The following is a 56,439-nucleotide window of genomic DNA, read 5'->3' as shown; positions in this document are numbered from 1 at the left end:
TTCTTCATCAGTCCATACGCGGAATGATGGGTCTTCTTTCGCCAGACGGCCCAGAGCCAGACCCATTTTTTCCTGGTCAGCTTTGGTTTTTGGTTCAACCGCGATGGAGATTACCGGCTCAGGGAATTCCATACGCTCCAGAATGATCGGGTGATCCGGGTCACACAGGGTGTCACCAGTAGTCACGTCTTTCAGACCGATAGCAGCAGCGATGTCGCCCGCACGAACTTCTTTGATCTCTTCACGTTTGTTAGCGTGCATCTGTACGATACGGCCAAAACGTTCACGCGCCGATTTCACGGAGTTCAGGATGGTGTCACCGGAGTTAACCACACCAGAGTAAACGCGGAAGAAGGTCAGGTTACCCACGAATGGGTCGGTAGCAATTTTGAACGCCAGCGCAGAGAACGGCTCGTCATCACTTGCGTGACGCTCAGCCGGAGTATCTTTACCGTCGTCCAGGATGCCGTTGATCGCAGGAACGTCAACCGGGGATGGCAGGTAGTCAACTACCGCATCCAGCATTGCCTGAACACCTTTGTTCTTGAACGCAGAACCACAGGTTACCAGAATGATTTCGTTGTTCAGAACACGCTGACGCAGAGCAGATTTGATCTCTTGCTCAGTCAGTTCTTCACCACCCAGGTATTTCTCCATCAGCTCTTCAGAAGCTTCTGCTGCGGATTCGATCAGGTTCTGGTGCCATTCGTCAGCCAGGTCCTGCATCTCTGCCGGGATATCTTCGTATTCGAAGGTAACGCCCGCATCTGCTTCGTTCCAGTTGATGGCTTTCATTTTCACCAGGTCGATAACACCGGTGAAGCCTTCTTCAGCACCAATTGCCAGCTGAAGCGGAACAGGGTTCGCGCCCAGACGGGTTTTGATCTGGCCAACAACTTTCAGGAAGTTAGCACCCATACGGTCCATTTTGTTAACGAACGCGATGCGTGGAACTTTATATTTGTTAGCCTGACGCCATACGGTTTCAGACTGTGGCTGAACACCACCAACTGCGCAATAAACCATTACCGCGCCGTCAAGAACACGCATGGAACGTTCTACTTCGATGGTGAAGTCAACGTGCCCTGGGGTGTCGATGATGTTTACGCGATGCGGTTCGTACTGCTTAGCCATACCTGACCAGAAAGCAGTAGTCGCTGCGGAGGTGATAGTAATACCACGCTCCTGCTCCTGTTCCATCCAGTCCATGGTGGCTGCGCCGTCATGAACTTCACCGATTTTATGGTTTACACCGGTGTAGAACAGAATACGTTCGGTAGTAGTGGTTTTACCGGCGTCGATGTGCGCACTGATACCGATGTTACGGTAGCGTGCGATGGGTGTTGTACGAGCCATTTGATTCCTCGTTTATATCTTTAGGCGTTCAGTTAAGTTACCCAGAGCGGGCGGCTTCTCTGAAGCGCCCGCCTGGTGACTACGACTCCGAAGGGATTACCAACGGTAGTGTGCGAACGCCTTGTTGGCTTCTGCCATACGGTGAACGTCTTCACGTTTCTTAACTGCAGTACCTTTGTTTTCTGCAGCATCAGAAAGTTCGTTCGCCAGACGCAGAGCCATGGATTTATCACCGCGTTTACGAGCAGCTTCAACGATCCAACGCATTGCCAGAGCATTACGACGAACCGGACGAACTTCAACTGGAACCTGATAAGTAGAACCACCAACGCGGCGAGACTTAACTTCTACAGTCGGGCGCACGTTGTCGAGAGCGACTTCGAAAGCTTCCAGTTCATTTTTACCAGAACGCTGAGCCAGGGTCTCCAGCGCGCTGTATACGATTGCTTCTGCAGTAGATTTTTTACCATCTACCATCAGGATATTTACAAATTTTGCCAGCAGTTCTGATCCGAATTTCGGATCTGGAAGAATTTTACGCTGACCAATGACGCGACGACGTGGCATGGGATTACTCCGTTGTTAATTCAGGATTGTCCAAAACTCTACGAGTTTAGTTTGACATTAAGATAAATCAGTTTGGCCTTACTTAACGGAGAACCATTAAGCCTTAGGACGCTTCACGCCGTACTTGGAGCGAGCCTGCTTACGGTCTTTAACACCTGAGCAGTCCAGCGCACCACGAACGGTGTGGTAACGAACACCCGGAAGGTCTTTAACACGACCGCCACGGATCAGGATCACGGAGTGCTCCTGAAGGTTGTGACCTTCACCACCGATGTAGGAAGTCACTTCGAAACCGTTAGTCAAACGCACACGGCATACTTTACGCAGTGCGGAGTTTGGTTTTTTAGGAGTGGTGGTATATACACGAGTACATACGCCACGTTTCTGCGGGCAGGCTTCCAGCGCAGGCACGTTGCTTTTTGCAACTTTGCGTGCACGTGGTTTGCGTACCAGCTGGTTAACTGTTGCCATTAAATAGCTCCTGGTTTTAGCTTTTGCTTCGTAAACACGTAATAAAACGACCTCATACAATATGAGGACGCGAAATTTTAGGGCTACGTCGAAAAGGTGTCAAGAAATATACAGCGATCTCAAATCACCAGTTCATTTGACTGGCGTGCGTCACAGTAAGATTGACGAAATCAGTATAGCCAACCACGTCAATTTTGGCTGAAATTTGACCAGAAAGACCCCGCGCATCCAGATCCTCTTTAAGCGCAGAGACTGTTATGGGGGCATTAGCGAGGATTTCAACAAAACGGCTGCCATCAAGCGCCGCGAGCACGCCATCCTGAATCAGCAGCAGATCATCGCCTTCGCGCAGCATGCTCAGTAACGTGTCGATATCGCATTGCCACGGTGAACGGCTCAGGGTATGGAGCATGACAGCCTCAGAAAGTCAGAACGGTATCGTAGTGAGAAAGTTGTTCGCGCAGCGCAGAAGATGTCAGGATCGTCACGTCCAGCACGAACGGTATTTTCTCATTTAACCCACGAGCGGCCAGCGAGTCGGCGCACACATAGAAGGTTTCAATGTCATAGAGCGGCAGAACTTTAAAGGTCGCAATGTAGTCGCGCGCAAGAATAGCCTGCGGTTGTTGGCCTGCCAGAAGCTGGAATACGCCATCGCCTAAAAAGAAGACGCCAATATCTTCGGTTAAAGCCGAGGTCGCGAGCAATGCATCCAGCCCTTCCCGGCCTGAAGCACTGCCATGCGGGGCAGAAGTAAAAACAAACGCTACGCGCTTCATCAAAATTGCACCACTCTGTCGCAGGTCAACGCCGCCTGTGCTAATGCGCCTAATCCGCTGAGCGAAAAGCCCGGTTGCAGGTTAGCCCCCGCCAGACCAAGGCGTTCGGCTTCAGTCGCATCCGTCACGCCGCGACGCAGTGCCGCCGCGACGCAGATATGCAGGTCGACGCCCTGCGTTTCGTTTAATTTTTGCCAGGCGCGCACAAGGTCAAACTCATCGCTCGCCGGGGACGTAAACTGGTTCGCGTTATAGACCCCTTCACGATAGAAGAAGACGCTAGCCAGTTCATGACCGGCATCAAGCAGCGCATGGGCAAACTGTAGCGCGCTGCTGGCCTGCTGGGTACCGTACGCCGGGCCCGTCACCATTAACGCAAAACGCATTACTTGTCTTGCCCCAGGAAGTCGCCGCTTTTGAACTGGCGAATATAGAGGTAAACCGTGTGTTTGGAGATATTCAGGCGATCGGCCACCTGGTTGATGGCATCTTTGATATCAAAAATCCCTTTCTCATAGAGGTTCAGGACGATCTGACGATTCTTGGCGTTGTTGGATACGTTGCGATCGGCATTCACCTCTTCAATGGTGAACTCCAGCGTCTGTGTCACGAGATCCTCAACAGAAGAGGCAAAGTTCACCGATGAGCCCACGTCCGGCGTTTCTGGCGGAATGAAAGTGCTCATGATTTGCGAGAATGGCACATCAAGGTTCATGTTGATGCACAGCAGACCGATCACCCGGTGTTCGCGGTTTCGAATCGCGATAGTTTCTGATTTCATCAGCACGCCGCTTTTGGCGCGGGTGAAATAGCATTTTGAGACGCTGCTGTCCGCGCCGGTCATGTCATGCAACATACGCAATGCAAGGTCGGTGATTGGCGAACCAATTTTACGGCCCGTGTGCTCACCATTCGCAATGCGGATAGCGGAACACTTAAGATCTTGCAGGGAATGCAATACGATTTCGCAGTGGGAACCAATGAGCATCGCTAACCCGTCCACTACCGCTTCGTAGGATTTCAGAATATCGAAGTCGGTCTGGTCAAATGGACGTTGATCCAGCAAATCAAGTTCACTGGTTTCGTTGGTTAAAAGCGACCTGGACATGAAAAAAACACTCCTTTTCAGGAGCCTGTCGTTAGGTTTTCAGGGCAGGCTCATTATCTACACGGACAACTAAATTAATACAGCGTGTATAACGCTTTCCAGTGTTAATTATATCTGCCCCACAATAAAAAAACCGCCGCCTGTAAAGGCGGCGGTTTTTTTCAGCATTACTTCTTAGCTGCTGCGGCTTTGTCGTCAGCCGGTGCGTCTGTTTTCGCATCCGCTTTTGGCGCCGGTTTGATGTCCAGCAGTTCTACATCAAATACCAGCGTAGAGTTAGCCGGGATACCCGGAACGCCGGTTTTGCCGTAAGCCAGATCCGGTGGGATGACCAGCTTGATTTTACCGCCTTTCTTGATGTTCTTCAGGCCTTCGGTCCAGCCCGGGATCACACCGTCCAGACGGAAGGAGAGAGGCTCACCGCGAGTATAAGAATTATCGAATTCTTTACCGTCGATCAGCGTACCTTTGTAGTTAACTACAACGGTGTCGCTGTCTTTAGGCGCGTCGCCGGTACCTTCTTTCTCAACTTTATAGATCAGGCCAGTAGAAGACGTTTTAACGCCTTTCTCTTTAGCGAACTTATCGCGGTAGGCTTTGCCTTTCGCTTCGTTATCTTTAGCGTCTGCTTCCATCTTGGTCTGAGCGGCGCCTTTCACGCGCGCTTCAAACGCTTGCAGAGTCTGCTCGATTTCCTGGTCAGACAGTTTGCTCTTGTCTGCGAACGCATCCTGAACCCCTGCGATCAGCTGGTTTTTGTCCAGTTTGATGCCCAGTTTCTCTTGTTCTTTCAGAGAGTTTTCCATGTAACGGCCCAGAGACGCGCCAAGTGCGTAGGCGGATTTCTGGTCGTCATTCTTGAATGCCGCTTTGCTGTCTGTAGTCGCAGCAGGCTTCGCAGCAGTATCAGCAGCGAAAGACAGCGGCGCATTGAGCGCTACAGCCATAGTGGTCGCCAGCAGCGTAACTTTAAACAGTGATTTCATCCATATCTCCAGGACCTGAGGTCTCTCACCCCAGTGTTAAACGTAAATGAGTGACGTACTATAAAACGTTGTGGAAGAAATCTACAGACAGACTCCCCCGAATGTCGCTTCTTTTCAGACTATTTTTGTTTAAATAAGTTTCTTGTCAGGGAGATGGATACTGTACTTAAGGAAAAAGTCAGATAAACTTCGCCGCCGCTGGTCCATTATGGCGCATGAGAGATAAACGAGGTGAATGATGAAGGATACAACGATCGAAGCGAGACTGGCTGAGCTGGAAAGCCGCCTGGCTTTTCAGGACATCACCATCGAAGAACTGAACCAGACCGTGACGGCTCATGAGCTTGAAATGGCAAAAATGCGCGATTTGATGCGACTTCTCACTGAAAAAGTGAAGGCAACGCAGTCGTCGCACATCGCCTCTCAGGCTGAAGAGACGCCACCACCTCATTATTGAGGCGTAAAAAAAGCGGGATTATCCCGCTTTTTTTATTTTCCGCAGTACGGAATCAGTGGCAGCCGCAGCCGCCGTTACCGCAACCACCTTTACCGTGGCCGTGGTCATGACCATGATCGTGGCCGTGACCACCGCAGCAGCCGTCGTGGCCGTGATCGTGGTCATGGTCGTGACCGTGCGCACCATGAACGTGGCCATGAGCCAGCTCTTCTTCGGTCGCTTCACGGATAGCAACAACTTCTACGTTGAACTTCAGGTTCTGACCAGCCAGCATGTGGTTGCCGTCAACCACAACGTGGTCGTCTTCAACTTCTGTGATTTCAACCGGAACCGGACCCTGGTCAGTTTCAGCCAGGAAGCGCATGCCAACCTGCAACTCGTCAACGCCCATGAACACGTCTTTAGGAACGCGCTGAACCAGGTTGTCATCATACTGACCGTAAGCGTCGTTCGCGCCGACAGCAACGTCGAATTTGTCGCCAACTTCATGACCTTCCAGCGCCGTTTCCAGGCCGGAAATCAGGGAACCGTGACCATGCAGGTAGTCCAGCGGCGCACTCACCGGAGACTCATCAACCAACACACCGTCTTCTGTACGTACCTGATAGGCCAGGCTGACCACCAGGTCTTTTGCTACTTTCATGATATCTCCTGAGCGTGGGAAAATTGCTGGCGCAGATTGTAGCGGAATTCTGCACCCGTGTACCCTTAAGCTTAAAAAAACTCAGAGCATATCGCTAGTCTGGATGAAAAATGCCGATCACTTGCTCTTCTTTGCGAACGTGATCGCGGGCTTCTTTGTCGGCCTCACGCATCTGGTGACCGCACTTAACACACTCAACAATATCGATATTATTCTCCCGCCACATGGCCAGCGTATCTTGCGCCTGGCAGGACGGGCATTTTGCGCCCGCGATAAAGCGTTTACGTAAAGCCATCTTTCGTTACCCTTTATTCAAATTCATCCCAGCCGTCGAGCTGGCGTCGTTCCTGTTGCATCTCACGCTGGAAGATCTCCTCCAGTTCGCGACGCGCTTCCCGCACGCGGGAGATCTGCGCCGTGTCGCTGTGCACAGGCATCAGTTCACGCAGCATTCGCATATCCAGCCGGCGGAAATGCATCTGGGCGCGTTGCGCCTGGTGAGGATGCATACCCAGCGAAACCAGCGCCTTGCGCCCCAGCTCCAGCGCGCTGGAGAAGGTTTCGCGGGAGAAGTGTTTCACACCCGCCTGCAAAAGTTCGTGAGCCTCAACACGTCCGCGCGCACGCGCCAGAATATGCAGATGCGGGAAATGCTGCTGGCACAGCTCCACCAGCTTCATTGTGTCTTCCGGATCGTTACAGGTGATGACGATGGACTCCGCAGCCTCTGCGCCCGCCGAGCGCAACAGCTCAAGCTGCGTCGCATCCCCGTAGTACACCTTATAACCATATTTGCGCATCAGGTTGACGGCGCTGATATCGCGCTCCAGCACCGTAATGCGCATTTTATTTGCCATCAACAGGCGACCAATCACCTGTCCGAAGCGGCCAAAGCCCACGACGATCACCTGCGGTTTATCATCTTCCACCCACGGCGCTTCGTCTTCATCGTCTGCGGGATTCAGGCGGCGCGACAGCAGTTTGTCCACCAGCTTCATCAGCAGCGGCGTGGTCATCATCGACAGCGTGACCGTCACCAGCAGCAGCGCCATCTGGTCATCTTTGAACAGCTTCTGAGACGACGCAGTGGAAAACAGCACAAACGCAAACTCTCCGCCCTGACTTAACACGCTGGAAAACTGCATCCTTTCCGAGCTGCGCAGCCCGTAAATCCGCGCGAGGAGATACAGCACCAGCGTTTTGACCGCCACCAGCACGGCGACACTCGCAATAACCCACAGCAGATGGGTATAGAGCACGCCAAGATTAAGCGCCATACCCACCGAGATAAAGAACAGCCCTAACAGCAGCCCCTTAAACGGATCGATGGCGGTTTCCAGCTCGTGGCGGTACTCGCTTTCCGCAAGCAGCACCCCGGCGATAAACGTCCCGAGCGCCATCGACAGCCCCAGCGCATCCATAAACAGCGCTGAACCAAGCACCAGCAGCAGCGTTGCGGCGGTGAAGACCTCGCGTACGCCGGATGCCGCAATAAACCGGAACACTGGACGCAGTAAAAACCGTCCGCCGATCAGCATCCCCGCGAAGGCCAGCACCTTCATGGAGATCTTCATCCAGTCGAAATGATCGTCTCCGGAGCCTGCCAGCAGCGGCACCAGCGCCAGCGCCGGGATCACCGCTAAATCCTGGAACAGCAGCACCGAAAAGCCCAGTTGCCCCGCCTCGTTGCGGTTCATCCCTTTGTCGCGCATCAGCTGAAGCGCCATCGCCGTCGACGACATCGCAAGACCGATCCCGCCAATCACCGCGGCCTGCCAGGAAAACTGCGTCAGCATCAGCAGGCCCGCCAGAATGGCGGCGCTGAGCAACACCTGCGCCGCCCCGACGCCAAAAATAGATTGCCGCAGTTGCCACAGCTTGGATGGATTAAGCTCAAGCCCGATGATGAACATCAGGAACACCACGCCCAGTTCAGAGAAGTGGAGAATTTCATCCACATCGCTGATAAACCCAAGCCCCCAGGGACCAATGGCTATCCCCGCCAGCAAATAGCCCAGCACCGCGCCAATGCCGAGACGCGCGGCAAGGGGGACCGCGACGACGGCGGCAAACAAAAACAGCACCCCGGCGAGGAGTAAATTCGAACCGTCCATTAGCGTCCTCCCGCCGGAATCGGTGACGCCAGCCATTCGCCATAGGCCCTGGCATGGCTCGCCAGCGCTTTCGGATCCTGCCGCCGTGCCCAGTAGATAATAATCGGGCTCATCCAGTGCATACGGCACATCGCCGCTGTCAGCTCAAACGGCCGCAGAATGTCGCTCATGGGGTAACGGTTCAGCCCATCGTGACGGTAAGCGCTTTCCGGCTCACCGGTGGTGATGACACTCCGCCAGTACTTTCCCGCCAGCTGGTTGCCCCCCACCCCGCTGGAAAAACCCCGGCTCAGCACGCGGTCCAGCCACTCTTTCAGCAGCGCCGGACAGCTATAGGTATAAAGCGGATGCTGGAACACAATCACGTCGTGCTGACGCAGCAGTTCCTGCTCGTAAGGAATATCAATAAAGAAATCGGGATAGTGCGCGTAGAGATCGTGCACCGTTACGTTACTGAGCTGTGTGGCCGGCTTAAGCAGCACCCGGTTTGCCACCGAGTCCTGTGATTCCGGATGGGCATACAGCAGCAGCACTTTCGCTGTCTGAGACATCACTCCCCTCCCGGTTCTGTTTTTGTGTATTGTTGTCGTTTTGGGCTACCATGGCGGCCCGGTGGGGAAATTGGCCCACACCTTACATTATCATAATGACAAATTAACATAGTCGGAACATACGGCGCTTCTATGATTGTTTTCTCCTCGTTACAAATTCGTCGCGGCGTGCGCGTCCTGCTGGATAATGCGACTGCTACCATCAACCCGGGCCAGAAAGTGGGGCTGGTCGGCAAAAACGGCTGCGGTAAATCCACCCTGCTGGCACTGCTGAAAAACGAGATAAGCGCGGATGGCGGGAACTTTACCTTCCCGGGCAACTGGCAGCTCGCCTGGGTAAACCAGGAGACCCCCGCGCTGAGCGAACCGGCGCTCGACTATGTTATCGACGGCGACCGTGAATACCGCAAGCTCGAAGCGGAGCTCAACGCCGCCAACGAACGCAACGACGGCCACGCCATCGCCACCGTCCACGGCAAGCTGGACGCCATCGACGCCTGGACCATTCGCTCCCGCGCCTCCAGCCTGCTGCACGGCCTGGGCTTCAGCAACGAACAGCTTGAACGCCCGGTGAGCGATTTCTCGGGTGGCTGGCGTATGCGCCTTAACCTGGCGCAGGCGCTGATCTGCCGCTCTGACCTCCTGCTGCTCGATGAACCGACCAACCACCTCGATCTCGATGCGGTTATTTGGCTGGAGAAGTGGCTCAAGAGCTATCAGGGCACTCTGATTCTGATCTCCCACGACCGCGACTTCCTCGACCCGGTGGTGGATAAAATCATTCATATCGAACAGCAAAGCCTGTTCGAGTATACCGGCAACTACAGCTCTTTCGAGCGCCAGCGCGCGACGCGCCTCGCCCAGCAGCAGGCGATGTATGGAAGCCAGCAGCAGCGCGTGGCGCACCTGCAAAGCTTTGTGGATCGCTTCAAGGCCAAGGCGTCAAAAGCCAAGCAGGCGCAGAGCCGCGTCAAAATGCTGGAACGCATGGAGATGATCGCCCCCGCGCACGTGGATAACCCGTTCCACTTCAGCTTCCGCGAGCCGGAGAGCCTGCCGAACCCGCTGCTGAAGATGGAAAAAGTGAGCGCGGGCTATGGCGATCGCATTATTCTCGACTCTATCAAGCTCAACCTGGTGCCGGGTTCACGCATCGGTCTGCTGGGGCGTAACGGCGCCGGTAAATCGACGCTGATCAAGCTGCTGGCGGGCGAGCTTAACCCGGTCAGCGGCGAAATCGGGCTGGCGAAGGGCATCAAGCTTGGCTACTTCGCCCAGCATCAGCTGGAATTTTTACGCGCCGATGAATCGCCGATCCAGCACCTGGCGCGCCTGGCGCCGCAGGAGATGGAGCAGAAGCTGCGCGACTACCTCGGCGGCTTTGGCTTCCAGGGCGATAAGGTGACTGAAAATACAGCGCGTTTCTCCGGCGGCGAAAAAGCGCGTCTGGTGCTGGCGCTGATCGTCTGGCAGCGTCCAAACCTGCTGCTGCTCGATGAACCGACCAACCACCTCGATCTCGACATGCGTCAGGCGCTGACCGAAGCGCTGATCGAGTTCGAAGGGGCGCTGGTTGTCGTTTCGCACGATCGCCACCTGATCCGCTCCACCACCGACGATCTCTATCTGGTTCACGGCGGCAAAGTGGAACCGTTCGACGGCGATCTGGAAGATTACCAGCAGTGGCTGACGGACGTGCAGAAGCAGGAAAACCAGCCGGAAGAGTCAGCGAAAGACAACGCCAACAGCGCCCAGGCGCGTAAAGACCAGAAGCGCCGTGAAGCGGAACTGCGCACCCAGACTCAGCCGCTGCGTAAAGAGATTACCCGTCTCGAAAAAGAGATGGAAAAGCTTAACGCCACGCTTGCCGCCGTCGAAGAGAAGCTGGGCGACAGCGAACTGTACGATCAGAGCCGCAAAGCGGAGCTGACGGACTGTCTGCAAACGCAGGCGAAAACCAAATCCAGTCTCGAAGAGTGCGAAATGGCATGGCTGGACGCGCAGGAACAGCTGGAAGCGATGCTGCAAGCCGACTAACACGCCGGGAGGGTTATGGGCTTCGATACCACGAGCGAGATTACATTCCGTAAGCTCAGCATCTTCATGACGTTCATGGACAAGGGCAATATCGCACGTACCGCCGAAACGCTCGGCCTGAGCGGTGTCAGCGTGCACCGCGCGCTGCATACCCTCGAAGAGAACGTCCGCTGCCCGCTCTTTGCTCACAAAGGGCGTAACCTGATTGCCCTCCCCTCCGCGTGGACGCTGCTGGAGTATTGTCAGGAGGTGATGCAGGTGATGGAGCGCGGGCTGGAAGAGTCGCGCAAGATTGCCGGTATCGGCCAGGGACGGTTGCGCGTCGGTACGCTTTACTCGCTGACGCTGGAAACCGTGCCGCGCCTGATAATGGGCATGAAGCTGCGCCGTCCGGATCTGGAGATGGATCTGACGATGGGCTCGAACGAAACCCTGCTCCATATGCTGGATGAGGGGTCGCTGGATGCGATTTTAATCTCTATCTCCGAGAGCGATATCGACCGTAACAGCCTCGAAGTGCTGCCCCTGTTCCATGACGATATTTTCCTTGCCGCACCGGCCTCTGCCACGCTGAATACCAGCGGTCCCGCCGATCTGCGTGACTATAAAGATCAGAAGTTTGTCGCCCTCGCGGAAGGGTTCGCCACTTACGCCGGGTTTCAGGAAGCGTTTCATATTGCCGGTTTCGAGCCGGAGATTGTGACGCGGGTAAACGATATTTTCTCGATGCTGAGCCTGGTGCAGGCGGGGGTCGGGTTTACGCTGATGCCGGGCAGGATGAAGAAAGTGTACGAAAATTCGGTGCAGCTACTGAAGCTGGCGCAGCCGTACCAGATGCAGCAGCTGATTGCGATCGTCTTTGCCCGCAACCGCGAGCAGGATCCGAGCCTGCGGGCATTGGCCGCGGAAGGGCGGATGTACGCCAGAAGTTTGCAGGACGGAGCCTGAGGCCTTGCCGGGTGGCGACGCGTTGCGTCTTACCCGGCCTACAAAATAATACAACCGAACCCGTAGGCCCGGTAAGGCGCAGCCGCCACCGGGCAAAAAAACTCACGCACGAAGCCGCCCCGCCAGATGCACCGCCACGTCCACCCCGCTGCGCTCCAGCGAAATGGATTCGCCTTCCCACGCCGCCTGCCGCGTCAGGCAGGTTAATATGCCTCCCGGCGGCATCTCAATCGCCAGCCGCGCTTCACGCTCGTTAGCGGAAATCACCGCCTCCTGCCAGCGCACGGTTCGCGCCATGTTCATTGCCAGATCGTCGGCAATTTTCTCCGGCTGCCAGAGCACGCGTCCGGTACTGCCGCTCAGGTACGCGCAGCGGGGACGGGAAAGCGTGACCGATTCAAACGCCGCTGCCAGCTTCTTCGCCGGTTCCGCCAGCAGCGCGCAGTGCGATGGCACGCTCACCGCCAGCCGTTTGGCCTTGCTTGCACCCTTCGCCAGCGCGCACTCCGCCACCTGCGCCATACCGTCATCGGTTCCGGCAATCACGATCTGCGTTTCGGCGTTCAGGTTAGCGATATAGGTTCCAGTCCCCTGAATCAGGTTTTCCACCTGCGGCAGGGTCAACCCCATAATCGCCGTCAGGCCGTAGCCGTGCGGATACGCCTGCTCCATCAAATCACCGCGCAGCGCCACCAGCTTCAGCGCATCCGTAAAGTCCAGCGAGCCTGCGATAACCGCCGCAGGATAAGCGCCAATGGACAGACCGCTGACAATATCCGGCGACACGCCGCGACGTTCCAGCTCGCGCGCCCAGGCCACGCCGGCAATCAGCAGTGAAAGCTGAACCGCACGGGTGTGGGTTAACGAGGATGCGCTGTCCAGGGTATCGACTTCCGCCCCCAGCACAGCACGGGCCTGCTCCAGCTCCGTTCCCGGCAGGTTTTGCAGCATACCTTCGTGCTGTGTGCCCTGCCCCGGAAAGGTAAACAGTATTTTCATTACTCCTCCCTGTGCCATGGATCCGCTACCAGGCGCGGTCCACATTGCGTTTTTAGCAGCGTTTTGCCGTCGCGTAACCATTCTGCCAGCGCGAATCCGCCCTCGGGCGTGTCCACCTGCGTATCCGCCCGGCACAACGCACGGCTGAGCTGAGCCTGCCAGTCAGTAAACGCCTCAGGGGAAACGGTACGCGGGGCGCGGATCAGCAGATCGAGATCGCTATCGGCGTGGATCACCGGAATGCCGGTCGCCAGCGCGTAACCCGTACTGCCGGTTATCCCCCACGTCCACGGCCACGACTGCTGCGCAAGCTGAAGCGCCACCTGAACCGGCGGCTGAGTGACAAACGGCGAACGCAGCAGGTCGGCGGCAACGCTCAACTCTTCGGGCGACACCACGCGCAACACGTTCTCAGGCTTCACCCATCCGGCCGCTCGCTGGTCGCGGCGCAATCCGCGCACGCCAACGGGAATACGGCCTTCATTATCAACATCACGCCGCACCACTACCGGCAGCCCGGTATGCCAGGCCGCGTCTGCCCAGGATTCGGTAATCCCTTCCAGGGCGTCGCGCGCGGTAAGCCAGATGAGGTCGTGTGGGCGTAATGTTGTGGTCATAATTACATTCCTGAAGTCAGCGAGATAAACAGCGGCAGCGACAGGATACACAGTATGGAGCTCAACAGCAGCACGGCTTCAGCATCCGGCGACTGCACGCCAAAGCGGTTACCGAACACCACGCCAAAGAAGCCCGCAGACAGCGCAATCATCAGGATGGCGGTGATCGCCACGGAGCCGTGCAGACCGAAGATTAAAACGATACCCCAGGCAATTGCTGGCTGGATCAGCAGCTTGGCGATAGTGGAAGTGATCACCATGGTGTTGATCTGAAGCTTACGCGCGGAGAGGATCACCCCGGTCAGGAACAGCGCCGCAGCGGTCGCGGACAATCCCAGAGGTTTAATCGCCGCCAGTACCAGCTCTGGCATTTTGATGCCGATAGCGGACAGGATCACACCCAGCAGCGGGCCCATCACGATCGGTTTTTTAATGGAGCGCCACATCAGCACCGGCAGCATGGAAAGCGTTGAACCGGAGTTATTGCCTTCGGCGCGGGCTTTCTCACGCTCCAGAATAAGCAGGCAGAACGGGGTCATCAGCACCGAACCACAGGCGATGGAGACCGCCACGGAGAGTGAAGTAGAAGAACTTTCACCCAGCACGCTGCCCAGAATCGGCAGGCCGAGCGCCGCATAGTTTGGCAGAGCGACGGTCAGCGTCAGTACGGCCGCATCCTGCGGAGATTTTTTAAAGACTTTGGTGGCGAGGAAGTAGATGGCCGCATAGGTGATCCACATCGCCAGGGTGAGCACCAGGATCAGCGGCGACTGCGCCACAATGCCGGTCCACGGGGTTTGCACGGTGGCGCTGAACAGCGCGGCAGGGAGTGCAAAATCCATAACGAAGATATTCAGCAGGGAAACATTTTTGTTATCGACCATCTTTGCTTTACCGGCCCAGAATCCCAGCAGCATGATGACGAAAATCGGTGCAAGAGCATGAACAATTACGTAAGTCATAAATCACCTGTAGTAAAAAAGTTTAAGCACTGGCGCGATGTTTATTATTTTCAGGATGCAGGTTCCCGCGTGGACGCAACGGGCGCGCCCACGGGGTAATGCATCTGGCAGGTCTCTTTTTACTTACCAGCTGGCTCGCATACGTTCACGTACGAGCGCCGAGCTGCGGCGGTTGTCAGCACCCAGACGGTTTTTCAACGTGGTGTCCTGACGAGCGTCGCTGATGGCCTGTTGCAGGGTAGTTTTCACCCGCGTCAGATCGCTTTCGGAAGGGGCATCCGGGTTGCTGATATCCAGCAGGTCGGAGAGCAGCCCCAGCGTGGCGTAGTTGCTGATGTCGTACGCCATTGGCGGAATGGTTGCCGCCAGTTTTTCCAGCGCCTCCACGGTACGCAGCGTAATGCGCGCCGCAGACTCTTTGCCCATGGCATGGATCAGCACGCCTTTATCGTTGAAGGCAATCAGGCGGTTGGCCTGATAGCCGTGCGCCAGAAACGCGCCGGACATGGCCTTACCGACGATAAGACCAATCACCGGATGCCCCGCCAGCCGCGCATTGGCATAGGCGGCAGCGGCGCCGGCCAGCGCCTGGTGGATACCAAACGCCTCTTCGCGACGGCCATAGGCCTGGCTTGGGACATCGATCACCGCCACAATCGGGCGCTTCACGGCTTTATCGGCGTCAGCGGCGACGGTTTCGCTGACCACTTTTGCCAGCGTCCATCCTTCCAGCAGGCCGACTTCACCCTGCGCCGCGCGCGGGAAGTGGTTGTTGGCGTCCGGCACCACGGCGACAAAGCGCACCGTTTCACCGTTCAGCTCGCCGTCTGCCGCCTGCACGGACGGGCATAACCCCTCCAGACGTTTCGCGTTCGGGGCCAGAGTTTCCAGCCAGAGTTCGCCACGGCTAATTGAGTTAGTCATCATTTCACCTCCCGGGCAAAAAGCGCTTTAATCTGTTCGGCATCGGCCTGTTTGCGGGTGTCGAAATTCGTCAGACGGTTCAGGTAATCGTCATAGTTATCGGTGCGATGTTTCGCCGGTACGCCTTTGGCGATGGCCTCGTTCATCGCGGCTTTCACCGCGTTCACGCCGTCGCCCACCAGCGCGTCCACCAGCCCACTTTCATAGCGCACTTCGCCGCCGGTCATGCTCCAGATAAACGGACGGTCGCGGGAGTCATACTCTTCAATGCCCGCTTCCTGCTCAATAACCTGCGGGCCGTTGAGGCCAAGACGCGCTTCGCGGGTTACAATCAGGTAGCTGCACAGCGCCGCGGCGATAGACATCCCGCCGAAGCAGCCCACGGTCCCGGCGACAATCCCGACAACCGGGGTATAGCGACGCAGGTCAACGATCGCGGCGTGGATATCGGCAATCGCCGCCAGGCCAAGGTTGGCTTCCTGCAAACGTACGCCGCCGGTTTCGAGGCACAGTACCGCCTGAGTCGGAATGCCGTTGCGGTTATCTTCCGCCGCCAGCTCCAGCGCCGCCGCCATTTTGGCACCGGACACTTCGCCCATGCTGCCGCCCTGGAAGGTGCCTTCAATCGCCACCACCACTGCAGGCTGGCCGTTGATGGTCCCTTTCGCGACTACCATGCCGTCATCGGCCTGAGGAACAATTCCCTGTGGCCCAAGCCACGGAGAGATAATGCCTTCAAACGGATCCAGCAGTTCGCGGTAGCTGCCGTCGTCGAGCAGCGCCTGCGCACGCTGGCGCGCTTTTAATTCGATAAAGCTGCTGTCATCACGCATGGTTCACCCCTTCAAAAACCTGTTCGATACGAATGCGTGCCACGCCCGGCGTCGCGCCGAAGTCGTGGATGGTCAGCTTACCTGCGGGCAGGCTGCTGACGGTTTGCAGGCGATTGAACAACGCCTCCCAGCGCCCACGGCTATTGTCGACGGAGGTGGTGATATCAATGGTTAAGGTCTGGCCCGGTTCGGCGGTGAAAAGCACCTCCATATCCCCGGAACCGACTACCCCTGCCAGCGCCCTGCCGCTTACTTCGCGGCTGGCGGGCACGGTCAATGTGATTTTTTCCATAACATCCTCTTAATGCTTTGAATAGGGCGTTTCGACGCGGTCAAGAAACAGCGTGGCGGCAAGCAGGTCTGCGGCTCCGCCCGGCGAGGCGTTAAGCGTCAGCATCTGACGGTCTAACCGCGCCAGCGCCTGCTGCCCCGCAAGTGTTGCGCATCCTCCCGCGTTCAGCACCGCACGGGCGCCGTTCTGCATGGCATCCAGCCCCTCCATGCCGGCGCGCGACAGCACGCAGGTGTCGGTGAGCGAGGTCATGATCGCCATCAGCGCGTCGAGTCTGGCCTGCGTTTCGCTGCTGCCGTTGAGACGGCTGAGGTGAAGCTGCGGCAGCGCGCGCTGCATGATGTGCGGAAACGCCTGCTGAGCCTCTTCACGCGCGCCCGGTACACGGTAGCGGTGCGTGACGCGTAACCCCTTGCTGAATACTTTCGGCGCCGCGTCATCCGGCAGTTTCGCCAGCTGAGCGGCGGTGTTCGCGACGGTTTGCGCCCGGGCATCGCCGCCCAGCATCGCCACCGCGCTCACCAGCAATCCCAGCGCCCAGATCGCGCCACGGTGTGTGTTCACGCCGTCGGTAGCGGCCATCATCTGCCGTTCGCCTTCACGACCCAGGCGGCCAACGGTTTGCCTGAGGGCAATATCCGCCGGACGCTGCCAGCTCTGTTGCGCCAGCGCCTGAAACGTGGGGGTCAGGCTGTGAGCGGAGCGCTCCATCAGCGCAAGCGATAAATCGTGATGCGCGCCGTTCCCCCGGCTGTCCACCAGACCGGGCTTCGGGCTTAAACGTGCTTCGTCAATCAGACACTGCGTGGCGGTTCGCGCCAGCCATTCGGCACCGCCTTCAACCTGGATCTGGGGCAGAAGTTTCATTACCAGCTCCGGAATTTCGCAGGTGGGTTATACAGGCCGCCGGACCACTCAACGAGGTCAGCCACGCTGCCCGCAGCCAGCAGAGAGCGGGTGGCATCGGTACGACGAATGCCCATATCTTCCGGATACACAACCTTGCCGCTCTGGCGCAGTTCCGCCACGCGTTTGGCGTCAACGCCCAGACCGATATCGGTGATACCCGCCACGGCGGCGACCATGGCGCGACGCTCTTCCAGATCTTTCGCCCGGTAGAGGTAAGCAATCCCCTCTTCCGTCAGCACGTGGGTGACGTCATCGCCGTAAATCATGACCGGCGCCAGCGGCATGCCGGAGGCTTTCGCCACGTCTACGGCGTCGAGTTTCTCCACGAAGGTTGGCTTCACGCCCGCCTGGAAGGTTTCCACCATCTGCACAACCAGCTTTTTACCGCGCTGCATCGGGTCAGGCTCGGTGATCATGTTCAGCCAGGCCGGTGTGGCGTGGCGACGACCGTGCGGATCGTGGCCCATGTTTGGTGCGCCGCCGAAGCCGGAGAGACGGCCGCGGGTCACGGTTGAGGAGTTAGCGTAACCATCAACCTGTAGCGTAGAGCCGATAAACATATCGACCGCGTACTGACCAGCCAGCTGACAGAAGGCGCGGTTAGAGCGCATGGAGCCGTCAGCACCGGTAAAGAACACGTCCGGACGGGCGCGGATGTACTCTTCCATCCCCAGCTCGCCGCCGAAGCAGTGGACGCTCTCCACCCAGCCGCTTTCGATGGCCGGGATCAGCGTTGGATGCGGGTTCAAAGTCCAGTGTTTACAGATTTTGCCTTTGAGTCCGAGCTGTTCGCCGTAGGTTGGCAGCAGCAGTTCGATCGCTGCGGTATTAAAGCCAATCCCGTGGTTCAGGGACTGCACCTGGTGTTCAGCGTAGATGCCTTTAATCGCCATCATCGCCATCAGGATGTGTTCCTGTTTAATCAGGCGCGGGTCGCGGGTGAAGAGCGGCTCAATAAAGAACGGCTTGTCCGCCACCACCACGTAATCGATCCACGAGCCCGGAATATCGACGCGCGGCAGGTCGCACTCGTCGTCCACCAGCTCGTTCACCTGTGCGATGACGATGCCGTCGTGGAACGCGGCGGCTTCCACCAGCGCCGGGGTATCTTCGGTACTCGCCCCGGTGTAGAGGTTACCTTTACGGTCCGCTTTAAAACCGGCAATCAGCGCCACGTTTGGCGAAAGGTCGACGTATAAACGTGAGTAGAGTTCGATGTAGGTGTGAATCGCCCCGATTTCGAGCTGACCATCCTCCAGCAGCTGCGAAATGCGCAGGCTTTGCGTACCGGAGAAGGAGAAGTCGAGCTTGCGGGCGATGCCTTTCTCAAAGATGTCCAGATGTTCGCTGCGGCCCACGCTCGGCATGATCATATGCAGATCGTGCACGATTTGCGGGTTCACTTCGGCCAGTGAACGGGAAAGGAAATCCGCCTGCTTCTGGTTGTTGCCTTCCAGAACGACTTTGTCGCCTGGTGCGATCAGTTTTTCCAGCATGGCGACAAGATCGCCGGTTGGCAGTACCTTGCCCTGCACCGGTACGGACGCCAGACGACGCGCTTTCTCGCTGCGTCGGGTGTTCCATTGCCGGGTGGGTGTTTGCCCAGATAACATTATTAACCTCCTGATTCAGCACATCATTCTGATTTGCTTAACGTTGAGTAAAGTGTGCGCTCTGGTGAGAAAGGCATCAATTAAGCGTAGGACGTAATCATTAGCCTGAGAGTAATAATCAAGGTAAAGAAATGTGATCGGGATCAGTTCATGTTTCGGAAAAACGGGCTAAACGGGGTACAATTCGGAAGGTATAGTTAATTTCTGACAAGAATCAGCATCGCCCTTATGACCCAAATCATTCCCTCAGACTTCGACATTGCAGCCGAAGAGAGCGCAGAGTTCGTGCCCATGCGCGGTGTGGCTAACCCTCACCTGCAAACCATGCTGCCGCGCCTGATCCGCCGCAAGGTGCAGTTCAACCCCCACTGGCAGCGCATTGACCTGCCGGACGGTGACTTTTTGGATCTCGCCTGGAGCGAAGATCCGGATCGGGCCAGACATAAACCCCGTCTGGTGGTGTTTCACGGCCTGGAAGGCAGCCTGCACAGCCCTTACGCACACGGTCTCATTGAGGCGGCGAAAGCCCGCGGCTGGCTTGGGGTGGTGATGCATTTTCGCGGATGCAGCGGCGAGCCTAACCGTCAGAAACGCATTTATCACTCGGGTGAAACCGAGGACGGCTCCTGGTTCCTGCGCTGGCTAAGAGACAATTTCGGCGAGGCACCAACGGCAGCGGTGGGGTATTCGCTGGGCGGGAATATGCTGGCCTGCCTGCTGGCGAAGGAGAGCGACGCCGTACCGCTGGATGCGGCGGTGATTGTCTCTGCGCCCTTTATGCTGGAGCAGTGCAGTTATCATATGGAAAAGGGGTTTTCGCGGGTCTATCAGCGTTATCTGCTCAACCTGCTGAAAGCCAACGCCGCACGTAAACTTAAGGCCTATCCGGATACGCTGCCTGTGACGTTGCAACAGCTCAAACGCGTGAAGCGCCTGCGCGAGTTTGATGATTTGATAACCTCGAAAATTCACGGCTTTGCCGATGCGATTGACTATTACCGTCAGTGCAGCGCCATGCCTTTACTGAATCAAATCACGAAACCCACGCTGATTATCCACGCCAAAGACGATCCGTTTATGGATCATCACTCGATCCCCGCCCCTGACTATCTGCCGGATAACGTGGAGTATCAGCTCACCGAGTTCGGCGGGCACGTGGGCTTTGTTGGCGGCACGCTGCGTCGGCCAAAAATGTGGCTTGAGACGCGTATACCCGACTGGTTAACGGCCTATCTGGACGGTAAAAAATGATTATTCCCTGGCAGGATCTCTCTCCCGAAACGCTCGATAATCTGATTGAAAGCTTTGTCTTGCGCGAAGGCACCGATTATGGTGAACATGAACGTTCGCTTGAACAAAAGGTCAGCGATGTGAAGCGCCAGCTTAAAAGCGGCGACGTGGTGCTGGTATGGTCCGAACTGCATGAGACGGTGAATATCATGCCCCGCAACGCGTTTCATGGCTGATCTTACACTTTTCCAGTCAGGGAGTTGCTATGTCTGCCAGACATCCGGTTATTGCCGTTACGGGTTCGAGTGGGGCGGGAACCACTACCACCAGCCTCGCCTTCCGCAAGATTTTCGCCCAGCTTAACTTACGGGCGGCAGAGGTAGAGGGCGACAGCTTTCACCGCTACACGCGCCCGGAGATGGATATGGCCATCCGAAAGGCGCGCGATCTGGGTAAACACATCAGCTATTTTGGCCCGGAGGCCAATGACTTCGGCCTGCTGGAGCAAACCTTCCGTGAATACGGGCAGAGCGGCACCGGGCAGTCCCGCAAGTATCTCCATACCTACGATGAAGCCGTGCCCTGGAACCAGGTCCCCGGCACGTTCACGCCCTGGCAGCCGCTGCCGGAACCGACTGACGTGCTGTTTTACGAAGGATTGCACGGCGGCGTGGTGACGCCTCAGCACGACGTGGCGCGCCATGTGGATTTGCTGGTGGGAGTGGTGCCGATTGTTAACCTTGAGTGGATCCAGAAGCTGACGCGTGACATGAGCGAGCGCGGCCATTCGCGAGAGGCGGTAATGGATTCGGTGGTGCGCTCCATGGAAGATTACATCAACTTCCTCACGCCGCAGTTCTCCCGAACCCACATTAACTTCCAGCGCGTCCCCACCGTGGACACCTCCAACCCGTTCGCCGCAAAAAGCATCCCTTCCCTGGACGAGAGCTTTGTGGTGATCCACTTCCGCAACCTGGAAGGCATCGATTACCCCTGGCTGCTGGCGATGCTACAAGGTTCGTTTATTTCGCACATGAATACGTTAGTGGTACCGGGCGGAAAAATGGGGCTGGCGATGGAGCTGATCATGACGCCACTGGTGCAGCGGCTGATGGAAGGAAAGCAAATCGCGTGAGTTGTTTTGCCCGGTGGCGCTGCGCTTACCGGGCCTACGGGCGTGCTTTTGTAGGGCGGGTAAGCGCAGCGCCACCCGCCAAAAATTAAGCCGCGATCACTTCATACGAATGGGTGATGTTTACCGCTTTCTCCAGCATTAGCGCCACAGAGCAGTATTTCTCCGCAGACAGGTCAACCGCACGCGAGACCGCCGCATCCTTCAGTTCTTTGCCGGTGACGATAAAGTGCAGATTAATATGCGTGAACAGACGTGGCGCCTCTTCGCGACGTTCTGACGTCAGCTTCACTTCACAATCGGTCACGTCATGACGGCCTTTTTGCAGGATCGACACTACGTCGATCGCGCTGCATCCACCTGCCGCCATCAGCACCATTTCCATCGGGCTTGGGGCTTTATCGCCGGAGTTGCCATCCATCAAAACCTGGTGCCCGGAAGCAGACTCGCCCAGGAACGTTAACCCTTCAACCCATTTCACACGCGCTTGCATATTCACTCACTCCAACGTTGCATTTTTTATGACAGATTACGTGTACGTTACATTTCTCGCAACGGAAGGCGACCTGCGTCATGCTGAAGCGAGACACCAGGAGACACGCGGCGAAAGCTATGCTAAAACACTCTGGATGCTACAGTAATACATTGACGTTACACATGTATGCAGAGGACATCAAACTTTACTGGCTGCGAAACGTTACGACAGCCGACTTCCCAGGTATGGGTAAGAATTCGATTGCAACCCCAGAGTCCGGATGCATCTTATGACTCTGGTGACAGCTTATAACAGAGGATAACAGCGCATGGTGCTTGGCAAACCGCAAACAGACCCGACTCTCGAATGGTTCTTGTCTCATTGCCACATTCATAAGTACCCATCAAAGAGCACGCTGATTCACCAGGGTGAAAAAGCGGAAACGTTGTATTACATCGTTAAAGGCTCGGTGGCCGTGCTGATCAAAGATGAAGAAGGGAAAGAGATGATCCTTTCTTATCTGAACCAGGGCGATTTTATCGGTGAACTGGGCCTGTTTGAAGAAGGCCAGGAACGTAGCGCCTGGGTTCGTGCAAAAACAGCATGTGAAGTGGCTGAAATTTCTTACAAGAAATTCCGTCAGCTGATTCAGGTCAACCCTGACATCCTGATGCGTCTTTCTTCCCAGATGGCACGCCGTCTGCAAGTGACCTCTGAGAAGGTGGGTAACCTCGCCTTCCTGGACGTGACCGGTCGTATCGCGCAGACTCTGTTGAACCTGGCGAAACAGCCAGACGCCATGACCCACCCTGACGGTATGCAAATTAAAATTACCCGCCAGGAAATCGGTCAGATCGTCGGCTGCTCCCGTGAAACAGTGGGCCGTATCCTGAAGATGCTGGAAGATCAAAACCTGATCTCCGCCCACGGTAAAACCATCGTGGTTTACGGGACCCGTTAATTCCGGTCAGACGGCGTGCCGCCGCAGGGTGGCACGCCGTTTTTGTCTCTACTCCTTATGTGGCGCAGGCTGATCTATCACCCGGAAGTTAACTACGCACTGCGACAAACGCTGGTGTTGTGTCTTCCCGTGGCCGTGGGCCTGATCCTCGGACATCTTCAGCAAGGCCTGCTGTTTTCCCTCGTGCCCGCCTGCTGCAACATTGCCGGTCTGGACACCCCGCATAAACGCTTTTTCAAACGCCTGATTATTGGCGGCTGCCTGTTTGCCGGCTGTAGCCTTGCCGTGCAACTCTTACTGGCCCGCGACATTCCTCTGCCGCTGATCCTGACCGTGCTGGCGATGACGCTTGGCGTAACCGCTGAAATCAGCTCGCTGCACGCCCGCCTGCTTCCTGCGTCGCTGATTGCCGCCATCTTCACCTTAAGCCTTGCGGGCAATATGCCGGTGTGGGAGCCATTGCTGATCTACGCCCTCGGCACGCTGTGGTACGGGCTGTTTAACTGGTTCTGGTTCTGGTTGTGGCGGGAACAGCCGCTTCGCGAATCCCTGAGCCTGCTCTACGTGCAGCTTGCTGAATACTGTGAAGCAAAATACACCCTGCTCACGCAACATACCGACCCGGAAAAATCCCTGCCGCCGCTGCTGGCACGCCAGCAAAAAGTGGTGGATCTGATCAGCCAGTGCTATCAGCAGTTGCACATGCTTGCCGCCAACAAAAATCATGAATATAAGCGGCTGCTGCGTACCTTTCAGGTCGGGCTGGATTTGCAGGAGCATATTTCCGTCAGCCTTCATAATCCGGAAGAGGTGCAAAAGCTGGTGGAGCGCAGCCATGCGGAAGCGGTGATCCGCTGGAACGCGCAGACCGTCGCGGCGCGCCTGCGGGTGCTGGCTGAGGATATCCTCTATCACCGCTATCCGACGCGCTTTAACATGGACAAACAGCTCGGCGCGCTGGAAAAGATTGCGCGTCAGCACGCGGATAACCCGGTCGGGCAGTTTGCCGCCTGGCATTTCAGCCGCATCGCCCGGGTTTTGCGCACCCAGCGCCCGCTTTATGCCCGGGACCTGATGGCCGATAAGCAAAAACGACTGCCGTTGCTGCCTGCGCTCAAAAGCTACCTGTCGCTGAAGTCTTCCGCCCTGCGCAACGCCGCAAGAATTAGCGTCATGCTCAGCATCGCCAGCCTGATGGGAATGGCCCTGCACCTGCCGAAACCCTACTGGATCTTAATGACCGTGCTGTTTGTCACCCAGAACGGCTATGGTGCCACGCGGGTGCGCATTCTGCATCGGGCGGGCGGCACGATGGCGGGGCTGATTATCGCGGGCGTAACGTTGCACTTCCACGTGCCGGAAGGGTATACGCTGGTCGGCATGCTGGCGATTACGATGGTGAGTTATCTGATCATCCGTAAAAACTACGGCTGGGCGACGGTGGGCTTTACGGTAACGGCGGTGTACACCCTGCAGTTGCTTACGCTCAACGCCGATCAGTTAATTATTGCCCGCCTGGTCGATACCCTGATTGGCTGCCTGATCGCCTTTGGCGGCATGGTCTGGCTGTGGCCGCAGTGGCAAAGTGGATTACTGAGGCAAAACGCCCACGACGCGCTGGAGGCGGATCAGCAGGCCATTCGCCTGATCCTGAGCGACGACCCGCAGCCGTCTCCACTGGCCTACGAGCGCATGAAGGTCAACCAGGCGCATAATGCCCTGTTCAACTCCCTTAACCAGGCCATGCAGGAGCCGGGCTTCAACTCGCACTATCTGGCTGACATGAAGCTGTGGGTCACGCACAGCCAGTTTATCGTCGAACACATCAATGCCATGACCACGCTGGCGCGCGAGCACACCATGCTGACGCCGGATCTTGCGCAGCGCTATTTGCAGTCGTGTGAAATTGCCCTCCAGCGCTGTCAGCAGCGTCTGGAGTACGACGCGCCGGGCGAGTCGGGGGATTCGAACATTCTGGAAGCGCCGGAGACGCTGACCCACGGGCCGATGAGCACCCTTGAGCAGCATTTACAGCGCGTTCTCGGGCATCTCAACACCATGCACACCATTTCGTCGGTGGCATGGCGTCAGCGTCCGCATCACGGGATTTGGTTAACGCGCCGGTTAAAACGAACCGCGTATTAGCCTCTGACGATCTTCGCGACCGCCGCGGCAAAACGGGTTAACCCGTCTTCGATGTCTTTGTCTTCCACCACCAGCGACGGCGCGAAGCGCATCACGTCCGGCCCGGCGTTGAGCACCATGACGCCTTCGTGCGCGGCGGCGTGCAGGAAATCGCGCGCGCGGCCTTTGTACTGAGGCTTCAGCTCGGCGCCGATCAGCAGTCCCATTCCGCGGATGTCGCTGAAGACATCAAACTGTTCGTCAATCTGCTGAAGATGTTTCACAAAAAGGGCGCGTTTCGCATTCACGCCATTCAGGACGTCCGGCGTATTAATGATGTCGAACGCCGCTCCCGCCACGGCACACGCCAGCGGATTACCGCCGTAAGTGGAGCCGTGTGAGCCCACATGAAATGCGGAAGCGATATCCTGGGTGGTTAGCACCGCGCTGACCGGAAAACCGCCGCCGAGCGCTTTCGCGCTGGTCAGAATATCCGGCGTTACGCCGTAGTGCATATAAGCGAACAGGTCTCCGGTACGCCCCATCCCACACTGCACTTCATCAAACACCAGCAGCGCCTGGTGCTCGTCGCACAGTTCGCGCAGCCCTTGCAGAAATTCCGGGGTGGCCGCCGTGACGCCGCCTTCCCCCTGAATGGGTTCGACCACCACGGCACAGGTGTGATCGTCTATCACCGCTTTAACGGCGTGCAGATCGTTAAACGGCACATGGATGATATCCGCAGGTTTCGGACCAAAGCCGTCGGAATACTTCGGCTGGCCGCCAACGGAAACGGTAAAGAACGAGCGACCGTGGAAGGCGTTATGGAAGGCGATGATTTTGGTTTTGTACGGACTATGACGCGTGGTTGCGTAGTAGCGCGCAAGCTTAAAGGCGGTTTCGTTGGCTTCGGTGCCGGAGTTCATAAACAGCACGCGTTCGGCGAAGGTGGCATCGATGATCTTACGCCCCAGACGCAGCGCCGGTTCGTTAGTGAACACGTTGCTGGTGTGCCACAGCGTTTCGCCCTGCGTTTTCAGCGCGTCCACCAGCGCAGGATGGCAATGGCCCAGCGCCGTCACCGCAATACCGCCTGCGAAATCAACATACTCGTTGCCCTGCTGATCCCAGACGCGGCTGCCTCTCCCTTTCACCGGGATAAACTCAGCCGGTGCATAAATCGGCAGGATCACTTCATCGAATGTCGCGCGGGTAATTGCTGGTTGTTCAGTTGCCATGTCATGACCATCCATTTTTATGTCACAGTACTTGTGAAAATATAATCACAAAATATGCATAAAAAATCACAACAAGGCAACAGATATTCAGCGATTAAGGAAATTGGCCAGCAGCGCGTGCCCCTGTTCGCTGAGAATGCTTTCCGGGTGGAACTGCACCCCTTCCAGATCGTACTCGCGGTGGCGAATGCCCATGATTTCCCGGGTCTCACTCCAGGCTGTCACTTCAAAGTCTGCGGGCAGGGTCGGCGGATCAATCACCAGAGAATGGTAGCGCGTCACGGTTAACGGATTGTTTAGCCCCAGGAATACGCCGGTACCGGTGTGCGTGATCGGTGAGGTTTTGCCGTGCATGACTTTCGCGGCACGGACAATGGTGGCGCCAAAGACCTGCGCAATGGCCTGGTGACCCAGGCAGACGCCCAGAATCGGCAGCTTGCCCGCATAGTGGCGGATTACCTCCAGCGAGATGCCGGACTCCGACGGCGTACACGGCCCGGGCGAAATCACGATTTTCTGGGGCGCCAGCGCGGCAATGTCAGCCAGCGCGATCTCATCGTTACGGCGGACAACCACCTCTGCCCCCAGCTCACAAAAATACTGGTAAAGGTTCCAGGTAAAGGAATCGTAGTTATCAATCAGCAGAATCATGGCGGCTCCTGAAAAAATGGCCGCCCTATTTTACTCAGATCCCCGCGCTTCGCTCACAACTTTGGCAAAGATAGCATTCAGGGCGGTCAGATCACCCATCGCCCCGCTCTGGTTGGCGGATGCCCAGTCGTCCGGGTCGATCCCCTGCCAGTTCAGCACGTAGCCCGCATGGATCGCCAGCTGTTCAAAGAAGATCCGCTGAGCCACGCCATTACCGCTCATAAACGGATGTAGCATGTTGATTTCACAGTAGTAATGACTGATTCTGTCTGTAAACTCTTCTTTCTGAAGGCCCACCAGATATTTATCGCTTTCCAGCGAAGCCATCAGCTCATTACCCACCTTCTCGATGTACTCGAAATGGCAAAATGGAATGTCGCCCTTGGAGATATCGGCGGTGCGCAGCTCGCCAGCGCCTTTCATTTCGTTGCGGAATAAATGGCGGTGAATAAGGCACAGATGGGGTAAACCCGGTGCAGAAGGCCCCAGTGCCAGCATCTCGATATCGGGTTCAGCGGGACCCTTGCCTTTTTCAAGGAGGCAACTGGCCTGAAGATTGACGCTACGCTGTTGCTCCCAGAGTCGGGATTTTTGCTTGTCGGTGAGTTTTTTCACTACGCCTCCCTGAATAGTCCGTTTGCCACAAGTATAAGCAGCAAAACGCGCTTTCGCAGGGAGGGCGGAAAGACACGGGCAGGATGTGCCCGTGTGAGGGAACGATTACGGCAGCACTTTCGCGGAGAGAATCACCACTGGCTTAGACGGCACATTCTGGTATGGACCGACATCGTGAGTCTGAACCTGAGAGATCTTGTCCGCCACGTCCATGCCTTTCACCACTTTACCGAACACCGCGTAGCCAAAGTCGCGCTGGCCGTGGTCCAGGAAGGCGTTATCCGCCACGTTGAGGAAGAACTGGCTGGTGGCGCTGTCTTTATCCGCCGTACGCGCCATAGAAATGGTGCCGCGCTTGTTCAGCAGGCCGTTATCCGCTTCATTTTTGATTGGCGGGTTAGGCTTTTTCTGCTGCATCTGCTCGTTGAAACCGCCGCCCTGAATCATAAAGCCCGGGATCACGCGGTGGAACGTGGTGTTGTTATAAAAACCACTGTTCACGTAGTCGAGGAAGTTTTTCACAGAAACAGGGGCTTTCTGGCTATCCAGCTCCAGCTCAATATTCCCCGCAGAGGTAGTCAGCAGGACGTGAGGGTCTCCTTTAGCTGCCAGCGCAGCAGGGGAAACGGCAGAAAGAGCAAACACAGCTGCGACAGCCGCCAGTGTTGATTTGAGCATGAGAATTCCTTAACAAAGCGCAGTATAAAAAGCGAATGGCTTGATTCTAAAGAGCAGTATGACCCCAGACCAGTCTTTTACCTAATTTTACGAAATTGAAACAATTATTACCGCGCAAACGATTGTTCACCCCGCGATATAATGTGATCCACATCACGTTAAAGCCTGCAATTGTGCTCAATATTTTCTGAAAAGATTTAATTAGATCACTTTCGCGACTAAAATCTGCCCGCTCAAACGCAGTCATTGCGTTTTTCTTTACTTTTAACAGGCCAGACATGACTAACAGCAATCGCATCAAGCTCACATGGATCAGCTTCTTCTCCTACGCCCTGACCGGCGCGTTGGTGATCGTCACCGGGATGGTGATGGGAAATATCGCAGACTATTTCCAGTTGCCCGTTTCCAGCATGAGCAATACCTTCACTTTCCTGAACGCGGGGATCCTGATCTCTATTTTCCTTAATGCCTGGCTGATGGAAATCGTGCCGCTGAAAACCCAGCTGCGCTTCGGCTTCGTGCTGATGGTTGCCGCCGTGGCGGGCCTGGTGCTGAGCCACAGCATCGCCCTCTTCTCTGCCGCCATGTTCGTGCTGGGCCTGGTGAGCGGGATCACCATGTCGATCGGTACGTTCCTGATCACCCATATGTATGAAGGCCGCCAGCGCGGCGCGCGTCTGCTGTTCACCGACTCCTTCTTCAGCATGGCCGGGATGATTTTCCCGATGGTCGCCGCGTATCTTCTGGCGCGCAGTATTGAGTGGTACTGGGTGTACGCCTGCATTGGTCTGGTCTATGTCGCGATCTTTATTCTCACCTTCGGCTGCGAGTTCCCGGTGCTGGGCAAAAAAGCGCAGACCACGTCTGAGCCAGTTGCGAAAGAAAAATGGGGTATCGGCGTGCTGTTCCTTTCCATCGCCGCGCTGTGTTACATCCTCGGCCAGCTGGGCTTTATCTCCTGGGTTCCTGAATACGCGAAAGGTCTGGGCATGAGTCTGAACGACGCGGGTAAACTGGTGAGCGATTTCTGGATGTCTTACATGTTCGGCATGTGGGCGTTTAGCTTTATCCTGCGCTTCTTCGACCTGCAACGGATCCTGACCGTTCTGGCGGGTCTGGCAACCGTGCTGATGTATCTGTTCATCAACGGTTCCCCGGAGCATATGCCGTGGTTCATCCTGACCCTGGGCTTCTTCTCCAGCGCGATTTATACCTCGATCATCACCCTTGGCTCTCTTCAGACCAAAGTGGCCTCGCCAAAGCTGGTGAACTTCGTGCTGACCTGCGGCACCATCGGCACCATGCTGACCTTCGTGGTCACGGGCCCAATTGTGGCGCACAGCGGCCCGCTGGCGGCGCTGCATACCGCTAACGGTCTGTACGCCGTGGTGTTCATCATGTGCTTCGTGCTGGGCTTTGTGACCCGTCACCGTCAGCACAACCCGGCAACAGCTACCCACTAATCGCCGTAACCCCTTTGCGTACTGCAAAGGGGTTTTCCCCTGCTCACCCGCCCTGCCCGCCGATGGGTAAAAAACCCCACCAAAATTGTGTGAAAAACAAGCAAGCACAAAAATCAAACAATATCCGTAACTTATAAAAATCCTGACAAATCATAGATATACCCCCTAAGGGGTAGGTGAAGGCGTATTTGATTTGCATCAATAAGTGCCCCTGCTGAATCGTTAAGGTAGGCAGTAATAGAAAAGAAATCGAGGCAAAAATGAGCAAAGTCAGACTCGCTATCATCGGTAACGGCATGGTCGGCCACCGCTTTATTGAGGATCTTCTCGATAAAGCCGATGCTAACCAGTTCGATATTACCGTGTTCTGTGAAGAACCCCGCAAGGCGTACGACCGTGTGCACTTGTCTTCCTACTTCTCTCACCATACCGCCGAAGAACTCTCTCTGGTGCGTGAAGGTTTCTACGAGAAGCATGGCGTAAAAGTGCTGGTGGGCGAACGCGCTATCACCATCAACCGTCAGGAGAAAGTGATCCACTCCAGCGCCGGACGCACGGTTTTTTACGATAAGCTGATCATGGCGACAGGCTCGTATCCGTGGATCCCGCCGATTAAAGGTTCGGAAACCCAGGATTGCTTCGTTTACCGTACCATTGAAGACCTCAACGCCATTGAATCCTGCGCACGTCGAAGCAAACGTGGCGCGGTTGTCGGCGGTGGTCTGCTGGGTCTGGAAGCGGCAGGCGCACTGAAAAACCTCGGCGTTGAAACCCACGTCATCGAATTTGCCCCGATGCTGATGGCGGAACAGCTGGACCATATGGGTGGCGACCAGTTACGCCGTAAAATCGAAAGCATGGGCGTGAAGGTTCACACCAGCAAGAACACCAAAGAGATCGTGCAGGAAGGCACTGAAGCGCGTAAAACCATGCGCTTTGCCGATGGCAGCGAGCTGGAAGTGGATTTCATCGTCTTCTCCACCGGCATTCGCCCGCGCGACAAGCTGGCCACCCAGTGCGGTCTGGCCGTTGCGCAGCGCGGCGGGATCATGATCAACGACACCTGCCAGACCTCCGATCCGGACATCTACGCCATCGGCGAATGCGCCAGCTGGAATAACCGCGTATACGGTCTGGTTGCACCTGGGTACAAAATGGCGCAGGTCGCCGTTGACCATATCCTCGGCAGCGAAAACGCCTTCACCGGCGCAGACATGAGCGCCAAGCTGAAGCTGCTGGGCGTGGACGTGGGCGGTATTGGCGATGCGCATGGTCGCACCCCGAACTCCCGCAGCTATGTTTATCTGGACGAAAGCAAAGAAGTCTACAAACGTCTTATCGTCAGCCAGGACAACAAAACCCTGCTCGGGGCGGTGCTGGTGGGCGACACCAGCGACTTCGGCAACCTGCTCCAGCTGGTGCTGAACGCCATTGAGCTGCCGGAAAACCCGGACGCGCTGATCCTCCCGGCGCACGCCTCCAGCGGTAAGCCGTCCATTGGCGTGGATAAACTGCCGGACAGCGCGCAAATCTGCTCCTGCTTCGACGTGACCAAAGGCATGCTGATCTCCGCCATTAACAAAGGCTGCCACACCGTTGCGGCGCTGAAAGCGGAAACCAAAGCCGGGACCGGCTGCGGCGGCTGTATCCCGCTGGTCACCCAGGTGCTGAACGCCGAGCTGGCAAAACAGGGCATTGAAGTGAACAACAACCTGTGCGAGCACTTCGCTTACTCTCGCCAGGAGCTGTACCACCTGATCCGCGTGGAAGGCATTAAGTCCTTCGACGAACTGCTGGAGAAACACGGCCAGGGCTATGGCTGTGAAGTATGTAAGCCTACCGTCGGTTCCCTGCTTGCGTCCTGCTGGAACGAATATGTGCTCAAACCAGAACACACTCCGCTTCAGGACACCAACGATAACTTCCTGGCTAATATTCAGAAAGACGGGACTTACTCGGTGATCCCGCGTTCTGCCGGGGGAGAAATTACCCCTGAAGGGCTGGTCGCCGTGGGCCGTATCGCCCGTGAGTTTAATCTGTACACCAAAATCACCGGTTCCCAGCGTATCGGCCTGTTCGGTGCGCAGAAAGATGATCTGCCGGAAATCTGGCGTCAGCTGATTGAGGCGGGCTTCGAAACCGGTCACGCGTACGCCAAGGCGCTGCGCATGGCGAAAACCTGCGTGGGCAGCACCTGGTGCCGCTACGGCGTGGGCGACAGCGTGGGCTTCGGCGTCGAGCTGGAAAACCGCTACAAAGGTATCCGTACGCCGCACAAAATGAAGTTCGGCGTCTCAGGGTGTACCCGTGAATGTGCGGAAGCACAGGGTAAAGACGTGGGTATTATCGCCACCGAGAAAGGCTGGAACCTGTACGTGTGCGGTAACGGCGGGATGAAACCTCGCCACGCCGATCTGCTGGCTGCCGATCTCGATCGCGATACGCTGATCAAATACCTCGACCGCTTCATGATGTTCTACATTCGTACCGCCGATAAGCTGACCCGTACCGCGTCCTGGCTGGATAATCTCGAAGGCGGCATCGACTATCTGAAGTCAGTCATTATCGACGACAAGCTGGGCCTGAATGAACAGCTGGAATCCGAGATGACTCGCCTGCGCGAGGCGGTTATCTGCGAGTGGACCGAAACCGTGAACACGCCAGCGGCGCAGACGCGCTTCAAACACTTTATCAACAGCACCCAGCGCGACCCGAACGTGCAGGTGGTGCCGGAGCGCGAACAGCATCGTCCAGCGACCCCGTATGAACGTATTCCGGTGATGCTGGTGGAGGAAAACGCATGAGCCAGTGGGTAAACATCTGCAACATTAACGACATTCTGCCAGCAACCGGCGTCTGTGCCCTGCTGGGCAACGAGCAGGTAGCGATTTTCCGCCCTCGCCACGATGAACAGGTTTTTGCCATCAGCAATATCGACCCGTTCTTCGAGGCCAGCGTGCTCTCCCGCGGTCTGACTGCGGAGCACCAGGGCGAACTGTGGGTTGCCAGCCCGCTGAAAAAGCAGCGCTTCCGCTTAACCGACGGGCGCTGCATGGAAGATGAAAGCTTCTCGGTCAAACACTACGACGTCCGCGTGAAGGACGGCGAGGTGCAGCTGAAAGCGTAACCCCTCGCCTTTTCAATAGGAAAGGCTTATGACCCCTTATGGGTAACGGCAGGAAAAACCGTATGTTCTGTACGATTCCTGCTGTTATCCTGACGTCAATTCTTCCCCCGCCATGAATGCTGTGAGGTAACGTCGTGGATCACCTGCCGATTTTTTGTCAATTACGCAACCGCGACTGCCTGCTCGTGGGCGGCGGCGATGTGGCTGAACGCAAGGCGCGCCTGCTGTTAGAGGCGGGCGCCCAACTGACCGTTAACGCCCTCACCTTCGCCCCACAGTTTGACGTCTGGGCGCAGGAAGGGATGCTCACGCAGGTGCAGGGCGAATTTGATGAATCCCTGCTGGATACTTGCTGGCTGACCATCGCCGCAACGGATAACGATGACGTTAACCAGCGCGTCAGCGACGCCTGCGAAGCGCGCCGCATCTTCTGTAACGTGGTGGATGCGCCGAAAGAGGCGAGCTTTATCATGCCATCCATTATCGACCGCTCGCCGCTGATGATTGCGGTGTCGTCCGGTGGCCGCTCGCCCGTTCTTGCCCGTCTGCTGCGGGAAAAACTGGAAGCCGTGCTGCCTCAACACCTTGGTCAGATTGCCCATTACGCCGGGCAGTTGCGTTCCCGCGTGAAGCAAACCTTCGCAACCGTGGGCGAACGCCGTCGCTTCTGGGAGAAGTTCTTTGTCAACGACAGGCTGGCGCAGTCGCTGGCCAATCAGGACGCCAAAGCGGTTGAAGAGACGACCGAGCAACTCCTCTCTGAACCGCTGGATCATCGCGGTGAAGTGGTACTGGTGGGCGCAGGTCCCGGCGATGCGGGCTTGCTGACGCTGAAGGGTCTCCAGCAGATCCAGCAGGCGGACATCGTGGTGTATGACCGTCTGGTCTCTGATGACATCATGAATCTGGTGCGCCGCGATGCTGACCGCGTGTTCGTCGGCAAACGGGCAGGTTATCACTGCGTACCGCAGGAGGAGATCAACCAGATCCTGCTGCGGGAAGCGCAAAAAGGTAAGCGCGTGGTGCGTTTGAAAGGGGGCGATCCGTTTATCTTTGGTCGCGGCGGCGAGGAGCTGGAAACTCTCTGCAACGCGGGCATTCCGTTCTCCGTGGTGCCGGGCATTACGGCGGCATCCGGCTGTTCTGCCTATTCCGGCATTCCGTTAACCCATCGCGACTATGCCCAGAGCGTGCGCCTGGTGACAGGCCACCTGAAAACCGGCAGCGAGCTGGACTGGCATAATCTGGCCGCTGAAAAGCAGACTCTGGTCTTCTACATGGGGCTAAATCAGGCAGCCACGATTCAGGCGAAACTGCTGGAGCACGGCATGGAAGCAGATATGCCGGTCGCGCTGGTAGAAAACGGTACCGCCATTACGCAGCGCGTGGTCGATGGCGTACTGACGCAGCTGGGCGAGCTGGCGCAGCAGGTTGAAAGCCCGGCGCTGATCGTGGTGGGCCGCGTGGTAGCACTGCGTGAAAAACTGAACTGGTTCTCCAGCCACTAACGCACAATCTTTCTCCCGGGAGTAGTCTTGAAGCGGACTACTCCCTTCTTACCTCAGTCGATAACATACCGCCCGCGTAATGGAACTTTTCCATTTATTCCCTCGTGTTACATCCAATTTTTTGATTTTATTGACAAGGAATGCGTATGTTCAAACTGGCAAAAGCTGCCGTTCTGGTCGGCCTGTTAACAACTCTGACGGCCTGCACCGGTCACGTTCAAAATACTAAAAATAATTGCAGCTACGATTACCTGCTTCACCCGGCGATCTCCATTTCGAAGATCATTGGCGGTTGCGGCCCGGCGGCACAGCAGTAAGCGTTTTTCAGGCGTAAAAAAACCGGGGATTTCCCGGTTTTTTTTTCGTCAGTTTTGTCGGGTGGCGGCTCCGCCTTACCCGACCTACACGGTCCCGTAGGCCGGGTAAGCGTAAGCGCCACCCGGCAAAGCGGCTTAAGGTTTCGCCACAAACCCAATCGCCTCGTACACCGCTTTCAGGGTTTCGGAGGCGCGCGCGCTGGCTTTTTCCGCGCCCTCTTTCATCACTTTTTGCAGGAAAGCTTCGTCGTTACGGTAACGGTGATAGCGCTCCTGCAACTCGGTCAGCATGCCGGAAACGGCGTCTGCCACTTCACCTTTCAGGTGGCCGTACATTTTGCCTTCAAAGTGTTTTTCCAGCTCAGGGATGCTCTGTCCGGTCACACCGGAGAGAATGTCCAGCAGGTTGGATACGCCCGCTTTGTTCTGCACGTCGTAGCGCACCACTGGCGGCTCGTCGGAGTCGGTCACCGCACGCTTGAGCTTTTTCACCACCGACTTCGGATCTTCCAGCAGGCCGATAACGTTGTTGCGGTTATCGTCAGACTTGGACATCTTTTTGGTCGGCTCCAGCAGCGACATCACGCGCGCGCCGGATTTCGGAATAAACGGCTCAGGCACTTTGAACACGTCGCCGTAAAGCGCATTGAAGCGCTGGGCGATATCGCGGCTCAGCTCCAGGTGCTGCTTCTGATCTTCGCCCACTGGTACCTGGTTGGTCTGGTACAGCAGAATATCTGCCGCCATCAGCACCGGATAATCAAACAGACCGGCGTTGATGTTTTCAGAGTAGCGCGCAGATTTATCCTTGAACTGGGTCATGCGGCTCAGCTCGCCGAAATAGGTGTAGCAGTTCAGCGCCCAGCCCAGCTGCGCGTGCTCTGGCACGTGAGACTGAACGAAAATGGTGCTCTTCTCTGGATCGATACCGCACGCCAGGTACAGCGCCAGCGTATCGAGCGTCGCCTTGCGCAGCTTCTCGGGATCCTGACGCGCGGTGATAGCATGCAAATCTACGATGCAGTAAATGCAGTGGTAGTCATCCTGCATGCTCACCCACTGACGTAACGCACCCATGTAGTTACCAATGGTCAGTTCACCTGAAGGCTGTGCGCCACTAAAAACGATGGGCTTAGTCATTATTCAATTCCTGATGTTCACTGTGCGAGAGCCCGAGTGCGGGCAACAAATCTTTGAAGTGGTCGAACACAACGTCCGGCTCACTCAGCGTAATGGCTTCACCGTAGTTGTAGCCGTAGGTCAACCCAACAGACGGGCAACCTGCCGCTCTGGCAGCCAGAATATCATTGCGGGAATCCCCGACAAAGAGCAGCTCCGCAGGCGCTAAGGATAATTTTCCTGCCACCAGCAATAGCGGTTCCGGATGCGGCTTTTTATTCTGCACGTCATCGCCGCCCACAATTACGGAGAAGTATTTCGCGATATCCAGCGCTTCCAGCAGAGGCGCAACGAACGGTGTTGGCTTGTTGGTCACCAGCCCCAGCGGGATGCCTTTCGCATGTAGCGCGCTCAGCGTTTCAGCGACATCCGGGAACAGGAAGCTGCCCTCTTCGACGGTCTCTTCGTAGAAACGGTCGAACAGTTTGCGCAGAATACGCTGCTGCTCATCCTGGGGAATATCCGCGTGGTCAACACTCGGTTTCCCTTGCGCAGAACGCTGAGAGGCACGTTCCTGACGAGCCCAGGTCAGCGCGCGCTCCATCAGCACGTCTGCACCGTTACCAATCCACGTCACGACGCGCTCTTCGCCCGCAACGGGGAGTTCAAGGGCATACAGCGCCTGATCGACGGCGCGGGTTAATCCTGGCGCGCTGTCGACCAGCGTGCCGTCGAGGTCAAATGCTACACCCCGAATAGCCTGCAATTTATCCATGACTTACCTTCGCCAGTTCACGGCGCATTTCATCAATGACTTTTTTGTAATCCGGTTGATCGAAGATGGCGGAGCCTGCGACGAACATATCCGCCCCTGCCGCCGCAATCTCACCGATGTTATTGACCTTCACGCCGCCGTCCACTTCCAGACGAATATCATAGCCAGACTCATCAATGCGGCGGCGCACTTCACGCAACTTGTCGAGCGTCTGAGGAATAAACGACTGGCCGCCAAAGCCCGGGTTGACGGACATCAGCAGGATCACGTCCAGCTTGTCCATCACGTAGTCGAGATAGCTCAGCGGGGTCGCCGGGTTAAAGACCAGCCCCGCCTTACAGCCGTTCTCTTTGATCAGCTGTAGCGTGCGGTCAACGTGTTCGGAGGCTTCCGGGTGGAAAGTGATGATGCTGGCACCCGCCGCGGCGAAATCAGGCACGATGCGATCAACCGGTTTCACCATCAGATGCACGTCAATGGGCGCGGTGATCCCGTAGTTACGCAGCGCTTTAAGCACCATCGGACCGATGGTCAGGTTGGGAACGTAGTGGTTATCCATAACGTCGAAATGGACGACATCTGCGCCAGCCGCGAGAGCTTTGGCAGTGTCTTCACCCAGGCGGGCAAAATCGGCCGACAGAATTGAGGGGGCAATCAAAAACTGTTTCATCCGCATCTCCTTGAAATGTGTTTACCGGCGGGCAAAGGCTCAGGGTCGATAAAGCGCCAGAAGTTCGTCCACCTTTTTACGTGTGCCGCCATTGCTACTAATGCTACGCCGCACTTTTACCTGAAAATGCTTCGCGGCTTTGTACCATTCGCGCGTATCAGGCGTGTCGTGATTCGAAATTAACACCGGAATTCTTTTGCTGACCAGCTTTTCCGCCATCTCAGCCAGACGCGCCTGCTCGGCCGGGCTGAAGCTGTTGGTGTGGTAGGCGGTGAAATTTGCCGTGGCAGACAGCGGCGCGTAAGGCGGGTCGCAGTAGACCACCGAGTTTACGCCCGCCAGCTCCATGCACTCTTCATAGGAGAGACAGTAGAACTCGGCATTCTGCGCTTTTTCAGCAAAGTGATACAGCTCGTCCTGCGGGAAATAGGGACGCTTATAGCGGCCAAACGGCACGTTAAACTCGCCACGCAGATTATACCGGCACAGACCGTTGTAGCCATGGCGGTTGAGATAAAGAAACAACAGCGCGCGACGGAACGGGTCCTGGCTCTGATTAAACTCAGCGCGGAACTGATAGTAAATGTCCGGGTTGTTGTTCTCTGGCGTAAACAGCTTCCGCGCCTCTTCCACATACTCATCGGTACGCAGTTTGACGATGTTATAGAGGCTGATAAGGTCGCTGTTGATATCCGCCAGGATATAACGAGAAAAATCGGTATTCAGGAATACCGATCCAGCACCCACGAAGGGCTCGATAAGACACTCGCCTTTCGGCAGGTGCTTTTTAATATCGTCGAGCAGGGGGTATTTCCCCCCTGCCCATTTAAGAAAAGCGCGATTTTTTTTCATGCTGACTAACTGATTACACCTTCTCCGGCTGTGGAGAAAGCTCCGACAGCATCCTGCGCTTTAAACATTACTTCAGATCGGCCTGCACCTGATGAATTGGCTTCGCCCACGGGTTTTTCGCCTGCACATCGGCAGGCAGCGTGGAGACGGCTCGTTTTGCTTCATCTTTTGAGGCATAAACTCCGCTTACCAGAACGTACCAAGGCTGTCCGTTACGGGTCGTCTGATAAACCACATAGTTTTTCAGATTCGATTTCTTCGCCCAGGCGTTGAGGTTGTCGTAGTTAGACGAACTGCTCAGCTGCAACGTGTAGTTGCTGGATGATGCGGATTTCAGAGAACCCACGTTACCCGTCGTTTTACCTGCCGCGGTGCTGGATGCGCTAGCGGTTGGCGTAGCAGCCGGTGCCGCAGTTGCAGCAGGCGCGGTTGTGGTCGCCGTTGCTTTAGGTGCAGCGGTTGCCGCAGGCGTTGGCGCTTTAACCGGTTGGCTCACCGCAGGTTTTGTCTGCGCTGGCGCTTTCGTTTCTGGCGCTTTTGCCACGGTCTGCGGTTTCGTCTCACGCTTCGGCTCAATCACAGCCTGCTTACGCTCCTGACGCGGCGCAGTCGGCGTCTGGCGCGGTTTGGTTTCCGTTGCCGCCGTTTGCTGCTGGGCATTGCTGCCATGAACTGGCGCAACGGTGGCAGGTTCAGTAGGCAGCGTGGAGTTCACCACGGCAGCGTTAACCTGCTCCTGATTCTGCGGCTGCGTCAGCGCGTTATTCAGATCGCCCTGAACTTCAACACGCTGCTGGCCCTCCGGCGTAACAGGCGCCTGGCCCTGAGTTGGGGTCGCAGAGACGGGCGGCAGAGAGATATCCTGACCGGCGCTGGTGTTACCTGCGGTCTGCTCTGCGGAAGTGGTGCCCGGCGCTGGCTGAGCGCCATTCGCCTGGTTGCTCGCATCGTTACCAGACAGGTCGATGCTCTTCTCGGCAGACGCTGTCTGCTCGGTAGAATGGGTAGAAGGTGCTTTTAGCGCGGAACCAATGCCGACAATCAGCAATACCAGAACCAGAACGCCAAGGCCCATCATGATGTACTGACGGGAGGCCGGTTTTGCCGCTACCGCTTTTTTACGTTTGCGCGGACGACGTTCAACAGGCTGTTCATCCATTAACTCTTCTTCGGATTCATACTCCTCGTCTTCACGCTCATTTCGCGCGTTACGGCTACGCGAAGGGCGACGATCGTCTGCATCCAGATCGACATCGTCAAAGTTGATCTGCGGCTCGTTATCACGTTCTGAAGATTGACGAGAACGACCAGTACGACGATCGCTGGGATCGGGTTTCAGCTCGTCTTCTGGTTTGAATTCATCCATTTAACACCCCACTCAAAGGCTTCTGCCAACGACTCTGCATTTACCTGAAGCTAAAACGACCACCTGTTACAGCAGCCTGACCTTTCTAGTTGTTACGCCTGCTGACAATCAGCAATAGCGCCAAGTACGACTTCGTGCGGCACTCCGCCGCGCACTTCACTTTTCCCTATTGCAAGCGGGAGTACCAGACGCATCTCACCTGCCAATACTTTTTTATCGCGCATCATGTGGGGAAGGTACACTTGCGCAGACATTTCCTGCGGACCACTCACCGGCAAGCCAGCACGTTTAAGCAACGTGATGATACGTGCTGTCTCTTCCGGCCTGAACTGCCCCAGACGTTCAGAGGCACGGGCCGCCATGACCATTCCGGCAGCGACAGCTTCACCGTGAAGCCAGTTACCGTAGCCCATTTCGGCTTCGATCGCATGACCAAACGTATGCCCCAGATTCAGTAAAGCACGTAAGCCGGTTTCACGCTCATCTGCGGCAACGACTTCTGCTTTCAGCTCACAGCACCGGCGAATACAGTAGGCCATTGTCTGCCCATCGAGGCGCAGCAGCGCATCCATATTCTCTTCCAGCCAGGTGAAGAACTCACCGTCAAGAATAATGCCGTATTTGATCACTTCTGCAAGGCCGGACGCCAGTTCGCGCGCTGGCAAGGTTTGCAGACAGTCGAGATCCACCACCACCGATGCAGGCTGGTAGAACGCGCCAATCATGTTTTTGCCGAGCGGATGGTTAACCGCCGTTTTACCGCCCACAGAAGAATCGACCTGTGAGAGCAACGTGGTTGGAATTTGAATAAAGCGCACACCGCGCTGGTAGCTGGCGGCTGCAAAACCGGTCAGATCGCCCACAACGCCGCCGCCCAGGGCAAGCAGTGTTGTATCACGACCGTGCGGTTTTTGCAGAAGTGCGGTAAAGACGGTATCCAGTACCGTCAGGCTTTTGTACTGCTCGCCATCGGGCAGAATCACACTGTCGACCTTCACGCCCGCCTGCTCAAGCAGGTGGCGTACACGGTCGAGATAAAGCGGAGCCAGCGTCTCGTTGGTGACCAGCATCGCCTGATCACCCGCTTTCAGTGGTAAGAAGGAAGCTGGATCGTTAAACAAACCAGCCGCGATGGTGATAGGGTAACTACGTTCCCCGAGAGTAACTGTAATCCTCTCCATGACGCGACATCCACCTTAAATGCTTTTACCCGCAGGCGAGTGTATATAAAGCCAGAATCAGTTGCTTTCCAGCATATGAATAATCTGGTTTGCAACCACTTTAGCGCTTTGATCGTCAGTACGAATGGTCACATCAGCAATCTCTTCGTACAGAGGATTGCGTTCATCGGCCAAAGCTTCCAGAACTTCACGTGGCGGTGTTTCAACCTGCAACAACGGGCGCTTTTTATCACGCTGCGTGCGTGCCAGCTGTTTTTCGATGGTCGTCTCAAGATAGACCACTACGCCACGGGCGGAGAGACGGTTGCGGGTTTCGCGAGATTTTACAGAGCCGCCGCCTGTTGCCAGCACAATGCCCTGTTTTTCCGTGAGTTCGTTGATCACTTTTTCTTCTCGGTCACGGAAACCTTCTTCGCCTTCTACGTCGAAGACCCAGCCCACATCCGCTCCGGTTCGTTTCTCAATCTCTTGATCAGAATCGTAAAATTCCATATTGAGTTGTTGAGCTAACTGACGCCCAATAGTGCTTTTGCCGGCACCCATAGGCCCAACCAGAAAGATATTGCGTTTCTCTGCCATTTTTTCGGTACTACTAAGACTATTCGTTAATGGTAATCCCCGCTGCGCAGACACCCGGCGTAGCAGGACATGAACTGAAACCTCATTTGCAATAGAGCGAGAGTCAGACGAAAAATTATCTCAATACTCCGGCTTGTTTGGCAACTGATTAAATCACCGTTCCCGGCGCATAAGGAAATAAGACGTAAGTCCAACTCAAATCGGTACTCCTTGTATGCTAATTCATGCCCCACGTCAAACATCTGCAACAAACTGAATGCAAAATCATTGCGGGGATCGTTACCCATTAATGAATACTGACCAGACGTGGCGTGATAAACACCACTAACTCGCTCCGTTCGTTATCTTTTCCGTCATGGCGGAACAACTGACCCAGCCACGGAATGTTGCCCAGCACGGGCACGCTGTCGCGTCCGGTTTTATTCTTTTGCGAAAAGATCCCGCCCAGCGCGAGCGTTTCCCCACTTTTTACCTCTACCTGCGTTTCGATCTCCTGCTTATCAATCGCCAGCGTTTCGCCGTCCGCCTGTTGCAGCACCTGGCCAGGCATATTTTCACTGATATGCAGCTTCAGACGAACGCGGCCGCCCGGAAGCACCACCGGCGTGACCTCCATGCCTAATACCGCCTCTTTAAACTCAACGGAGGTCGCCCCGCTTTCGCCGCTGGAAACCTGATACGGGATTTCGCTGCCCTGCTTGATGCTGGCCGGCTGCATGTGCGACGCCAGTAGCCGCGGGCTGGCGATGATATCCACCTGCTGCTTTTGCTCAAGCGCCGACAACTCAAGATCCAGCATCCTGCCGTTGATGCGCCCGATATTAAACCCAACGTGTGTGGTTGCACTGGCCACCGACAGGTCAGCGCCCAACGTCGTGACCTGACCCACCTTACCGGCCTCCGTTGCGTCAGCGAGGTTCCATTTCACCCCCAGTTCACGCAGGCTTTTTTCACTAATGGTCACAATCTGCGCCGCCAGTTCTACCTGCTCGACGGGCAGATCCATCTGCGCTGCCCAGCGCTGGAGCATATCCACCACCGACTTGTTATCCCTGACCAGGAGACGGTTGGTGCGCTTGTCGACGGCGAGACTGCCTTTCGGGCTTAAGAGCTTTTCCGCCGCTTTTTGCAATTCGGCCGCATCCGCATAAGCAAACGGAATGCTGTGAGAGAGCAGCGGAGCGTCGAGCAGACGCTGGGCCCGCTCCTGCGCTTTACGCGTCTGTTGCTCCCGCTGCCAGGCCGCCGTATGCACATAAAAAATGCCGCCCTCTTCCCGCAATACCAGCCCGGCACTGTTCACTACCGTCTGAAGCGCCTGCCTCCAGGGCACCCGCGTTAGATTCAGCGAAAGCGAACCGCTGACATCCGGCGACACCACCAGATTGCGATCCTCCTGCGCTACCATCGCCTGTAATACCTGCACCACCGGGACATCATCCACCAGCAGGGTGACCGGTTTTGGCGTCGCGGCCCACAGGGGCTGGCTGAGTGCCGCCAGTAACAGCCCTATCCATATCTTCACTTTTTTTCGTTCCTTCTCGCTGCCATGTCCATCGTTTCGGCTCGCACATCTCGCCGACATCAACGGTTAGTTGTTGTGTATCTATCGCACTCACACGCCAGCCTGGCGGTAACCGCATCTGCGTTTTTACCCGGTGCCAGCGGTTCTGCCCGTCCTGCATAAGGCCGATATCCCTGCTGCCGCTGACGACTCCCTGATACCGCCACTGGCTGAGTTGCCCTGCTGCGCAACGCTCTTCCGGCACGGAGAAGGGATCCCGCATCCCGGTCAGGAAAAGCGGAGAAAGCAGGATCAGCAAACGGGTTTTACTGCGCATGACCGATCTCCAGTTGCAGGCTAAGGCATAGCTGTTTTCCCTGTGGGGTGATGGAAAACGCGCTCACCCGCACGTTCTCAAGCGCCAGCCGGGAAAAGAGCGCCGGAACTGCGCCCCACAAGGCATCCAGCGCCAGCTCTCCCCCACTCTGCTGCGGTTTCCAGTACACCAGCCTTGCGTCCTCACGCTGAAATGCCAGCGGAGAAAAGGGCTGCACCGGCTTCACTTGCGTAACCACAGGTCGCCGCCCGGCCTTCGGCCACAGCGAGGCGTTGATTCGCTTCGCACTGCTGGCCTGCACCTGAATATCGGCGTAGCACAGAGCAGCGGGTCTGAGCAGCGCTCCCCAAATCGCAAACGCAACGATCCCCGACGCGATCAACCAGCAAAGGACGCGCCGGGAAGGACGTGCATCTGTCCAGCGTTGATACCAGATGCCCACTGGCTACCTCCGGCTATGCAGTTGAAAAGAGAACATCCATCGCCCCTGGCTATCCTGTTGCAATTCGCCTGCCGGTCCGGGGTTAAACCCCGTCACCCTTTTCAGCGCATCGGTCATGGCAGAGAGCGTCGGGAGTGAGGTGGTATAGCCCGTCAGGATCAGCGAGGGTGGCTGATAACGCAGCGCCGTCAGCCACGCCTGCCGGGGCATTGCACTGGCAAGGGATTCAAGCGCGGGTTGCCATGCCACCGTCTCGGGCGGCTGCGAAGGGGGTTCCAGCCCCGCAGACTGCGGCTGACGGGCTTTCAATACCTTCTGCACCGCACGCGTTCCCGCCAGATCGCTCTGCAACGCCTGTGACGCGAGAGTCTGCGTCGCCCGAAGGCTGACGCCTCCCGCCAGCATCACCAACAATGAGGCGGTAAACAGCAGCCCCCAAAAACGCAGGCGCTGATTACGTTGCTGCCGACGCCAGGGTAAAAGATTGGGCATGCTCATTACGGCGCCTCGCTCATGGCCAGCGCCAGGGCGACGGTGTAATCAGCACCACATTCTGGCAACGGCGGCTGACACAGCGTCACCGCTTCCCACGGATCGCGGGCAGCATCAAACACGGCGATATCAGAAGGAGAAAGCGCAAGCAACGCCGCCAGCTCATTCACCGTCGCCGCTTCTGTGGTGTAGCGCCGCCCCCACTGGTGACGCATCGCCCACAGCCACTGGTCTTTATCCCTCCAGGCTACGCACCGGACGGGGGCAACAGCAGAGAGAAGATTAGCCAGTGCGCCGGCATCCGGGACGATTGCGGCCAGGCGCAAACGCAGCGCTTTCGCCAGCGACAACAGGGTATCGACCTCTCTGTTTTGCGCGGCGGTAACCTGAAAAGTGTTGCTGAACGTATCCTGCGCGTAGTCAAAGCAGAGCGTATCGGGAGGCATCTCCAGCTCACGCGCTAATGCGGCGCCTACCCAGGTGAGCTGTTCGCTGTCACGCAAGTTAACGGATGGACGGGGCAACGCGCGTTGCAGAACGCGCGTTGCCGGAAATGAGAGAAATACCCGATGCGAGTGCGGCAATGTTTTCCGCCAGCCACGTAATGCGTTAACCAGTTGTTCTGGCTTAAGTATTTTGCCTTCACCCATAACCCCGTCCGACAGCGGCACCGCCCACCAGCGCCGTAAACGCCAGCCGGCCCGCTCTCTGGTCAGCGCCACGGCAATCACCTTATCCTGTTGAATATGAACGCCTGTTTGCCACGTTTTAAAAGCCATACTTCACGATCTCCTTATCGCCCGTCGGAGTGACGGCTATATCAATGAATCAGGCTTGCCTTTATACTACCGCGCGATTGTTTAGAAACTGCCCAGGCTAAACCAAATGGGAAATCTCCGGTGAAGTTCGTAAAGTATTTATTGATCCTTGCAGTCTGTTGCATTCTGCTGGGAGCAGGCTCGATTATTGGTTTGTACAAATATGTCGAGCCGCAACTCCCTGATGTCGCCACACTTCGTGATGTGCGGCTTCAGATCCCTATGCAGGTCTATAGCGCCGATGGTGAACTGATGGCGCAATACGGCGAGAAACGTCGTATCCCACTGACCTTAAATCAAATTCCACCCGTGATGGTGAAGGCTTTTATCGCCACCGAGGACAGCCGTTTTTACGAGCACCACGGTGTCGATCCGGTCGGTATTTTCCGTGCGGCAAGCGTGGCGCTGTTCTCCGGTCATGCCTCTCAGGGGGCAAGTACCATTACCCAGCAGCTGGCGCGTAACTTCTTCCTCAGCCCGGAAAAGACGCTGATACGTAAGATCAAAGAAGTATTCCTCGCGATCCGCATTGAGCAACTGCTGAGCAAAGAGGAGATCCTTGAGCTTTACCTCAACAAGATCTATCTGGGCTACCGCGCCTATGGCGTAGGGGCTGCGGCTCAGGTCTATTTCGGTAAGTCGATCGATCAGCTCACGCTGAGCGAAATGGCGACCATTGCCGGCCTGCCAAAAGCGCCATCAACGTTTAACCCGCTCTACTCGCTGGACCGCGCCACCGCGCGCCGTAACGTTGTGCTATCGCGTATGTTGAGCGAAGGCTACATCAGCCAGGATGAGTACGATCGGGCACGCAGCGATGTGATTGATGCCAATTACCATGCACCGGAAATTGCTTTCTCATCGCCGTATCTGACGGAAATGGTTCGCCAGGAGATGGTGCGCCGCTACGGCGACAAAGCATATGAAGACGGCTATCGCGTTTACACCACCGTGACCCGCAAGGTGCAGCAGGCTGCCCAGCAGGCGGTGCGTAATAACGTGATGGATTACGATATGCGTCACGGCTATCGCGGCCCGTCCAACGTGCTGTGGAGAGTGGGCGAAGGCGCATGGGACAGCAAAAAAATCACTGATTCCCTGAAAGCGCTGCCGACCTATGGCCCGCTGCGTCCGGCGGTGGTCACCCAGGCCGATCCGCAGGAAGCGGTGGCGATGATGGCCGATGGTACATCCGTTTCGCTGCGAATGGAGGGTATCCGCTGGGCGCGTCCGTACCGTTCTGACACCCTTCAGGGGCCTACTCCACGTAAAGTGACGGATGTGGTACAAACCGGACAACAAATCTGGGTGCGTCAGGTAGGCGATGCCTGGTGGCTGGCACAGGTGCCGGACGTCAACTCTGCCCTGGTCTCCATCAATCCGCAGAACGGTGCCGTGATGGCGCTGGTTGGCGGGTTCGATTTCAACCAGAGCAAATTTAACCGCGCAACCCAGGCGCTGCGTCAGGTCGGTTCGAACATCAAACCGTTCCTGTATACCGCGGCGATGGACAAGGGGCTAACGCTCGCCAGCATTCTCAACGACGTGCCAATTTCCCGATGGGATGCCGGTGCGGGCTCTGACTGGCAGCCGAAGAACTCTCCGGCGCAATACGCTGGCCCTATCCGTCTGCGTCAGGGCCTTGGCCAGTCGAAGAACGTGGTCATGGTTCGCGCGATGCGTGCGATGGGCGTTGATTATGCGGCAGAGTATCTGCAACGCTTCGGCTTCCCGGCGCAAAACATCGTTCATACCGAATCTTTGGCGCTCGGCTCCGCGTCCTTCACGCCGCTCCAGGTCGCGCGTGGCTACTCGGTAATGGCAAACGGCGGCTTCCTGGTCGATCCGTATTTCATCAGCAAAATCGAGAACGATCAGGGCGGCGTACTGTTTGAAGCGAAGCCGAAAATTGCCTGCCCTGAATGCGATATTCCGGTGATTTACGGCGACACGCCAAAATCCAATGTCCTTGAAAACAAGGATATGGAAGATGTTGCCATCTCTCAGGAACGTCAGAATCTGGCGGTGCCGCAGCCTCAGCTGGAACAGGCCAATCAGGCGCTGGTCGCCCAGAGTGGCGCGCAGGAGTATGCTCCGCACGTGATCAGCACGCCGCTGTCGTTCCTGATTAAGAGCGCGCTGAACACCAACATCTTTGGCGAACCGGGCTGGCAAGGCACCGGCTGGCGAGCGGGCCGCGATTTGCAACGCCGCGACATCGGCGGCAAAACAGGCACAACCAACAGCTCAAAAGATGCCTGGTTCTCAGGTTATGGCCCGGGCGTTGTCACCTCGGTCTGGATTGGTTTTGACGATCACCGCCGCACTCTGGGGCGCACAACCGCTTCTGGCGCGATTAAAGATCAGATTTCCGGTTACGAGGGTGGGGCTAAGAGTGCGCAACCGGCCTGGGATGCTTACATGAAGGCCGCTCTCGAGGGCGTGCCGGAGCAGCCGCTAACGCCTCCGCCGGGCATTGTCACGATCAATATTGACCGCAGCACCGGACAGCTCGCGAATGGCGGCAACAGCCGTGCCGAGTATTTCATCGAGGGTACGCAGCCAACCACGCAGGCGGTGCATGAGGTGGGTACCGAAATCATTGATAACGGCGAAACGCACGAACTGTTCTGACGCCAACAAAAAAGCCGGGCGGTGGCGACGCCTGTCCCGGCCTACAGCGTAATGCAAAACGGCAACCATCGGTTGCCGTTTTTAATGGTGGCGCTACAAACGCCCCTGCCCCTTCAGCCACTCCCGCACCAGGAACAGTGCGCTCACGTTGCGTGCCTCGTTAAAGTCAGGATCTTCCAGCAAATCCATCAGATGAGCCAGCGGCCAGCGAACCTGCGGCAGCGGTTCCGGCTCGTCTCCTTCCAGCGATTCAGGATAGAGATCTTCCGCGACAACAATGTTCATTTTGCTGGAGAAATAGGACGGCGCCATGCTCAGCTTTTTCAGGAACGTCAGCTCTTTCGCGCCAAAGCCGACCTCTTCTTTCAGCTCCCGGTTTGCCGCTTCAAACACCGTTTCGCCCGGATCGATCAGTCCTTTGGAGAAGCCCAGCTCGTAGGATTCTGTGCCCACAGCGTATTCACGAATGAGGATCAGGTGCTCGTCGACGATAGGCACTATCATCACCGCTTCACGCGAGGAGGGGCGCATACGCTCATAAACACGACGCACACCGTTGCTGAACTCCAGATCCACGCTTTCAACATTAAACAGACGCGATTTTGCGACGGTTTCAACATTCAGAATGGTGGGCTTTTGTAAGGGTTTGGTCATCTTGACGGGTCTTTGCTGGGTGAACTGGCTTTATTGTGCGATACGCCGCACGGTTTCGGCAATGTCAATTGCTCTTTATTTACATTTATGCAACGTAACTGTAGGCAATTCTCATTTCAAAACAAATGTCAAGAGGTTGAAAAGTTTCCAGGAATTTGCTGATATCGCGCCGGAACAGGCTTTGTTATCATTACCGGTCACTGGGATGCGCGTCAACATGCTCAAGTTAGACTCCATACTTGCCGATAGCCGACCACAGAATCTCATTCATTGTACAAAAGGTGCGACTGACAACACCTGTAAGAAGATAAGTAAGATGGGGAAAGCATGAGCACCATTTTGATTTTTCTCGCTGCTGTGCTGGCCTGCGCGTCGATTGCGGTGTGGGTATTCAGGCGCCGCGTACATCGCCGTTATCGGCTGCCCTTTTTGAACGCGTTTGCCGGGGCAAACACGCGCAAGCTTTCGCCAGAGGAACGCAGCACCGTTGAGCAGTATCTCGACACGCTGAACCGATCCCGGCTTTCGCCTGGCCCTACCGGCGCCAGCGCCGCCCCCGTATCGCTCAACCTTAACGCCCAAAGCGACACCGTTCTGTGCGTAACGCGCTCTATTACCCGCTACGGCATCACAACCGACGATCCCAACAAATGGCGTTACTATCTCGACTCTGTTGAAGTGCACCTGCCTCCCTTCTGGGAGCAGTATATCAACGACGAAAACAGCGTCGAGCTCATCCATACCGATACGCTGCCGCTGGTTATCTCCCTTAATGGTCATACTCTGAGCGAATATGTTCAGGAAGCGCCACGCTTTGCGCTGGAACGCGCAAGCGGAACGCAGGCCTCTATTCGTGGTGAAGAGACAGAGCAGATTGAACTGCTCAACATCCGCCAGGAAACGCATGAAGAGTACGTCCTGAGCCGCCCGGATGGCATTCGCGAAGCGGTGCTGATTGTCGTCTCGTTCCTGCTCTTTTTCATCTGCCTGCTGACGCCGGACGTGTTTGTTCCGTGGCTCGCGGGCGGCGCAGTACTGCTTCTGGCCGCCGGGCTGTGGGGCATATTTGCCCCGCCGGCAAAAACGTCATTACGCGAAATTCACTGCCTGCGCGGAACCCCAAAACGCTGGGGACTGTTCGGCGAGAACGATCAGGAACATATCAACAATATCTCGCTCGGGATCATCGATCTTATCTATCCGCGCCACTGGCAGCCGTGGATTGCGCAGGACCTGGGCCACAAAACGGATATTGATATCTATCTCGACCGCCACGTTGTACGCCAGGGACGTTACTTATCCCTGCACGACGAAGTAAAAAACTTCCCGCTTCAGCACTGGCTTCGCAGCGCGGTGATTGCCGGTGGCGCCGCGTTAATCTTCCTCATGCTGCTGCTTTTCGTGCCGCTGGATATGCCGATTAAATTTACCCTGTCATGGATCAAAGGGGCGCAAACCGTGGAAGCCACCAGCGTACAGCAGCTCGAAGAAGCGGGTGTACGCGTGGGGGATACGTTGCGGCTGAAAGGCACCGGGATGTGTAATATCCACTCACCGGGCGCCTGGAACACGCGCCAGAACTCGCCGTTCGCGCCGTTCGACTGCTCTCAGATCATCTGGAATGACGCCTCTCCGCTGCCGCTTCCGGAATCGGATGTGGTCAATAAGGCCACCGCGCTCACCCAGACGATTAATCGCCAGCTCCATCCAAAACCGGATGATGATTCTCGCGTCAGCCCTGCCCTGCGTTCGGCCATTCAGAAGTCCGGCATGGTGCTGCTGGATGACTTTGGCGAAATCGTCCTGAAAACAGAAGATCTCTGCTCAGCTCAGGATGACTGTATCCGGCTGAAGAACGCGCTGGTCAACCTCGGCAACAGCAAAGACTGGGACGCGCTGGTGAAACGCGCCGAAGCGGGACGCCTCGATGGTGTGAATGTGCTTCTGCGTCCGGTCAGCGCCGAGTCGCTGGATAACCTGGTGGCGACCTCTACCGCCCCCTTCGTGATGCGTGAAACCACCCGTGCCGCCCAGGCGCTTAACAGCCCGGCGCCTGGCGGTTTTGTGATTGCCAGCGATGAAGGCAGCGACCTGGTGGATCAACCCTATCCGCAGGTTTCGCTGTATGACTATCCAGCCCAGGAGCAGTGGAGCGAATTCCAGCGTCTGGCGCAGATGCTGATGCAGACGCCATTCAGCGCGGAAGGGATCGTCACCACCCTCTTTACCGACGCCAACGGCACGCGTCATATTGGCCTGCACCGTATGCCGGATAGCGCTGGCCTGTGGCGCTATGTAGGGACATCCCTGCTGCTGATTGCGATGCTGGCGTGTATTGTCTGGAACGGTTATCAGGCCGTACGCCGCTATCAGCGCTCCCGCACGCGACTGGCAGAAATCCAGGCCTACTACGAAAATTGCCTAAACCCGAAACTGATCTCCTCTTCTGAGAGCCTGATCGGTTAACGTCCCTGCGCGACAAGTTGTGCTACCCTGTCGCGCACGTTTCTTCTGGCTGGAGTTCCCCCTTATGCATCTTAATATCGACTGGCAGGCGGTCGATACCGTCCTGCTTGATATGGACGGCACGCTGCTTGATCTCGCCTTTGATAACTATTTCTGGCAAAAGCTGGTTCCGGAAACGTACGGTGAACAGCAGGGGATCTCCCCGGCGGAAGCGCAGGAATTCATTCGTTCGCAATATAGCGCGGTGCAGCATACGCTAAACTGGTACTGTCTTGACTACTGGAGCGAGCGACTCGGTCTGGATATTTGCGCCATGACCACCGCCCAGGGCGCACGCGCCGTACTGCGCGAAGATACGGTCCCGTTCCTGGACGCGCTGAAAGCCTGCGGTAAGCGCCGTATTTTGCTGACAAATGCGCATCCCCATAACCTGGCCGTGAAGCTGGAACATACCGGTCTTGCTTCGCACCTTGATTTATTGCTTTCCACCCACACATTTGGTTATCCGAAAGAGGATCAGCGGTTGTGGCATGCCGTGGTGGAAGAGACCGGTTTACAGCCGGAACGCACGCTGTTCATTGACGACAGCGAGCCGATTCTGGATTCTGCGGCCGCATTTGGCATTCGCTATTGCCTGGGCGTGACCAATCCTGATTCCGGCCTGGCTGAAAAAAGCTATCTGCGACATCCGGGGCTGAACGACTATCGCCGGATGATCCCCTCACTCACCGTGAAGGAGACGCCATGAAAGAAAAACCCTCTGATGGGGTAAGACTGGATAAATGGCTGTGGGCCGCCCGTTTTTACAAAACGCGCGCCCTTGCCCGTGAAATGGTTGACGGCGGAAAGGTGCATTACAACGGTCAGCGCAGCAAACCGAGCAAGCTGGTTGAACTGAATGCCACGTTAACGCTTCGCCAGGGCAACGATGAGAAAACGGTGGTGGTGAAAGCCATTACCGAACAGCGGCGGCCCGCAACCGAAGCCGTTTTGCTGTATGAAGAGACGGCCGAAAGCATAGAGAAGCGCGAGAAAACCGCGCTGGCGCGCAAAATGAACGCGCTGACGATGCCTCACCCGGACCGGCGACCGGATAAAAAAGAACGCCGCGATCTGATGAAATTTAAACACGGTGAGAGCGAGTAACCCTCACCTGCATGAGAGATGAAAATGGCCCAACACGACCAATTACACCGCTATCTGTTTGAACAATTCGCCGTGCGCGGCGAGCTGGTCACCGTATCCGAAACCTGGAAACAGATTCTGGAAAACCACAACTACCCGCTGCCGGTAAAAACCCTGTTGGGCGAACTGCTGGTTGCCACCAGCCTGCTGACCGCCACGCTGAAGTTTGCTGGCGATATTACCGTCCAGTTGCAGGGCGATGGCCCAATGTCGCTGGCGGTGATCAACGGCAATAACCAGCAGCAGATGCGCGGCGTGGCGCGCGTTCAGGGCGATATCCCTGAAAATGCGGATCTGAAAACGCTGGTCGGTAACGGCTACCTGGTCATCACGATTTCGCCTGAAGAAGGTGAGCGCTATCAGGGCGTTGTCGGTCTCGAAGGCGATACGCTTGCCGCCTGCCTGGAAGATTACTTCATGCGTTCCGAACAGCTGCCAACCCGTCTGTTCATCCGCACCGGTGAAGTGGATGGCCAGCCTGCTGCCGGTGGTATGCTGCTTCAGGTTCTGCCTGCGCAGGATGCGCAGACCAATGATTTCGAGCATCTGGCAACGCTGACGGAAACCATCAAAGCGGAAGAGCTGTTCACCCTGTCGGCGACCGACGTGCTGTGGCGTCTCTACCACGAAGAAGAAGTGACGGTTTACGATCCGCAGGCGGTGGAATTTAAGTGCACCTGCTCCCGCGAGCGTTGTGCTGGCGCCCTGAAAACGCTGCCGGATGAAGAGATCGACAGCATCATGGTGGAAGACGGTGAAATCGATATGCACTGTGACTACTGTGGTACGCACTACGTGTTCAATTCGATGGATATCGCGGAGATCCGCAATAACGCCTCTCCGGCGGATCCGCAGGTCCATTAAGGTTTGTGAGTTTTGCCCGGCGGCGCTACGCTTGCACGGGCCTACAATGAATTGTGCAATTTTTTGATATGATTGCTAATTGTAGGCCGGGTAAGCGTAGCGCCACCCGGCAAGAAAGAGCACTAACGCCGCTGCGCATTATTGTAACTGTCGTAGCTCATATCGACACGCTCCCCAAAAATCTCAATATCCGCCCAGGGCTTCACGACAGATTTCACTTTCCTCTGCCTTAATGCGCGGTCAAGTTCTTCTCTGGTCAATGCCTCCGGCATTTTCCACGCGTCCCCGGCGATCCTCCAGCCCGTGTTGGTTTGTGTGTAAGCCACGATCGTGCGATCGGTAAATTGAAATAGCACGGCTTCAGGCTTGCCGTCGCCGTTAAGATCCAGCGGCATGAGTAAACAGTTACTCTGGGCGCTATCGCAGCTCTCAAAGCGATACTGATTGCTGAGCATGGCTTGCCACAATGCCTTATCAGGACGAGCCATTCCCGGTGCGAGCTGGACCTGTTTTTCCAGCATCGCGGCGGTCATCTTACCTGCTCCGCCAGCGTTCCTGGAGAGAAGACCATTTATTTCACGCTGGCGTTTTGGGTTAGAGATAAACTGCGGATCGTTTTGCAGCGTGAGCATTGCCTCCCGCCCCTTTCGTCCAGCGTTACTGAGCATATACAGGCTGACTTGATCCGCCGTTATTCTGCCGTCCTGATAGCGGGCCATATGGCTTGCAACGCTTATTCGCCACGGATCCAGCACGGGGGTATGGATCAACGCCAGGAAGATGAGGGAAAGCAGCCCGGTCGCCGGTATGACGTACGCATGGATCTTCTGCGGTTCACGGCGCTGAATCAGAACGCTGGCGCAAAAACCGACCGCCCAGACCAGCGCCACGATGGTTATCAATACCCCGTACAGACGCTCGGGTGACCAGCCGTATTGCGAAATGCGTAGCCACAGCGCCCACCCCGCCAGAACCGGATACGCGGGTACGATAGCCACAGCAAGGCGAATCATCCCTCGCAACGGGGCATAGTAAGGCAGCGTTTGACGCTGTGGATGCCACACTATCGTCACCAGGAATAACAGCAGCAGCGCTAAGGTGGTCAGCAAGCCCGCGGCGGATATTCTGGCTGAAATGGATTCAAAGCCGACAAAAGGCAACGCGCCAATAAAGAGCAGCGCCAGCGCCGCCATCAGGGGAAGCAGACCGGTGGCGATGAGGGTCAGCAGATTTTGCAGGGCAAGGATTAACCTTACCTGCATGCGCGTGAGCACGGCCGCACTGGCTGAAACCACGCCAATCGCCACTGAAATAAATCCGTCAGAATGAAAGAAAAGCCGATCAAAAAAGCCGATGCCGATAAGTTCGAAAAGCTCGGCCCAGAGGAAAAGCACCAGCCAAAAGAGACCATTCGAAACAAAAATAATGAGCAGCGTCAGCGCGTTATGCCAGTTTCGTTGATAAAAGTCGCTGTAGAACGAGGTAGTCGGGACGGGATCCAGACGCCGCTGAAGCCATGGCAACACGAACAGCGTCATCAGCAGCAGATGAAAGCCGAAAACGAGCATCTCATCTCTGAGATTCCAGCTTTCGAGTCCTGCAACGCTCCACTTAAGCCAGCCGCCCATACCCGCGACTGCCGCGCCGATCATCCCGAGTGACAGCCACAAAAATGGCTTTCTGAATGACGTCATGGCAAGAGACAACATGGTTGTCATTACCAAACTCTGAAAATAGCTGACCCAAGAGACCTGAATCGTTTTCCCAATGTAACTCTTACGTAATTTTCTTTCATGTATGCGATTACATTCACATTCTTCTGGATAAATTCACCAGAGATTAACCTTTTAAGAACATTTTCCCCAACCAAAAAGCGATTCCTGCGATAATCTGCCCGCCCTGTGACTGGAGTCGCAGCGTTTTCCGTTAGTAAGGGTTTTGACCAGATACGTAAATCTATGAGCCCCGTCGCGGTTAACATCCCCAGAAAAACCCTACAATTTCAGGCAGTACATATTGGCTAAGGAGCAGTGATATGCGTGTTAATGGTTTAACCCCGCAAGATCTCAAGGCTTATGGTATTCACGACGTCCAGGAAGTGGTCTACAACCCCGATTACGATACGCTGTATCAGGAAGAGCTCAATCCGGCACTGGAAGGGTACGAGCGAGGTGTGTTGACGAATCTTGGTGCTATCGCCGTCGATACCGGTATTTTTACCGGCCGTTCGCCGAAAGATAAATACATCGTCCGAGATGATACCACCCGCGATACGCTGTGGTGGGCCGATAAAGGCAAAGGGAAGAACGATAACAAACCGCTCTCTCCTGAAACCTGGCAGCATCTGAAAGGGCTCGTCACCCATCAGCTTTCCGGCAAGCGTCTGTTCATCGTCGATGCTTTCTGCGGCGCTAACGCCGACACCCGTCTCTCCGTTCGGTTTATCACTGAAGTGGCCTGGCAGGCGCATTTCGTGAAGAACATGTTCATTCGTCCGACCGATGAAGAACTGCAAAACTTCACCCCTGACTTTATCGTGATGAACGGCGCGAAATGCATCAACCCGCAGTGGAAAGAGCAGGGTCTGAACTCCGAAAACTTCATCGCCTTCAACCTGACCGAGCGTATCCAGCTGATCGGCGGTACCTGGTACGGCGGCGAAATGAAGAAAGGGATGTTCTCGGTCATGAACTACCTGCTCCCGCTGCGCGGTATCGCCTCCATGCACTGCTCGGCGAACGTCGGTGAAAAAGGTGACGTGGCAGTATTCTTCGGTCTTTCCGGCACCGGTAAAACAACTCTGTCCACCGATCCAAAACGTCGTCTGATTGGCGACGACGAGCACGGCTGGGACGACGACGGTGTGTTTAACTTTGAAGGCGGCTGCTACGCGAAAACCATTCGCCTGTCTGAAGAGGCAGAGCCGGATATCTACCACGCGATTCGCCGCGATGCGCTGCTGGAAAACGTCACCGTGCGTGCCGATGGCTCTGTCGACTTCGACGATGCGTCCAAAACCGAAAACACCCGCGTGTCTTACCCGATTTACCACATCGACAACATCGTGAAGCCGGTGTCGAAGGCGGGTCATGCCACGAAGGTGATTTTCCTGACCGCGGATGCGTTCGGCGTGTTGCCGCCAGTTTCCCGCCTGACCGCCAGCCAGACGCAGTACCACTTCCTCTCTGGCTTTACCGCTAAACTGGCGGGTACCGAGCGCGGTGTGACCGAGCCAACCCCAACCTTCTCCGCCTGCTTCGGCGCGGCGTTCCTGTCGCTGCACCCGACGCAGTACGCGGAAGTGCTGGTGAAACGCATGCAGGCATCCGGCGCACAGGCGTACCTGGTGAACACCGGCTGGAACGGGACGGGCAAACGTATCTCCATCAAAGATACCCGCGCCATCATCGACGCGATTCTGGATGGTTCATTGGATAACGCCGAGACCTTTACGCTGCCGATGTTCAATCTGGCGATCCCAACAGAGCTGCCTGGCGTGGATACGCGTATCCTCGATCCGCGTAACACCTATGGTTCACCGGAACAGTGGCGTGAGAAGGCAGAATCGCTGGCGAAACTGTTTATCGAAAACTTCGAGAAGTATACCGACACCCCGGCGGGTGCTGCGCTGGTGAGTGCGGGACCAAGGTAAAAGCAAAAAGGCAACGAAAGTTGCCTTTTTTAATGTTTTCTCCCTCTCCCCGTGGGCTGAGGGATCCCCAGTAATTTTTTTATGCAGAAGCAATAAAGTTGCTTTCTAAATGACTGAGGGCTGTCAGCGATGCCCTGGTCCGGCTGTAAATCGCTGAGGCGTTT

At 56.4% G+C, this 56,439-nt stretch carries 58 protein-coding genes (1 of these 58 only partly in view); 19 read left to right on the top strand and 39 right to left on the bottom strand.

Features of this window, described 5'->3' with window-relative positions:
• The 8 genes from fusA to fkpA form a co-directional block, all read right to left on the bottom strand.
• Positions 1–1,356: the 5' portion of an elongation factor G gene (gene fusA / locus INF86_RS20110; RefSeq protein WP_022649591.1), read on the bottom strand. It extends 759 nt beyond the left edge of the window; only the first 1,356 of its 2,115 coding nucleotides appear in the window; it begins with the start codon at positions 1,354–1,356; its stop codon lies off the left edge, out of view.
• Positions 1,357–1,452: 96 nt separating this feature from the next.
• The gene (rpsG, locus tag INF86_RS20105) at positions 1,453–1,923 is read right to left on the bottom strand and encodes a 30S ribosomal protein S7 (protein ID WP_003861706.1); all 471 of its coding nucleotides are present in this window, start codon (positions 1,921–1,923) and stop codon (positions 1,453–1,455) included.
• Positions 1,924–2,019: 96 nt separating this feature from the next.
• Complete coding sequence (rpsL, locus tag INF86_RS20100) at positions 2,020–2,394, bottom strand: 30S ribosomal protein S12 (protein ID WP_000246815.1); 375 nt, start codon at positions 2,392–2,394, stop codon at positions 2,020–2,022.
• A gap of 124 nt (positions 2,395–2,518) precedes the next feature.
• On the bottom strand, positions 2,519–2,806 hold the full coding sequence (gene tusB, locus INF86_RS20095) for a sulfurtransferase complex subunit TusB (RefSeq protein ID WP_022649592.1): 288 nt from the start codon (positions 2,804–2,806) through the stop codon (positions 2,519–2,521).
• Between the two features lie 7 nt (positions 2,807–2,813).
• Positions 2,814–3,173 (bottom strand): sulfurtransferase complex subunit TusC, encoded by a 360-nt coding sequence (tusC, locus tag INF86_RS20090; RefSeq protein ID WP_023298759.1) that lies wholly within the window; start codon positions 3,171–3,173, stop codon positions 2,814–2,816.
• Positions 3,173–3,559 carry a sulfurtransferase complex subunit TusD gene (gene tusD / locus INF86_RS20085; protein WP_003861699.1) on the bottom strand — a complete coding sequence of 129 codons (387 nt, stop codon included), beginning with the start codon at positions 3,557–3,559 and terminating at the stop codon, positions 3,173–3,175. The genes tusC and tusD overlap by 1 nt, the downstream gene beginning before the upstream one ends.
• Positions 3,559–4,281: a transcriptional regulator gene (locus INF86_RS20080; protein ID WP_003861697.1), complete on the bottom strand. Its 723-nt coding sequence runs from the start codon at positions 4,279–4,281 to the stop codon at positions 3,559–3,561. Before INF86_RS20080 ends, tusD begins: the two co-directional genes overlap by 1 nt.
• Positions 4,282–4,448: 167 nt before the next feature.
• Positions 4,449–5,267 (bottom strand): FKBP-type peptidyl-prolyl cis-trans isomerase, encoded by an 819-nt coding sequence (gene fkpA / locus INF86_RS20075; RefSeq protein WP_003861695.1) that lies wholly within the window; start codon positions 5,265–5,267, stop codon positions 4,449–4,451.
• Between the two features lie 238 nt (positions 5,268–5,505).
• Here fkpA and INF86_RS20070 point away from each other — a divergent pair, with 238 nt between their 5' ends.
• Positions 5,506–5,724: a protein SlyX gene (locus INF86_RS20070; protein ID WP_023298761.1), complete on the top strand. Its 219-nt coding sequence runs from the start codon at positions 5,506–5,508 to the stop codon at positions 5,722–5,724.
• A gap of 52 nt (positions 5,725–5,776) precedes the next feature.
• Here INF86_RS20070 and slyD read toward each other — a convergent pair whose 3' ends face one another.
• From slyD to kefG, 4 genes are all read right to left on the bottom strand, one after another.
• Positions 5,777–6,367 carry a peptidylprolyl isomerase gene (slyD, locus tag INF86_RS20065; RefSeq protein ID WP_003861691.1) on the bottom strand — a complete coding sequence of 197 codons (591 nt, stop codon included), beginning with the start codon at positions 6,365–6,367 and terminating at the stop codon, positions 5,777–5,779.
• A gap of 94 nt (positions 6,368–6,461) precedes the next feature.
• Positions 6,462–6,662, bottom strand: coding sequence for a YheV family putative zinc ribbon protein (locus INF86_RS20060; protein WP_022649597.1), 201 nt, complete (start codon positions 6,660–6,662; stop codon positions 6,462–6,464).
• 13 nt (positions 6,663–6,675) lie between these two features.
• A complete protein-coding gene (kefB, locus tag INF86_RS20055) occupies positions 6,676–8,481 on the bottom strand; it encodes a glutathione-regulated potassium-efflux system protein KefB (protein WP_003861688.1) in 1,806 nt (601 codons plus the stop codon).
• Positions 8,481–9,032: a glutathione-regulated potassium-efflux system ancillary protein KefG gene (gene kefG, locus INF86_RS20050; protein ID WP_003861686.1), complete on the bottom strand. Its 552-nt coding sequence runs from the start codon at positions 9,030–9,032 to the stop codon at positions 8,481–8,483. Before kefG ends, kefB begins: the two co-directional genes overlap by 1 nt.
• A 132-nt stretch (positions 9,033–9,164) precedes the next feature.
• Between kefG and INF86_RS20045 the strand changes: the two genes are divergently transcribed.
• Together INF86_RS20045 and INF86_RS20040 are read left to right on the top strand one after the other, a co-directional pair.
• On the top strand, positions 9,165–11,069 hold the full coding sequence (locus tag INF86_RS20045; RefSeq protein WP_193543861.1) for an ABC transporter ATP-binding protein: 1,905 nt from the start codon (positions 9,165–9,167) through the stop codon (positions 11,067–11,069).
• 15 nt (positions 11,070–11,084) lie between these two features.
• On the top strand, positions 11,085–12,017 hold the full coding sequence (locus tag INF86_RS20040; RefSeq protein ID WP_022649599.1) for a LysR substrate-binding domain-containing protein: 933 nt from the start codon (positions 11,085–11,087) through the stop codon (positions 12,015–12,017).
• A gap of 102 nt (positions 12,018–12,119) precedes the next feature.
• On the opposite strand, the gene mdcH is transcribed toward INF86_RS20040, so the two are convergent.
• From mdcH to mdcA, 8 genes are all read right to left on the bottom strand, one after another.
• Positions 12,120–13,016 (bottom strand): malonate decarboxylase subunit epsilon, encoded by an 897-nt coding sequence (mdcH, locus tag INF86_RS20035; protein WP_032626771.1) that lies wholly within the window; start codon positions 13,014–13,016, stop codon positions 12,120–12,122.
• Entirely contained in the window at positions 13,016–13,633 is a 618-nt protein-coding gene (locus tag INF86_RS20030) for a malonate decarboxylase holo-ACP synthase (protein ID WP_038416830.1), read from the bottom strand. The genes mdcH and INF86_RS20030 overlap by 1 nt, the downstream gene beginning before the upstream one ends.
• Before the next feature lie 2 nt (positions 13,634–13,635).
• Entirely contained in the window at positions 13,636–14,595 is a 960-nt protein-coding gene (locus INF86_RS20025; protein ID WP_023307100.1) for an AEC family transporter, read from the bottom strand.
• A 123-nt stretch (positions 14,596–14,718) separates the two neighbouring features.
• Positions 14,719–15,519: a biotin-independent malonate decarboxylase subunit gamma gene (mdcE, locus tag INF86_RS20020; protein ID WP_003861675.1), complete on the bottom strand. Its 801-nt coding sequence runs from the start codon at positions 15,517–15,519 to the stop codon at positions 14,719–14,721.
• Positions 15,519–16,352, bottom strand: a complete 834-nt coding sequence (locus INF86_RS20015) for a biotin-independent malonate decarboxylase subunit beta (RefSeq protein ID WP_003861672.1) — start codon at positions 16,350–16,352, stop codon at positions 15,519–15,521. The genes mdcE and INF86_RS20015 overlap by 1 nt, the downstream gene beginning before the upstream one ends.
• The gene (mdcC, locus tag INF86_RS20010; protein ID WP_000411786.1) at positions 16,345–16,644 is read right to left on the bottom strand and encodes a malonate decarboxylase acyl carrier protein; all 300 of its coding nucleotides are present in this window, start codon (positions 16,642–16,644) and stop codon (positions 16,345–16,347) included. The genes INF86_RS20015 and mdcC overlap by 8 nt, the downstream gene beginning before the upstream one ends.
• 9 nt (positions 16,645–16,653) lie before the next feature.
• A complete protein-coding gene (locus INF86_RS20005; RefSeq protein WP_022649605.1) occupies positions 16,654–17,511 on the bottom strand; it encodes a triphosphoribosyl-dephospho-CoA synthase in 858 nt (285 codons plus the stop codon).
• The gene (mdcA, locus tag INF86_RS20000) at positions 17,511–19,166 is read right to left on the bottom strand and encodes a malonate decarboxylase subunit alpha (RefSeq protein ID WP_023298766.1); all 1,656 of its coding nucleotides are present in this window, start codon (positions 19,164–19,166) and stop codon (positions 17,511–17,513) included. The genes INF86_RS20005 and mdcA overlap by 1 nt, the downstream gene beginning before the upstream one ends.
• A 228-nt stretch (positions 19,167–19,394) precedes the next feature.
• On the opposite strand from mdcA, the gene INF86_RS19995 reads away from it, so the two are divergent.
• The 3 genes from INF86_RS19995 to INF86_RS19985 are packed head-to-tail and all read left to right on the top strand — an operon-like array spanning position 19,395 to position 21,531.
• The gene (locus INF86_RS19995; RefSeq protein WP_048966613.1) at positions 19,395–20,417 is read left to right on the top strand and encodes a hydrolase; all 1,023 of its coding nucleotides are present in this window, start codon (positions 19,395–19,397) and stop codon (positions 20,415–20,417) included.
• Positions 20,414–20,632, top strand: coding sequence for a YheU family protein (locus tag INF86_RS19990; RefSeq protein ID WP_006177849.1), 219 nt, complete (start codon positions 20,414–20,416; stop codon positions 20,630–20,632). Before INF86_RS19995 ends, INF86_RS19990 begins: the two co-directional genes overlap by 4 nt.
• A gap of 29 nt (positions 20,633–20,661) precedes the next feature.
• On the top strand, positions 20,662–21,531 hold the full coding sequence (locus INF86_RS19985; protein ID WP_003861663.1) for a phosphoribulokinase: 870 nt from the start codon (positions 20,662–20,664) through the stop codon (positions 21,529–21,531).
• Between the two features lie 85 nt (positions 21,532–21,616).
• Here the strand turns inward: INF86_RS19985 and INF86_RS19980 are convergent, their stop codons facing one another.
• Positions 21,617–22,021 (bottom strand): OsmC family protein, encoded by a 405-nt coding sequence (locus INF86_RS19980; RefSeq protein ID WP_063148437.1) that lies wholly within the window; start codon positions 22,019–22,021, stop codon positions 21,617–21,619.
• Positions 22,022–22,331: 310 nt separating this feature from the next.
• On the opposite strand from INF86_RS19980, the gene crp reads away from it, so the two are divergent.
• Together crp and INF86_RS19970 are read left to right on the top strand one after the other, a co-directional pair.
• Entirely contained in the window at positions 22,332–22,964 is a 633-nt protein-coding gene (gene crp, locus INF86_RS19975) for a cAMP-activated global transcriptional regulator CRP (protein ID WP_000242758.1), read from the top strand.
• 57 nt (positions 22,965–23,021) lie between these two features.
• On the top strand, positions 23,022–25,109 hold the full coding sequence (locus tag INF86_RS19970) for a YccS/YhfK family putative transporter (protein ID WP_023307103.1): 2,088 nt from the start codon (positions 23,022–23,024) through the stop codon (positions 25,107–25,109).
• Here INF86_RS19970 and INF86_RS19965 read toward each other — a convergent pair.
• The 4 genes from INF86_RS19965 to ppiA all read right to left on the bottom strand — a co-directional run bounded on the left by INF86_RS19965 (position 25,106) and on the right by ppiA (position 28,270).
• On the bottom strand, positions 25,106–26,326 hold the full coding sequence (locus INF86_RS19965) for an aspartate aminotransferase family protein (RefSeq protein ID WP_193543860.1): 1,221 nt from the start codon (positions 26,324–26,326) through the stop codon (positions 25,106–25,108). The genes INF86_RS19970 and INF86_RS19965 overlap by 4 nt on opposite strands.
• Before the next feature lie 87 nt (positions 26,327–26,413).
• Positions 26,414–26,977 carry an aminodeoxychorismate synthase component 2 gene (pabA, locus tag INF86_RS19960; protein WP_193543859.1) on the bottom strand — a complete coding sequence of 188 codons (564 nt, stop codon included), beginning with the start codon at positions 26,975–26,977 and terminating at the stop codon, positions 26,414–26,416.
• Positions 26,978–27,007: 30 nt separating this feature from the next.
• Positions 27,008–27,592, bottom strand: coding sequence for a putative adenosine monophosphate-protein transferase Fic (locus INF86_RS19955; protein WP_038416836.1), 585 nt, complete (start codon positions 27,590–27,592; stop codon positions 27,008–27,010).
• 105 nt (positions 27,593–27,697) lie between these two features.
• Positions 27,698–28,270: a peptidylprolyl isomerase A gene (gene ppiA / locus INF86_RS19950; protein ID WP_022649614.1), complete on the bottom strand. Its 573-nt coding sequence runs from the start codon at positions 28,268–28,270 to the stop codon at positions 27,698–27,700.
• Positions 28,271–28,548: 278 nt separating this feature from the next.
• Between ppiA and tsgA the strand changes: the two genes are divergently transcribed.
• The 5 genes from tsgA to INF86_RS19925 all read left to right on the top strand — a co-directional run bounded on the left by tsgA (position 28,549) and on the right by INF86_RS19925 (position 34,685).
• Complete coding sequence (gene tsgA / locus INF86_RS19945) at positions 28,549–29,733, top strand: MFS transporter TsgA (RefSeq protein WP_022649615.1); 1,185 nt, start codon at positions 28,549–28,551, stop codon at positions 29,731–29,733.
• 260 nt (positions 29,734–29,993) lie between these two features.
• The gene (gene nirB, locus INF86_RS19940) at positions 29,994–32,537 is read left to right on the top strand and encodes a nitrite reductase large subunit NirB (RefSeq protein WP_022649616.1); all 2,544 of its coding nucleotides are present in this window, start codon (positions 29,994–29,996) and stop codon (positions 32,535–32,537) included.
• Positions 32,534–32,860 (top strand): nitrite reductase small subunit NirD, encoded by a 327-nt coding sequence (gene nirD / locus INF86_RS19935; protein WP_193543858.1) that lies wholly within the window; start codon positions 32,534–32,536, stop codon positions 32,858–32,860. Before nirB ends, nirD begins: the two co-directional genes overlap by 4 nt.
• A gap of 134 nt (positions 32,861–32,994) precedes the next feature.
• Positions 32,995–34,368 carry a siroheme synthase CysG gene (gene cysG / locus INF86_RS19930; RefSeq protein WP_108367942.1) on the top strand — a complete coding sequence of 458 codons (1,374 nt, stop codon included), beginning with the start codon at positions 32,995–32,997 and terminating at the stop codon, positions 34,366–34,368.
• Between the two features lie 146 nt (positions 34,369–34,514).
• On the top strand, positions 34,515–34,685 hold the full coding sequence (locus INF86_RS19925) for a YhfL family protein (protein WP_003861638.1): 171 nt from the start codon (positions 34,515–34,517) through the stop codon (positions 34,683–34,685).
• Positions 34,686–34,820: 135 nt separating this feature from the next.
• Here INF86_RS19925 and trpS read toward each other — a convergent pair whose 3' ends face one another.
• From trpS to pilM, 12 genes are all read right to left on the bottom strand, one after another.
• Complete coding sequence (gene trpS / locus INF86_RS19920; RefSeq protein WP_023298773.1) at positions 34,821–35,825, bottom strand: tryptophan--tRNA ligase; 1,005 nt, start codon at positions 35,823–35,825, stop codon at positions 34,821–34,823.
• A complete protein-coding gene (gph, locus tag INF86_RS19915; RefSeq protein ID WP_017384158.1) occupies positions 35,818–36,579 on the bottom strand; it encodes a phosphoglycolate phosphatase in 762 nt (253 codons plus the stop codon). Before gph ends, trpS begins: the two co-directional genes overlap by 8 nt.
• Positions 36,572–37,249, bottom strand: a complete 678-nt coding sequence (gene rpe, locus INF86_RS19910) for a ribulose-phosphate 3-epimerase (protein ID WP_003861634.1) — start codon at positions 37,247–37,249, stop codon at positions 36,572–36,574. Before rpe ends, gph begins: the two co-directional genes overlap by 8 nt.
• Positions 37,250–37,288: 39 nt before the next feature.
• Complete coding sequence (gene dam / locus INF86_RS19905) at positions 37,289–38,101, bottom strand: adenine-specific DNA-methyltransferase (RefSeq protein WP_022649620.1); 813 nt, start codon at positions 38,099–38,101, stop codon at positions 37,289–37,291.
• Positions 38,102–38,168: 67 nt separating this feature from the next.
• Positions 38,169–39,467, bottom strand: a complete 1,299-nt coding sequence (gene damX, locus INF86_RS19900; RefSeq protein ID WP_046620338.1) for a cell division protein DamX — start codon at positions 39,465–39,467, stop codon at positions 38,169–38,171.
• A 92-nt stretch (positions 39,468–39,559) separates the two neighbouring features.
• The gene (gene aroB, locus INF86_RS19895) at positions 39,560–40,648 is read right to left on the bottom strand and encodes a 3-dehydroquinate synthase (protein WP_193543857.1); all 1,089 of its coding nucleotides are present in this window, start codon (positions 40,646–40,648) and stop codon (positions 39,560–39,562) included.
• A 57-nt stretch (positions 40,649–40,705) separates the two neighbouring features.
• Positions 40,706–41,227 carry a shikimate kinase AroK gene (aroK, locus tag INF86_RS19890; protein WP_003861630.1) on the bottom strand — a complete coding sequence of 174 codons (522 nt, stop codon included), beginning with the start codon at positions 41,225–41,227 and terminating at the stop codon, positions 40,706–40,708.
• A 286-nt stretch (positions 41,228–41,513) separates the two neighbouring features.
• Entirely contained in the window at positions 41,514–42,752 is a 1,239-nt protein-coding gene (hofQ, locus tag INF86_RS19885; RefSeq protein WP_193543856.1) for a DNA uptake porin HofQ, read from the bottom strand.
• Positions 42,664–43,068: a HofP DNA utilization family protein gene (locus tag INF86_RS19880; protein WP_032621951.1), complete on the bottom strand. Its 405-nt coding sequence runs from the start codon at positions 43,066–43,068 to the stop codon at positions 42,664–42,666. The genes hofQ and INF86_RS19880 overlap by 89 nt, the downstream gene beginning before the upstream one ends.
• On the bottom strand, positions 43,058–43,510 hold the full coding sequence (locus INF86_RS19875; protein ID WP_193543855.1) for a DNA utilization protein HofO: 453 nt from the start codon (positions 43,508–43,510) through the stop codon (positions 43,058–43,060). The genes INF86_RS19880 and INF86_RS19875 overlap by 11 nt, the downstream gene beginning before the upstream one ends.
• Before the next feature lie 3 nt (positions 43,511–43,513).
• Positions 43,514–44,008 carry a PilN domain-containing protein gene (locus INF86_RS19870; RefSeq protein WP_022649625.1) on the bottom strand — a complete coding sequence of 165 codons (495 nt, stop codon included), beginning with the start codon at positions 44,006–44,008 and terminating at the stop codon, positions 43,514–43,516.
• Positions 44,008–44,781 carry a pilus assembly protein PilM gene (pilM, locus tag INF86_RS19865; RefSeq protein WP_032626799.1) on the bottom strand — a complete coding sequence of 258 codons (774 nt, stop codon included), beginning with the start codon at positions 44,779–44,781 and terminating at the stop codon, positions 44,008–44,010. Before pilM ends, INF86_RS19870 begins: the two co-directional genes overlap by 1 nt.
• A 120-nt stretch (positions 44,782–44,901) precedes the next feature.
• On the opposite strand from pilM, the gene mrcA reads away from it, so the two are divergent.
• Complete coding sequence (gene mrcA, locus INF86_RS19860) at positions 44,902–47,454, top strand: peptidoglycan glycosyltransferase/peptidoglycan DD-transpeptidase MrcA (protein WP_193543854.1); 2,553 nt, start codon at positions 44,902–44,904, stop codon at positions 47,452–47,454.
• Between the two features lie 93 nt (positions 47,455–47,547).
• On the opposite strand, the gene nudE is transcribed toward mrcA, so the two are convergent.
• Complete coding sequence (gene nudE / locus INF86_RS19855) at positions 47,548–48,108, bottom strand: ADP compounds hydrolase NudE (protein WP_003861622.1); 561 nt, start codon at positions 48,106–48,108, stop codon at positions 47,548–47,550.
• A gap of 327 nt (positions 48,109–48,435) precedes the next feature.
• On the opposite strand from nudE, the gene INF86_RS19850 reads away from it, so the two are divergent.
• From INF86_RS19850 to hslO, 4 genes are all read left to right on the top strand, one after another.
• Positions 48,436–50,574, top strand: coding sequence for an intracellular growth attenuator family protein (locus tag INF86_RS19850; RefSeq protein ID WP_058677380.1), 2,139 nt, complete (start codon positions 48,436–48,438; stop codon positions 50,572–50,574).
• A gap of 64 nt (positions 50,575–50,638) precedes the next feature.
• Positions 50,639–51,322, top strand: coding sequence for a GMP/IMP nucleotidase (gene yrfG / locus INF86_RS19845; protein WP_003861619.1), 684 nt, complete (start codon positions 50,639–50,641; stop codon positions 51,320–51,322).
• Positions 51,319–51,720 (top strand): ribosome-associated heat shock protein Hsp15, encoded by a 402-nt coding sequence (gene hslR, locus INF86_RS19840; protein ID WP_003861618.1) that lies wholly within the window; start codon positions 51,319–51,321, stop codon positions 51,718–51,720. The genes yrfG and hslR overlap by 4 nt, the downstream gene beginning before the upstream one ends.
• Positions 51,721–51,738: 18 nt before the next feature.
• Positions 51,739–52,623, top strand: coding sequence for an Hsp33 family molecular chaperone HslO (gene hslO / locus INF86_RS19835; protein WP_162268585.1), 885 nt, complete (start codon positions 51,739–51,741; stop codon positions 52,621–52,623).
• 122 nt (positions 52,624–52,745) lie between these two features.
• Here the strand turns inward: hslO and INF86_RS19830 are convergent, their stop codons facing one another.
• A complete protein-coding gene (locus INF86_RS19830) occupies positions 52,746–54,341 on the bottom strand; it encodes a DUF4153 domain-containing protein (protein ID WP_193543853.1) in 1,596 nt (531 codons plus the stop codon).
• A gap of 317 nt (positions 54,342–54,658) precedes the next feature.
• Here INF86_RS19830 and pckA point away from each other — a divergent pair, with 317 nt between their 5' ends.
• Complete coding sequence (gene pckA, locus INF86_RS19825; protein ID WP_108367946.1) at positions 54,659–56,275, top strand: phosphoenolpyruvate carboxykinase (ATP); 1,617 nt, start codon at positions 54,659–54,661, stop codon at positions 56,273–56,275.
• The last annotated feature ends 164 nt before the right edge of the window (positions 56,276–56,439 follow it).

Source organism: Enterobacter cloacae complex sp. I1M (genome assembly GCF_014982425.1).
Taxonomy (GTDB): Bacteria; Pseudomonadota; Gammaproteobacteria; order Enterobacterales; family Enterobacteriaceae; genus Enterobacter; species Enterobacter intestinihominis.
The sequence above is the reverse complement of the archived record's forward strand: the minus strand, read 5'-3'. Positions and strand labels throughout refer to the sequence as shown.

Coding starts and splice junctions, on each gene's coding strand:
- dam (WP_022649620.1), bottom strand. CDS start 38,101: ATGAAAAAAAATCGCGCTTTTCTTAAATGGGCAGGGGGGAAATACCCC.
- INF86_RS20015 (WP_003861672.1), bottom strand. CDS start 16,352: ATGCGTGATGACAGCAGCTTTATCGAATTAAAAGCGCGCCAGCGTGCG.
- kefG (WP_003861686.1), bottom strand. CDS start 9,032: ATGTCTCAGACAGCGAAAGTGCTGCTGCTGTATGCCCATCCGGAATCA.
- mdcC (WP_000411786.1), bottom strand. CDS start 16,644: ATGGAAAAAATCACATTGACCGTGCCCGCCAGCCGCGAAGTAAGCGGC.
- crp (WP_000242758.1), top strand. CDS start 22,332: ATGGTGCTTGGCAAACCGCAAACAGACCCGACTCTCGAATGGTTCTTG.
- tsgA (WP_022649615.1), top strand. CDS start 28,549: ATGACTAACAGCAATCGCATCAAGCTCACATGGATCAGCTTCTTCTCC.
- aroB (WP_193543857.1), bottom strand. CDS start 40,648: ATGGAGAGGATTACAGTTACTCTCGGGGAACGTAGTTACCCTATCACC.
- INF86_RS19990 (WP_006177849.1), top strand. CDS start 20,414: ATGATTATTCCCTGGCAGGATCTCTCTCCCGAAACGCTCGATAATCTG.
- ppiA (WP_022649614.1), bottom strand. CDS start 28,270: ATGCTCAAATCAACACTGGCGGCTGTCGCAGCTGTGTTTGCTCTTTCT.
- slyD (WP_003861691.1), bottom strand. CDS start 6,367: ATGAAAGTAGCAAAAGACCTGGTGGTCAGCCTGGCCTATCAGGTACGT.
- nirB (WP_022649616.1), top strand. CDS start 29,994: ATGAGCAAAGTCAGACTCGCTATCATCGGTAACGGCATGGTCGGCCAC.
- pckA (WP_108367946.1), top strand. CDS start 54,659: ATGCGTGTTAATGGTTTAACCCCGCAAGATCTCAAGGCTTATGGTATT.
- damX (WP_046620338.1), bottom strand. CDS start 39,467: ATGGATGAATTCAAACCAGAAGACGAGCTGAAACCCGATCCCAGCGAT.
- hslR (WP_003861618.1), top strand. CDS start 51,319: ATGAAAGAAAAACCCTCTGATGGGGTAAGACTGGATAAATGGCTGTGG.
- INF86_RS20080 (WP_003861697.1), bottom strand. CDS start 4,281: ATGTCCAGGTCGCTTTTAACCAACGAAACCAGTGAACTTGATTTGCTG.
- rpsL (WP_000246815.1), bottom strand. CDS start 2,394: ATGGCAACAGTTAACCAGCTGGTACGCAAACCACGTGCACGCAAAGTT.
- tusD (WP_003861699.1), bottom strand. CDS start 3,559: ATGCGTTTTGCGTTAATGGTGACGGGCCCGGCGTACGGTACCCAGCAG.
- pilM (WP_032626799.1), bottom strand. CDS start 44,781: ATGGCTTTTAAAACGTGGCAAACAGGCGTTCATATTCAACAGGATAAG.
- nudE (WP_003861622.1), bottom strand. CDS start 48,108: ATGACCAAACCCTTACAAAAGCCCACCATTCTGAATGTTGAAACCGTC.
- INF86_RS19980 (WP_063148437.1), bottom strand. CDS start 22,021: ATGCAAGCGCGTGTGAAATGGGTTGAAGGGTTAACGTTCCTGGGCGAG.
- tusC (WP_023298759.1), bottom strand. CDS start 3,173: ATGAAGCGCGTAGCGTTTGTTTTTACTTCTGCCCCGCATGGCAGTGCT.
- yrfG (WP_003861619.1), top strand. CDS start 50,639: ATGCATCTTAATATCGACTGGCAGGCGGTCGATACCGTCCTGCTTGAT.
- INF86_RS20040 (WP_022649599.1), top strand. CDS start 11,085: ATGGGCTTCGATACCACGAGCGAGATTACATTCCGTAAGCTCAGCATC.
- INF86_RS19965 (WP_193543860.1), bottom strand. CDS start 26,326: ATGGCAACTGAACAACCAGCAATTACCCGCGCGACATTCGATGAAGTG.
- INF86_RS19985 (WP_003861663.1), top strand. CDS start 20,662: ATGTCTGCCAGACATCCGGTTATTGCCGTTACGGGTTCGAGTGGGGCG.
- rpe (WP_003861634.1), bottom strand. CDS start 37,249: ATGAAACAGTTTTTGATTGCCCCCTCAATTCTGTCGGCCGATTTTGCC.
- kefB (WP_003861688.1), bottom strand. CDS start 8,481: ATGGACGGTTCGAATTTACTCCTCGCCGGGGTGCTGTTTTTGTTTGCC.
- INF86_RS20025 (WP_023307100.1), bottom strand. CDS start 14,595: ATGACTTACGTAATTGTTCATGCTCTTGCACCGATTTTCGTCATCATG.
- INF86_RS20070 (WP_023298761.1), top strand. CDS start 5,506: ATGAAGGATACAACGATCGAAGCGAGACTGGCTGAGCTGGAAAGCCGC.
- INF86_RS19880 (WP_032621951.1), bottom strand. CDS start 43,068: ATGCGCAGTAAAACCCGTTTGCTGATCCTGCTTTCTCCGCTTTTCCTG.
- INF86_RS19850 (WP_058677380.1), top strand. CDS start 48,436: ATGAGCACCATTTTGATTTTTCTCGCTGCTGTGCTGGCCTGCGCGTCG.
- pabA (WP_193543859.1), bottom strand. CDS start 26,977: ATGATTCTGCTGATTGATAACTACGATTCCTTTACCTGGAACCTTTAC.
- INF86_RS20045 (WP_193543861.1), top strand. CDS start 9,165: ATGATTGTTTTCTCCTCGTTACAAATTCGTCGCGGCGTGCGCGTCCTG.
- rpsG (WP_003861706.1), bottom strand. CDS start 1,923: ATGCCACGTCGTCGCGTCATTGGTCAGCGTAAAATTCTTCCAGATCCG.
- hslO (WP_162268585.1), top strand. CDS start 51,739: ATGAAAATGGCCCAACACGACCAATTACACCGCTATCTGTTTGAACAA.
- INF86_RS19925 (WP_003861638.1), top strand. CDS start 34,515: ATGTTCAAACTGGCAAAAGCTGCCGTTCTGGTCGGCCTGTTAACAACT.
- mdcA (WP_023298766.1), bottom strand. CDS start 19,166: ATGTTATCTGGGCAAACACCCACCCGGCAATGGAACACCCGACGCAGC.
- INF86_RS19830 (WP_193543853.1), bottom strand. CDS start 54,341: ATGACAACCATGTTGTCTCTTGCCATGACGTCATTCAGAAAGCCATTT.
- mdcH (WP_032626771.1), bottom strand. CDS start 13,016: ATGAAAATACTGTTTACCTTTCCGGGGCAGGGCACACAGCACGAAGGT.
- INF86_RS20030 (WP_038416830.1), bottom strand. CDS start 13,633: ATGACCACAACATTACGCCCACACGACCTCATCTGGCTTACCGCGCGC.
- INF86_RS19970 (WP_023307103.1), top strand. CDS start 23,022: ATGTGGCGCAGGCTGATCTATCACCCGGAAGTTAACTACGCACTGCGA.
- INF86_RS19870 (WP_022649625.1), bottom strand. CDS start 44,008: ATGAGCATGCCCAATCTTTTACCCTGGCGTCGGCAGCAACGTAATCAG.
- INF86_RS20005 (WP_022649605.1), bottom strand. CDS start 17,511: ATGAAACTTCTGCCCCAGATCCAGGTTGAAGGCGGTGCCGAATGGCTG.
- gph (WP_017384158.1), bottom strand. CDS start 36,579: ATGGATAAATTGCAGGCTATTCGGGGTGTAGCATTTGACCTCGACGGC.
- INF86_RS19995 (WP_048966613.1), top strand. CDS start 19,395: ATGACCCAAATCATTCCCTCAGACTTCGACATTGCAGCCGAAGAGAGC.
- INF86_RS20060 (WP_022649597.1), bottom strand. CDS start 6,662: ATGGCTTTACGTAAACGCTTTATCGCGGGCGCAAAATGCCCGTCCTGC.
- nirD (WP_193543858.1), top strand. CDS start 32,534: ATGAGCCAGTGGGTAAACATCTGCAACATTAACGACATTCTGCCAGCA.
- tusB (WP_022649592.1), bottom strand. CDS start 2,806: ATGCTCCATACCCTGAGCCGTTCACCGTGGCAATGCGATATCGACACG.
- fkpA (WP_003861695.1), bottom strand. CDS start 5,267: ATGAAATCACTGTTTAAAGTTACGCTGCTGGCGACCACTATGGCTGTA.
- mdcE (WP_003861675.1), bottom strand. CDS start 15,519: ATGACTAACTCAATTAGCCGTGGCGAACTCTGGCTGGAAACTCTGGCC.
- trpS (WP_023298773.1), bottom strand. CDS start 35,825: ATGACTAAGCCCATCGTTTTTAGTGGCGCACAGCCTTCAGGTGAACTG.
- aroK (WP_003861630.1), bottom strand. CDS start 41,227: ATGGCAGAGAAACGCAATATCTTTCTGGTTGGGCCTATGGGTGCCGGC.